The 57,671-nt window shown below is 38.8% G+C and carries 39 protein-coding genes and 1 tRNA gene; 25 read left to right on the forward strand and 15 right to left on the reverse strand.

What is annotated here, in order from left to right; genetic code table 11:
• The first annotated feature begins 486 nt into the window (after positions 1–486).
• Positions 487–2,037, forward strand: coding sequence for an alpha-galactosidase (locus ACESQI_RS19875; RefSeq protein ID WP_373126915.1), 1,551 nt, complete (start codon positions 487–489; stop codon positions 2,035–2,037).
• 6 nt (positions 2,038–2,043) lie between these two features.
• Here the strand turns inward: ACESQI_RS19875 and ACESQI_RS19880 are convergent, their stop codons facing one another.
• The gene (locus ACESQI_RS19880) at positions 2,044–2,247 is read right to left on the reverse strand and encodes a hypothetical protein (RefSeq protein WP_025867453.1); all 204 of its coding nucleotides are present in this window, start codon (positions 2,245–2,247) and stop codon (positions 2,044–2,046) included.
• A 74-nt stretch (positions 2,248–2,321) separates the two neighbouring features.
• Positions 2,322–2,405 (reverse strand) — tRNA-Leu (locus ACESQI_RS19885).
• Between the two features lie 157 nt (positions 2,406–2,562).
• Here ACESQI_RS19885 and ACESQI_RS19890 point away from each other — a divergent pair.
• Together ACESQI_RS19890 and ACESQI_RS19895 are read left to right on the forward strand one after the other, a co-directional pair.
• Positions 2,563–3,645: a mannose-1-phosphate guanylyltransferase gene (locus ACESQI_RS19890; RefSeq protein WP_291582618.1), complete on the forward strand. Its 1,083-nt coding sequence runs from the start codon at positions 2,563–2,565 to the stop codon at positions 3,643–3,645.
• A 162-nt stretch (positions 3,646–3,807) separates the two neighbouring features.
• Positions 3,808–4,983 carry a DUF418 domain-containing protein gene (locus ACESQI_RS19895; RefSeq protein ID WP_373126887.1) on the forward strand — a complete coding sequence of 392 codons (1,176 nt, stop codon included), beginning with the start codon at positions 3,808–3,810 and terminating at the stop codon, positions 4,981–4,983.
• Between the two features lie 64 nt (positions 4,984–5,047).
• Here the strand turns inward: ACESQI_RS19895 and ACESQI_RS19900 are convergent, their stop codons facing one another.
• The 3 genes from ACESQI_RS19900 to ACESQI_RS19910 form a co-directional block, all read right to left on the reverse strand.
• Positions 5,048–5,446 (reverse strand): HIT family protein, encoded by a 399-nt coding sequence (locus ACESQI_RS19900; protein ID WP_221649189.1) that lies wholly within the window; start codon positions 5,444–5,446, stop codon positions 5,048–5,050.
• 51 nt (positions 5,447–5,497) lie between these two features.
• Positions 5,498–5,962: a transcription elongation factor GreA gene (gene greA / locus ACESQI_RS19905; RefSeq protein ID WP_007487469.1), complete on the reverse strand. Its 465-nt coding sequence runs from the start codon at positions 5,960–5,962 to the stop codon at positions 5,498–5,500.
• A gap of 180 nt (positions 5,963–6,142) precedes the next feature.
• A complete protein-coding gene (locus ACESQI_RS19910; RefSeq protein ID WP_373126889.1) occupies positions 6,143–7,294 on the reverse strand; it encodes a thioredoxin-like domain-containing protein in 1,152 nt (383 codons plus the stop codon).
• 196 nt (positions 7,295–7,490) lie between these two features.
• Here ACESQI_RS19910 and pnp point away from each other — a divergent pair, with 196 nt between their 5' ends.
• From pnp to ACESQI_RS19935, 5 genes are all read left to right on the forward strand, one after another.
• On the forward strand, positions 7,491–9,617 hold the full coding sequence (gene pnp, locus ACESQI_RS19915) for a polyribonucleotide nucleotidyltransferase (protein ID WP_002558150.1): 2,127 nt from the start codon (positions 7,491–7,493) through the stop codon (positions 9,615–9,617).
• 137 nt (positions 9,618–9,754) lie between these two features.
• Positions 9,755–10,315: an RNA polymerase sigma-70 factor gene (locus ACESQI_RS19920; RefSeq protein ID WP_195349605.1), complete on the forward strand. Its 561-nt coding sequence runs from the start codon at positions 9,755–9,757 to the stop codon at positions 10,313–10,315.
• Positions 10,316–10,412: 97 nt separating this feature from the next.
• On the forward strand, positions 10,413–11,345 hold the full coding sequence (locus tag ACESQI_RS19925; protein ID WP_373126892.1) for a FecR family protein: 933 nt from the start codon (positions 10,413–10,415) through the stop codon (positions 11,343–11,345).
• A gap of 187 nt (positions 11,346–11,532) precedes the next feature.
• The gene (locus tag ACESQI_RS19930) at positions 11,533–14,919 is read left to right on the forward strand and encodes a TonB-dependent receptor (RefSeq protein ID WP_373126894.1); all 3,387 of its coding nucleotides are present in this window, start codon (positions 11,533–11,535) and stop codon (positions 14,917–14,919) included.
• Between the two features lie 20 nt (positions 14,920–14,939).
• Positions 14,940–16,592: a SusD/RagB family nutrient-binding outer membrane lipoprotein gene (locus ACESQI_RS19935; protein ID WP_373126896.1), complete on the forward strand. Its 1,653-nt coding sequence runs from the start codon at positions 14,940–14,942 to the stop codon at positions 16,590–16,592.
• Positions 16,593–16,935: 343 nt separating this feature from the next.
• Here the strand turns inward: ACESQI_RS19935 and buk are convergent, their stop codons facing one another.
• Positions 16,936–17,997, reverse strand: a complete 1,062-nt coding sequence (gene buk, locus ACESQI_RS19940; RefSeq protein ID WP_221649186.1) for a butyrate kinase — start codon at positions 17,995–17,997, stop codon at positions 16,936–16,938.
• A gap of 8 nt (positions 17,998–18,005) precedes the next feature.
• Entirely contained in the window at positions 18,006–18,914 is a 909-nt protein-coding gene (locus ACESQI_RS19945) for a phosphate acyltransferase (protein WP_002558158.1), read from the reverse strand.
• A gap of 167 nt (positions 18,915–19,081) precedes the next feature.
• Here ACESQI_RS19945 and ACESQI_RS19950 point away from each other — a divergent pair, with 167 nt between their 5' ends.
• The 11 genes from ACESQI_RS19950 to ACESQI_RS20000 all read left to right on the forward strand — a co-directional run bounded on the left by ACESQI_RS19950 (position 19,082) and on the right by ACESQI_RS20000 (position 36,210).
• Positions 19,082–19,993, forward strand: coding sequence for an LD-carboxypeptidase (locus ACESQI_RS19950; RefSeq protein ID WP_373126898.1), 912 nt, complete (start codon positions 19,082–19,084; stop codon positions 19,991–19,993).
• Positions 19,994–20,067: 74 nt separating this feature from the next.
• Complete coding sequence (locus ACESQI_RS19955) at positions 20,068–21,069, forward strand: M28 family peptidase (protein WP_002558160.1); 1,002 nt, start codon at positions 20,068–20,070, stop codon at positions 21,067–21,069.
• 35 nt (positions 21,070–21,104) lie between these two features.
• Positions 21,105–21,536: a SufE family protein gene (locus ACESQI_RS19960; protein WP_002558161.1), complete on the forward strand. Its 432-nt coding sequence runs from the start codon at positions 21,105–21,107 to the stop codon at positions 21,534–21,536.
• A gap of 59 nt (positions 21,537–21,595) precedes the next feature.
• Positions 21,596–23,647, forward strand: coding sequence for a hypothetical protein (locus ACESQI_RS19965; RefSeq protein WP_229127686.1), 2,052 nt, complete (start codon positions 21,596–21,598; stop codon positions 23,645–23,647).
• Between the two features lie 817 nt (positions 23,648–24,464).
• Positions 24,465–24,899, forward strand: coding sequence for a hypothetical protein (locus ACESQI_RS19970; RefSeq protein ID WP_122201767.1), 435 nt, complete (start codon positions 24,465–24,467; stop codon positions 24,897–24,899).
• A 5-nt stretch (positions 24,900–24,904) separates the two neighbouring features.
• Positions 24,905–25,423 carry a helix-turn-helix transcriptional regulator gene (locus tag ACESQI_RS19975; RefSeq protein WP_002558164.1) on the forward strand — a complete coding sequence of 173 codons (519 nt, stop codon included), beginning with the start codon at positions 24,905–24,907 and terminating at the stop codon, positions 25,421–25,423.
• A gap of 2 nt (positions 25,424–25,425) precedes the next feature.
• Positions 25,426–27,066 (forward strand): KGGVGR-motif variant AAA ATPase, encoded by a 1,641-nt coding sequence (locus ACESQI_RS19980; RefSeq protein ID WP_320996913.1) that lies wholly within the window; start codon positions 25,426–25,428, stop codon positions 27,064–27,066.
• A gap of 239 nt (positions 27,067–27,305) precedes the next feature.
• The gene (locus ACESQI_RS19985; RefSeq protein WP_373126903.1) at positions 27,306–29,255 is read left to right on the forward strand and encodes a sialate O-acetylesterase; all 1,950 of its coding nucleotides are present in this window, start codon (positions 27,306–27,308) and stop codon (positions 29,253–29,255) included.
• Positions 29,256–29,368: 113 nt separating this feature from the next.
• Complete coding sequence (locus ACESQI_RS19990; protein WP_373126905.1) at positions 29,369–31,525, forward strand: alpha-galactosidase; 2,157 nt, start codon at positions 29,369–29,371, stop codon at positions 31,523–31,525.
• 57 nt (positions 31,526–31,582) lie between these two features.
• Positions 31,583–33,784, forward strand: a complete 2,202-nt coding sequence (locus tag ACESQI_RS19995; RefSeq protein ID WP_320970697.1) for a GH92 family glycosyl hydrolase — start codon at positions 31,583–31,585, stop codon at positions 33,782–33,784.
• Between the two features lie 23 nt (positions 33,785–33,807).
• Positions 33,808–36,210, forward strand: coding sequence for a glycoside hydrolase N-terminal domain-containing protein (locus ACESQI_RS20000; RefSeq protein ID WP_195570426.1), 2,403 nt, complete (start codon positions 33,808–33,810; stop codon positions 36,208–36,210).
• Positions 36,211–36,381: 171 nt separating this feature from the next.
• Here the strand turns inward: ACESQI_RS20000 and ACESQI_RS20005 are convergent, their stop codons facing one another.
• Complete coding sequence (locus ACESQI_RS20005; RefSeq protein WP_002558171.1) at positions 36,382–37,221, reverse strand: AraC family transcriptional regulator; 840 nt, start codon at positions 37,219–37,221, stop codon at positions 36,382–36,384.
• 112 nt (positions 37,222–37,333) lie between these two features.
• Here ACESQI_RS20005 and ACESQI_RS20010 point away from each other — a divergent pair, with 112 nt between their 5' ends.
• Positions 37,334–38,647 carry a DUF6198 family protein gene (locus tag ACESQI_RS20010; RefSeq protein WP_195661017.1) on the forward strand — a complete coding sequence of 438 codons (1,314 nt, stop codon included), beginning with the start codon at positions 37,334–37,336 and terminating at the stop codon, positions 38,645–38,647.
• Positions 38,648–38,650: 3 nt separating this feature from the next.
• On the opposite strand, the gene ACESQI_RS20015 is transcribed toward ACESQI_RS20010, so the two are convergent.
• The 7 genes from ACESQI_RS20015 to ACESQI_RS20045 form a co-directional block, all read right to left on the reverse strand.
• On the reverse strand, positions 38,651–38,863 hold the full coding sequence (locus ACESQI_RS20015; protein ID WP_002558173.1) for a helix-turn-helix transcriptional regulator: 213 nt from the start codon (positions 38,861–38,863) through the stop codon (positions 38,651–38,653).
• 23 nt (positions 38,864–38,886) lie between these two features.
• The gene (locus ACESQI_RS20020; protein ID WP_122201774.1) at positions 38,887–39,507 is read right to left on the reverse strand and encodes a DUF2975 domain-containing protein; all 621 of its coding nucleotides are present in this window, start codon (positions 39,505–39,507) and stop codon (positions 38,887–38,889) included.
• Positions 39,508–39,531: 24 nt separating this feature from the next.
• Positions 39,532–39,993, reverse strand: a complete 462-nt coding sequence (locus ACESQI_RS20025; RefSeq protein ID WP_002558175.1) for a DUF2975 domain-containing protein — start codon at positions 39,991–39,993, stop codon at positions 39,532–39,534.
• Positions 39,994–40,007: 14 nt separating this feature from the next.
• A complete protein-coding gene (locus ACESQI_RS20030) occupies positions 40,008–40,658 on the reverse strand; it encodes a DUF2975 domain-containing protein (protein ID WP_122201775.1) in 651 nt (216 codons plus the stop codon).
• Between the two features lie 5 nt (positions 40,659–40,663).
• Positions 40,664–41,482, reverse strand: coding sequence for a CPBP family intramembrane glutamic endopeptidase (locus tag ACESQI_RS20035; protein WP_002558177.1), 819 nt, complete (start codon positions 41,480–41,482; stop codon positions 40,664–40,666).
• 37 nt (positions 41,483–41,519) lie between these two features.
• Complete coding sequence (locus ACESQI_RS20040; RefSeq protein ID WP_002558178.1) at positions 41,520–42,026, reverse strand: DUF3836 domain-containing protein; 507 nt, start codon at positions 42,024–42,026, stop codon at positions 41,520–41,522.
• A gap of 262 nt (positions 42,027–42,288) precedes the next feature.
• On the reverse strand, positions 42,289–43,440 hold the full coding sequence (locus ACESQI_RS20045) for a 6-bladed beta-propeller (RefSeq protein ID WP_182416639.1): 1,152 nt from the start codon (positions 43,438–43,440) through the stop codon (positions 42,289–42,291).
• 730 nt (positions 43,441–44,170) lie between these two features.
• Between ACESQI_RS20045 and ACESQI_RS20050 the strand changes: the two genes are divergently transcribed.
• The 5 genes from ACESQI_RS20050 (at position 44,171) to ACESQI_RS20070 (ending at position 57,415) form a co-directional block, all read left to right on the forward strand.
• Positions 44,171–47,068, forward strand: a complete 2,898-nt coding sequence (locus ACESQI_RS20050) for a glycoside hydrolase family 38 C-terminal domain-containing protein (protein WP_320908774.1) — start codon at positions 44,171–44,173, stop codon at positions 47,066–47,068.
• 536 nt (positions 47,069–47,604) lie between these two features.
• Positions 47,605–48,789, forward strand: a complete 1,185-nt coding sequence (locus tag ACESQI_RS20055) for a T9SS C-terminal target domain-containing protein (protein ID WP_320908773.1) — start codon at positions 47,605–47,607, stop codon at positions 48,787–48,789.
• 5 nt (positions 48,790–48,794) lie between these two features.
• The gene (locus ACESQI_RS20060; RefSeq protein WP_320908772.1) at positions 48,795–52,130 is read left to right on the forward strand and encodes a DUF6443 domain-containing protein; all 3,336 of its coding nucleotides are present in this window, start codon (positions 48,795–48,797) and stop codon (positions 52,128–52,130) included.
• Positions 52,131–52,776: 646 nt separating this feature from the next.
• The gene (locus tag ACESQI_RS20065; RefSeq protein WP_320908771.1) at positions 52,777–56,514 is read left to right on the forward strand and encodes an RHS repeat domain-containing protein; all 3,738 of its coding nucleotides are present in this window, start codon (positions 52,777–52,779) and stop codon (positions 56,512–56,514) included.
• A 640-nt stretch (positions 56,515–57,154) separates the two neighbouring features.
• On the forward strand, positions 57,155–57,415 hold the full coding sequence (locus ACESQI_RS20070) for a hypothetical protein (protein WP_320908770.1): 261 nt from the start codon (positions 57,155–57,157) through the stop codon (positions 57,413–57,415).
• The last annotated feature ends 256 nt before the right edge of the window (positions 57,416–57,671 follow it).

Here is a 57,671-nt window from a genome sequence, read left to right on the forward strand (position 1 = left end):
ATATCTTTCGTAGTTAACATTTATTAAAGCAATATTCTGCGGAAACATTTGGTTTTAATAGAGTATACGAGGAACGAGGCGATCTCCGTAGAGAAACGACCTGTTTCTCTACGGAGAAAAACAATGGTTAATAACACGCTATATATCAGCCTGTTACAAAACCAGTTATTTTACTACAATTTGTCACAATACATTACCTCCACATTCCACTCATTCTCACCTCATGTTTAATGAATCTACGAGCGCGGATGCAACATATGAAGCGGACGAACAGAGTTATCACTGATCCGGAAAAGAAAGAAGTAAAGGTGCAAAAAAAACGAAACTTAAAAAATGACATTAAAAAGAAAATAGCTGTTCAACAATGACCAAACAAAAAAATAGTAACTTTGCAGATAATGTAAGCATTGGCAATAATAAATGAATGTATCTATGAAATTCCTACACATCAGCAGTTTATCACTCTTCTTGTTAAGTACCATAACGATGGGGGCTATGGCCCAGATCAACCAATTGGATCCACCTGTTATGGGTTGGAGTTCATGGAACACCTATCGTATTCATATCAACGAAGCGTTGATCAAGAAACAGGCCGATGCAATGGTCAGCCAAGGTTTGAAAGAAGCCGACTATCTGTATGTAAATGTAGATGATGGTTTCTTTGGCTGGCGTGATGAAAACGGAAAGTTACAAACTCATCCCGAACGTTTCCCCAATGGCTTAAAGTGTGTAGCCGACTATATTCATTCCAAAGGTTTAAAAGCGGGCATTTATTCCGATGCCGGAAGTAATACCTGTGGTTCTATTTGGGACAAAGACCCCAATGGTGTTGGGGTAGGATTGTATGGACACGAAAAGCAGGACGCCGACCTGTTCTTCAACGAATGGGGCTTCGACTTTATCAAGATAGACTACTGTGGTGCAGGACAGTCATTGGCATTGGAAGAACAGAAGCGTTATACCGAAATTCGTCAGGCTATTGATGCGGTTTGTAACCGGAATATTTCATTAAACATCTGTCGCTGGGCATTTCCCGGGACATGGGCCAAAGACCTTGCCCGCTCATGGCGTATCAGTGCAGATATCACTCCCAAATGGGAATCCATCAAATATATTATCGGCAAAAACCTGTATTTATCTGCATATGCCGGAGGCGGACATTATAACGATATGGATATGCTGGAAATTGGTCGTGGGCTGAAACCGGAAGAAGAGGAAGTACACTTCGCTATGTGGTGTATCATGAGTTCACCGTTACTTATCGGTTGTGACCTGACAACAATCCCAAAATCTTCTCTGGAATTATTGAAAAACAGAGAACTCATTGCACTCAATCAAGATCCGTTAGGCTTGCAAGCCTATGTAGTACAACATAAGAATGGAGGGTATGTACTGACGAAAGATATGGAACAAAAACGAGGCAAGGTACGTGCAGTGGCATTCTATAATCCTTCTGACACAAATTGCTCTTTTTCGATACCGACAACACAACTCGAATTGGGAGGAAAAATAAAAGTACGTGATTTAATAAAACGCCAATCAGTCGGCACCGTTACCAATAAGTTGGTATACGAACTACCCCCTCATAGCGTAAAAATACTTCGCCTGGAAGCCGAACAACGCCTGGAGCCTACCCATTATGAAGCAGAATGGGCATATCTGCCATGCTATAACGATTTGGCTACGCATCCCAGGAATATTCTCTATGCCCCACTCAAAGATGCATCAGGAGGCATGATTGTACGTTATCTGGGCGGACAGGCAGAAAATTATGCCGAATGGAACGAAGTATACAGTGAAAAAGGGGGACGGTATAAATTACATATTTCTTATGTCCCGGGTGCAGACCGCAAACTGGAAGTCGAAGTAAATGGCAAAAAAACGATACTAAAAGATCTACAAACCGATGACTCAAAAGGTATGGCAATCATCACATTACCTGTAGAATTAAAAGCCGGGAATAATGTAATACGTATGTGCAGCCCCTACTGCTGGGCACCGGATATAGATTGTTTCACGTTAGAGAAAGACATCTAAACAGGATTAAACCGTAAATAGTATCCTCACAACACATACTTCATCCCCAGATGAGTCTAATATAGCATAGTCCCCCACTTTACTTATTTCCTTCAAATTCATACGGCAATAAGCATATAAAGAAGAAATAGCAATTTTTTCTCCTGACAATACCTTTCCCGCTAATTCATCTGTATTACCACCAAATTGTATCTTATGTTTTATTTCCACTTCTAAAAGCACTAAATATTACGAGGGATAGAAAAGAAAAAGCGGAGAGAGTTTTTCAACTTTCTCCGCTTCAGTACCCAGACCCGGGGTCGAACCGGGATGGAAGTGAATCCACTGGTGTTTGAGACCAGCGCGTCTACCGATTCCGCCATCTGGGCATTTGGTTTCAATTGCGGTGCAAAGATACGTCTTTTTTCTAAACCCACAAGCATTTTGATAAAAAAAGGAGGAAAAATTTATAAAACATCCCTTAAACACTTCTCTGTTCAAAGAATAAACCGTAAATTAGCAGAAACTTTTAAAACAGTCAATATCATGACAGGTAAAGATAATTATTGTGTAATTATGGGAGGTGGCATTGGTAGCCGCTTCTGGCCATTTAGTCGCAAAACTCTGCCTAAACAATTTCTGGATTTCTTTGGTACCGGACGCTCTTTGTTACAGCAAACTTTTGATCGCTTTAACAAAGTAATCCCTACGGAAAATATACTCATCGTAACCAATGCGATGTATGCAGACCTGGTAAAAGAACAACTTCCGGAATTGAACCCGGATCAAATTTTGCTTGAACCGGCAAGAAGAAATACCGCTCCCTGTATCGCGTGGGCCTCCTATCATATCCGTGCATTAAACCCGAACGCTAACATAGTAGTAGCTCCTTCAGACCATTTGATACTGAAAGAAGGTGAGTTTCTGGAAGCAATTGAAAAAGGACTCGACTTTGTTGCACATTCAGACAAACTACTCACATTAGGTATTAAGCCGAATCGGCCGGAAACAGGCTACGGATATATTCAGATAGCCGAACAGGATGGAGAAAATTTCTACAAAGTAAAAACTTTTACAGAAAAGCCGGAACTCGAACTGGCTAAAGTATTTGTAGAAAGTGGTGAGTTCTATTGGAACTCCGGATTATTTATGTGGAACGTAAATACCATTATCAAAGCCAGCGAAATATTATTACCCGAATTAGCATCAAAATTAGGAGCAGGAAAAGATTTCTATGGAACTCCCGAAGAAACCTCTTTTATTGAAGAGAACTTCCCTGCTTGCCCCAATGTATCCATTGACTTTGGTGTTATGGAAAAAGCAGATAATGTTTATGTGTCACTTGGGGACTTTGGCTGGTCGGATTTAGGAACATGGGGATCATTATATGACCTCTCTCCGAAAGACGAGAACAACAATGTCACTTTGAAAAGTGAATCATTGATCTACAACAGCAAAAACAATATAGTTGTCTTACCTGAAGGAAAACTGGCAGTCATTGAAGGACTCGAAGGATTCCTGGTTGCTGAATCAGAAAACGTATTGCTTATCTGCAAAAAAGACGAAGAACATGCTATACGAAAATATGTTAATGACGCTCAGATGAAAATGGGCGATGACTACATTTAAATAAAGGAGGGGCTAAAAAAGCCCCTTTTTTTATCAAGTAATGCTCCATCTCAGTTTTAGCAAAAGATATATAGGTATTAAAAACTATTCCTTTATCTTTGCAAAAAAATCTATTACCATTCCGGACATGTTTTCGGTTAATAAAACAGCACCAACTGAGAAATGGACAAAACTCTTCAAAACTCTCACAGACTCAATGTAGTAGATGCACTACGTGGTTTTGCCTTACTGGCCATTGTATTATTACATAACTTAGAACATTACAATATTTATTTTATTCCTGAAGCTCAACCTGAATGGTTGCAAACGTTGGACAAGGGGGTATGGAATACGCTGTTCTTCTTATTTGCGGGAAAAGCTTATGCAACATTCTCACTCCTTTTCGGATTTAGTTTCTACATTCAATACCACAATGCCGAAAAGCGGGGAATAGATTTCCGTGGACGTTTTGCCTGGCGCATGGTCTTGCTATTCCTTTTTTCCCAATTGCATGCATTATTTTATAACGGTGACATCTTACTGCTTTACTCCGTCGTTGGACTCACACTAATTCCCGTTTGCAGGCTAAAAGATAAAACGGTTTTCTGGATTGCACTGATTTTGTTACTCCAACCTTTTGAATGGGGGCGAATGATCTATGCAATATTAAACCCCGATTACGTAATAAACGCGAATAAGTTCATGCCTTATGCCCTGCTTGCCCAAGAGGCTACCAGTCACGGAACTTTCCTTGAGGTTTTAAACAATAATATATGGAACGGACAATTATACAGTAATATCTGGCAGGTAGAAAATGGACGCCTATTCCAAACAGCCGCTTTATTTATGTTCGGGATGTTACTGGGACGCAGGAAATACTTTATCAAAAGTACATCTACAATCTGTATCTGGAAACGTATGCTTAAACTATCTGTTATCGCGTTTATTCCACTACATATCCTTCGCGTTTTTGCTCCGGCATACATTCATAATCAGTCTGTACTAACACCCTTCAACATAGCCATTCCATCGCTGGCAAACTTTACTTTCATGCTTATTTTAATCTCTGCATTTACATTGTTATGGTTTAAGAAAGGCGACGGATATAAATGGCAGCAGATAGTTATTCCCTATGGCCGAATGAGCCTGACTAACTATATCTCACAGTCCATCATAGGCGTTTGTATTTACTATGGCTTTGGGTTAGGACTTTACACATCTACCGGAGCAACCGCAACACTATTCATCGGATTATTCATATTTACGATTCAGCTGATATTCAGTCGCTACTGGTTGGAACGCCATAAACAAGGGCCACTTGAGTTTTTATGGCGCAAAGGTACATGGATAAAGATATAAAAACAACAAAGCGCACTATCCACCCGGACAATGCGCTTTTCCATTATTTAGAAGAAGAAGGTATTTATTTCACCCATGCCTGATGAATGCTTCCGGCTATTTCCTTAAACTCTTCATCAGATAATTTTAGTTTCGGATTGGAGATTATCATATCCGACTCCTTATTGATAGGAATAAGATGAATATGAGCATGAGGAACCTCCAGACCCATAACAGCTACCCCCACACGTTTGCAAGGAACAGCTTTCTCAATAGCACGAGCTACCGATTTGGCAAAGACATGCATGGCTGCCAGGTCATCATCACTCAAATCGAAAATATAATCAATCTCTTGCTTGGGGATAACCAACGTATGCCCTTTCACCAGCGGATTGATATCAAGGAAAGCAAAAAAACGTTCATCTTCTGCCACCTTATAACAGGGAATTTCACCTGCGATAATTCTACTGAATATTGTTGCCATAACCTAAATATATAAAATAAGGCAAGCCCTTATAACGGACCTGCCTTAGTATTAAAACGAAATGTTTACTACTTCCAGACTGATTTTACCTTGTGGTACCTGAATCTCAGCAACATCCCCCACCTTCTTGCCAAGTAATCCCTGAGCAATCGGGGTACTTACGGAAATCTTTCCTTCTTTCAGGTTAGCTTCACTTTCGGATACAATGGTATAAGTCATCTTCATACCATTCTTTGTATTCTTCAGTTCTACTTTATTCAAAATCTGTACTGAATCTGTTTTCAGTTTTGACTCATCAATAATCTTCGCGTCTGCAATAATTGCCTTCAGCTTATTGATTTTCATCTCAAGCATACCTTGCGCCTCTTTTGCAGCATCATACTCTGCATTTTCTGACAAGTCACCTTTATCACGTGCTTCGGCTATTGCCGCAGAAATCTTAGGGCGCTCTACTGTTTCCAGTTCTTTTAGTTCTGCCATTAATTTCTTGTAACCTTCTTCTGACATATAAGCCATGATGTTTTTCCTCCTTTAATTTAAACGGTCATATAAAACAAAAAAGAATTCCAACATGAGCCATGCTGGAACCCTCTTTTCATTATTTCTTTTGCAAAGATAGGCTTTTAAATGATACGCGTCAAGCAAAAACCAATGCTATGTAACATATTTAAATGAAAACTTCTAATTTATAACAACTTAAAGCAATGATTTGATCGCACTATCCAAGTTTTTTACATCTTCACCACGTGCACTCAGTTCATTATTCCGGTTCACAAGAAAGAGAGCAGGCACCTGACGAACATTGTATAACGCAGCAACACTGGAATATATTCCATTACCGTCACGTACACAAACCCAAGGCAGATTGTCGGCTGATGTTTTCCAGAAATGCTCATCTGCATCCAAAGACACCTGATAAATTTCAAATCCCTGATTTGCATATTTATTATAAAGCTCACGCAACATCAGATTGTGGGGAGCACCTGCCTGAGTCTGATAAACAGAAAAATCCAGCAAGACAACCTTCCCCTTTAGTTCGCTGAGTTTACGAACATTTCCTTTTATATCCCGCAAGCTAATATCAATTACGCCGGTTTCTGCTATCTTATCCTCAGGTATCTCTATCGTTTTCTGCTTAGGAGCACGCGTATTCTTCATACCCTTTATAACAATGTTATACAGATTCTTGGAACGGATAGCATGAGGATAGGAATTATTCAAACTGGTAGCCACCGCCGCAAAACACTTAATATCGTCTTTACTATTTAAAGGATCGAAAATAAGATAGTCATTCAACTTCTGAAATAAAGCAAAATAAGCAGCGGCTGTATTAGGAGCAGCAAAAATATAGTTCACTTTCACATCATCCTTATAATTTTTGAGCAACACAGACAAACTATCTTCAAAAACATCATGCCCCAATTTATTAGAACGGGCAACTGCCAGTAACGCATTCACCTGATTCTGCAAACGAGCCTGCTTCAAACTTAACTCTTTAATTTTCTGACTGTTTTCAGAACCTTCTACCGTATATGCAGCAGCAAAATCAACATAAGGGGCCTTTATCTCAATGGTCTCTGTTGAATCAACTGAAAAATTAATAACTTTGTCGTCTACACGCAACCGGTAAAACTCAGGAGATTCCGGGCGAGCTTGCCGAAAACTGAACGAACCATTTCCCTTCAACTTCACTGAGTCCAAAGGTATAATACCCTCAAGAGCTGATGATTCCAGATAAAGCATTTTACCATTGGCATCCGAAACCACTCCATTCACTTTAAACTGAGGGCCGGAATTACAAGAGCTCAAGGCTAAGGCAGCAAGTGCTACAAAAGTTAATTTTTTCATATCTATGCATGTTATTTTTCGAACTGCAAATATAGTTCTTTTCGAGACTCATCAAAGCATTTTGTTCTGTTCTTCACCCTTTTTTTGAAAAAAAACCAAATAAGCAATAACTTTTTATCTCATTCCCACGATATTAGAACGATAAATATATATCTTTGCAGGAATTTTGAAAGAAAATATAGATAAAACAATTTTTATGATCAACCCAATTGTTAAGACGATCGAGTTAGGAGATGGCAGAACCATCACGCTCGAAACGGGAAAGTTGGCAAAACAGGCAGACGGTTCTGTAATGCTTCGCATGGGTAACACCATGTTACTTGCTACTGTTTGTGCCGCTAAAGATGCAGTTCCCGGAACAGATTTCATGCCGCTTCAGGTAGAGTACAAAGAAAAATTTGCAGCATTTGGCCGCTTTCCCGGTGGTTTTACAAAAAGAGAAGGAAGAGCTTCTGATTATGAGATTCTTACTTGCCGTTTAGTAGACCGTGCTCTCCGCCCCCTATTCCCCGATAATTATCACGCAGAAGTTTATGTAAATATTATCCTGTTCTCAGCAGATGGTGTTGACATGCCCGATGCATTGGCAGGACTTGCCGCTTCAGCAGCACTTGCCGTATCAGATATTCCATTCAACGGACCGATTTCAGAAGTACGTGTAGCACGTATTGATGGTAAGTTCGTTATCAATCCTACTTTCGACCAGCTTGAACAAGCAGATATGGACCTCATGGTTGCCGCTACTTATGAAAATATCATGATGGTAGAAGGCGAAATGCACGAAGTATCAGAAGCTGAACTGCTGGAAGCAATGAAAGTAGCTCACGAAGCTATTAAAATTCATTGTAAAGCACAGATGGAACTAACTCAGGAAGTTGGTAAAACTGTAAAACGTGAATACTCACACGAAGAAAACGATGAAGAACTTCGTAAGGCTGTTCGCGAGGCTTGCTATGACAAATCATATGCTATTGCAGCTTCCGGAAACAGAAACAAGCACGAACGTCAGGAAGCTTTCGATGCTATCCGCGACGAATTCAAAGCTCAGTTTACTGAAGAAGAACTGGCTGAGAAAAGCGCATTGATCGACCGTTACTATCATGATGTAGAAAAAGAGGCTATGCGTCGTTGTATTCTGGACGAAGGTAAACGTCTGGACGGACGTAAGACAAACGAGATTCGCCCTATCTGGAGCGAAGTCAATCCATTGCCGGGACCTCACGGATCAGCTATCTTCACTCGTGGAGAAACTCAGTCACTGACATCTGTTACACTTGGAACCAAACTCGATGAAAAGACTATAGATGATGTACTGGTTCACGGGAAAGAGCGTTTCTTATTGCATTATAATTTCCCTCCTTTCTCTACAGGAGAAGCAAAAGCACAGCGTGGTGTAGGACGTCGTGAGATTGGTCACGGACACTTGGCATGGCGTGCATTAAAAGGTATGATCCCTACAGATTATCCTTACGTAGTTCGTGTCGTTTCTGATATCCTCGAATCCAACGGTTCTTCTTCCATGGCTACTGTTTGTGCCGGAACATTGGCACTGATGGACGCTGGTGTAAAGATCAAAAAACCGGTATCTGGTATCGCTATGGGATTAATCAAGAATGCAGGTGAAGACAAATATGCAGTACTTTCGGATATCCTTGGTGATGAAGACCACTTGGGAGATATGGACTTTAAAGTAACCGGAACTGAAAACGGTATCACTGCTACACAGATGGATATTAAGGTAGACGGCTTGTCATTTGACATCCTTGAACGTGCATTGAATCAGGCAAAAGAAGGACGTATGCATATCCTCGGTAAGATGCTCGAAACAATTGACGAACCTCGCACTGAACTGAAAGACCATGCTCCACGTATTGAAACAATGACTATCCCGAAAGAATTCATCGGAGCTATCATTGGCCCGGGCGGAAAGATCATTCAGGGCATGCAGGAAGATACAGGTGCTACTATCACCATCGAAGAAACAGACGGAGTAGGTCGTATCGAAATAGCCGGAACCAACAAGAAAAGCATTGACGACGCTATGCGTATCATCAAAGGCATCGTTGCTGTACCCGAAGTTGGTGAAATATACAAAGGTAAAGTTCGTTCTATTATGCCTTATGGTGCATTCGTTGAATTCCTGCCAGGCAAAGACGGATTGCTCCACATCTCTGAAATCGACTGGAAACGTCTGGAAACAGTAGAAGAAGCCGGAATCAAAGAAGGTGACGAGATTGAAGTGAAATTAATGGATGTTGATCCTAAAACTGGCAAATTTAAGCTGTCCAGAAAAGTATTACTTCCAAAACCGGAAAAGAAATAACAAAGCATTGCTTTCTATAAGATAGAAGATGGCTGAACTACAATAAGTTCAGCCATTTTTTTATCAATAAGTTTGTTTTTCTCGAAAAGAATGCGTTGTTTTGTCTGAAGAAAAAGAAAAAAACATTAAAGCAGATAATGCCTCAACCGAATAACCTTCATACTATGGATACCTTTACCCGATTTTTTCAGGAAAATCAGGAAAGGTTTTTATCATTTGCCTATTCCTATATAAGGAACAAAGTCGAGGCCGAGGATATTCTGATGGAGTCAATGATAGCTCTTTGGGAGAACCGTGAAAAATGGGAAAATGATTCTAATCTGCAAGCACTACTCCTGACAATCATCAAAAACAAAGCACTAAACCATCTTGCCCACGAACAAGTACGTCTGCGTGCCGAAGATGATATCAATACCCACAGACAAAGAGAACTTGATTTGCGAATCTCCACACTTGAAGCGTGTGAACCGGATATGATCTTCAATACCGAAATACAACATATCGTCCGTAAAGCACTTCTCAAAATGCCCGAACAAAGCCGGAATATATTTATACTAAGCCGCTATCAGAATACTCCCAACAGAATGATAGCTGAGAAGCTTGGTATATCAATCAAAAGCGTAGAGTTTCATATCACCAAAGCGCTAAAAATATTGCGTACTGAGCTAAAAGATTATTTAATTTCTATTCTTCTCTAAAAAAAATCATTTTTTCATTAGGGTAGTCCTGAGGTAACCTGTTATATATACAGAAGGGGGAGAAAAAGCTCCTCCAAACAATAGAAATAAAAGCCTTATGAACCAGGATCTGCTATACAAATACTTTAAGGGAAACGCCACAATAGAGGAAGAAAAACAAATTCTCGATTGGGTGGATGCTTCTGATGAGAATAGAAAAACATTCCAAAAAGAGCGTATGCTTTATGACATCGCGCTTTTCTCCAATGAAAAACAATCCATCCATGCAAATAATAAAGCACGTATCATTCCAATGCTGAAATGGACTACCCGTATCGCAGCAATGATAGCAATCGTTTGGGGGTGTGGATTCTTGTTCAAAGACTATCAATACAGCAGACTGGCCCAACTACAAACTGTAACCGTTCCTGCCGGACAACGGGCACAAATCACATTGGCAGACGGTACCAAAATATGGTTAAACTCTCAGTCTACACTGACTTATGCCAGCAACTTCGGACGGCAAGAGAGAAACGTTAGCTTGGATGGAGAAGCCTATTTTGAAGTAAGCAAGAACAAAAAGATTCCTTTCTTTGTAAATACTGAAACAAATAAAGTACGCGTAGTAGGTACTTGTTTCAATGTATGTGCCTACAAGGGAAGTAATGAATTTGAAACTACACTTGTAGAAGGTATCGTCGATATTTATACTTCTGAAGGAATAAAACCTGTTACCCGTCTCATTAAAGATGAATTTTTCGGATCGTACAATGGAAAAGCCCAAAAGAAAATTCTCCCTTCGTATGAATATTTAAGATGGAAAGAAGGATTGTATTGTTTTGACGATTCCCCCTTTACCTGCATACTCTCTAAACTCGAAAAATATTATAATGTAAAGATAACAGTCAAAAATCCCGAAGTATTGAATTACCGTTGTACAGGTAAGTTCAAAGAGCAAGACGGTGTTGAACACATACTCCGGGTTATTCAGAAAGACCACCGATTCACTTATCAGATCAACGAAGACAAAGACAGTATAACCATAGAATAGGAAAAAAAGAGCTCAATAAAACCTTTAATTTAGTACTAACCCTTTAAATACCAGAATGCACATGAAGTTATAGAAAATCCCCTATCCCCTCTGAAAAAGAGAATCGGAAAGTACCCCCATACTTTCCGATTCGAAACAGTCAAAAATCGACCTTAATCAATTTATTAACTTAACACATTACAAAGATATGAGAAAAATTTCTTTGAAAGGGCATTTATGCCCAAAAAGTTTAGCATTCAAGCAAATATTACTTACTATGAAGATTACTATTTTCCTTCTTCTGTTCGTAACATTTCAGGCTTACAGCGGAAACAGCTATTCACAAAGTGCAAAAATTAGCATTCCCCGCTCAGATCTGAAAGTGAGCGAATTACTCTCTCAGATAGAATCACAGACCGAGTATCTGTTTGTTTACAACAAAAAGAATGTAGACACCAGACGCACCGTAACCATTGATGCTGACAATAAAGCCGTATCAGAGGTGCTGGACGAAGCCTTCAAGGGTACAGGCATCAGCTATGTAATGGAAGGAAACAATATCGTTCTCACTAAAAATAATGAGAATGTAGTATCCATACAACAAAACAACAATAACATTCCTATCAAAGGAACAGTTACCGACAGTAAAGGAGAACCTATCATTGGTGCCAATATCTTGGAAAAAGGTACGACTAATGGTACAATTACAGATATGGACGGTAATTTCACTCTCTCCGTCCCTGCCGATGCTACACTAACCATCACCTATGTAGGATATCAGCCACTGAGTATTGCAGTAAAAGGACAAAGAAACTTCAATATCAAGATGGAGGAAGAAGCACTGTCACTTGAAACCGTTGTTGTAACAGCAATGGGCATCAAACGCAAATCAGAAACATTGACCTATTCCGTACAACAGGTAAACGGAGATGACCTCACCCGCGTAAAAGATCCCAATATGATTAATGCACTGGAAGGAAAAATTGCCGGTGTAACTATAACCAAAAGTGCTTCCGGATTGGGTGGATCTGCCAAAGTATCTATCCGCGGTATCCGTTCGGCCTATGAAAATGGAAACAATCAACCACTTTATGTAATTGACGGTGTGCCCATGCTGAACTCTGCCAATGAAACTACTTCTACTATTATGGGAGGTAATAATGATGCTGGTAATCATGATACCGGTGATGGTATTTCGAACCTGAATCCCGAAGATATCCAATCTATTTCCGTCCTGAAAGGTGCCTCTGCCGCAGCGCTGTATGGCTCACAAGCCGCAAATGGTGTTATCATGATCACCACGAAAAAAGGACAGGCAGGTTCAACCCGCGTAACTTATTCATCCAGCCTCACATTCGATCAGGCAATTAGTAAACCAGAGTTCCAGGACTCATACAATTCCAGCTGGAAACCGGATGCAAGTATCGGCAAACATGATAATTTGTCCGACTTCTTCTCAACCGGTATCACAGCCATCAACTCAATAAGTCTCTCTACCGGAAATGAGAAAGCTCAAACCTATTTCTCATATTCCAATACACGAGCCAAAGGAATCATTGATGTTAACAAACTATCAAAACACAACCTTACTTTCCGCCAGACAGGCAAGTTCTTCGATGATAAATTAACCCTTGACGGTAACGTTAACCTGATGCACCAAAATGGTAAAAACCGTCCTGTAACCGGTGGCCTATACCTGAATCCATTGATCGGCTTATATACTTTCCCACGTGAGAAAGATATGAACGAATACAAAGCCGGAGAGAAATGGGACGATGATCGTAGTATGCCCAGACAATACTGGTATAAAGACTTCAACAACGGAATGGAAGGAAATCCCTACTGGATGTTAAACCGTGTAACCAACAGAGATACACGTACACGTACCATTGCTTCATTAACTGCTAACGTCAAGGCAACTGACTGGCTGACTATCCAGGCACGTGGTACAGGCGATTATATCGGTGATAAAACCGAACAAAAGATGTGGGCTTCCACTTCTACCAGTCTGACTGGCGGAGATTGGGATGCAAAAACAGATAACGGACGATACATGTATGGTACAAGTAGTGAGTTCATGGTATATGGTGACCTTATGGCTATGATAAATAAAACATGGGGTAAGTTCAGCCTGAACGCAGCACTTGGTGCAGCCATCAACTACCAGAGAAGTAACTCACTAAATATCGATTCATATAAAAGCGGACTTCATTACCCTAATGTATTTGACTTACGTAATGTCAAATACGATTCCGGTACGGGTATGGAAACTGAAAACAATGCTACCCGAGAAGTACAATCTGTGTTCGGTACCGCACAAATCGGATACGCTGATGCTCTTTATCTGGATCTGACAGCACGTAATGACTGGTCATCTACACTGTATGGAACCAATTCTTTGAAAAAAGGTTACTTCTATCCTTCCGTAGGTTTATCATGGTTGATTCACAAATCAATTAATCTGCCGGACTGGATTAATTTTGCCAAGATACGTGGTTCATTTGCCGAGGTAGGTAATGACCTGCCCAGATATCAGGCCCATCTCTATCCTCAATTGTCTATCGGAGGCAATATAGAACAAGTGACCAACTATAATGACGGAACTTTGAAACCCGAACTTACAGACTCTTGGGAAGTTGGTGGTGAATTCAAATTCTTACACAACCGAATCGACCTTGACTTCACATGGTATCAGACTATGACCAGAAACCAATTCCTTATTGTTCCAATGAAACCAGGTTCTACCTATACCAATCAGATGATTAATGCAGGCAAAATCAGTAATAAAGGTTTCGAACTGACAATAGGTGGCGTTCCTGTACAAAATGAAAACTTCTATTGGAGAACCCAGATAAACTTTGCCACCAATAAGAATGAAGTAAAAGAATTGACCGACACATACAAAGAGTATAACTATGGACAGGATGGCTTGAACATGGCTTATCGTATGAAAGTAAAAGAAGGGGGATCATTGGGAGATCTTTACGGAAAAGGCTTCAGCCGTGACGATAACGGAAATATTCAATATGACGACGACGGACTCCCTACTCTAACAGCAAACCGTGACGATGTTTACTTAGGAAACAGTAACCCCGACTGTACCTTGGGTTGGAGTAATACCTTCAGCTTCTATGGAGTAAACATCAGTTTCCTTATCGATGGCAGCTTTGGTGGGAAAGTATTGTCATTCACTCAAGGCCAACTGGATCAATATGGTGTCAGTAAAAACATAGGAGAAGCGATGGACCGCGGTTATGTCGAATTAGAAGGTAAACAAATTAAAGATGTACAAGGCTTCTATGGAAGAGTTGGTAACATTGATGGATGTTCTGAGTATTACGTTTACGACAGAACCAATATTCGCCTGCGTGAACTATCTATCGGTTACAATCTGCCACAGGCATGGATTGAAAAAACAAAGGTATTTAAAAGTATCAACTTGGCATTAGTTGCACGCAACTTGTTTTTTATTTACAAAGATGCACCATTCGATCCGGATGCTTTAATGTCTGTAGGTAACACAAATCAGGGAGTAGACGTATTTGGAATGCCAACTACACGCAGTATGGGATTTAACCTAAAATTTACATTCTAATAACTAATACACAGAACGATATGAAAAATCAAATCAAATATATAGCAGCATTATTATTCGGTATTCTGTTTGTTGTAACCGCCTGTACAGACAAGTTTGAATATATGAACACCGAATTGGGAGCCTATACACCCGACAAGCAAATAGCAGATAGTAAGTATGGTAACAAAATGTATTTCAATACCATTCAACGTTCCATCTACTTTAATGACCCGGCTCCAGGTGGTACAGACTGGACATTTCAGACCATGCAAAATCTGAATGTAGATATGTTTGCAGGCTACTTCCACGACATGGCTTCCAAGTTTACTGACATGAATTCCACTTACAATCTAAATGACGGATGGAATGGAACAAACTGGACTTATACTTATCAATACGGAGTATCTGCTCTGAATAAAAGTATGGATGCCAATGTTAATTGTAAACCTTACTTAGCCTTATGCAAAATATATAAAGTAGCTATGCTTCATCGATTAGCCGATCAGTATGGTGCAATTCTTTATTCAGATTTTGAGAATTACATTCCCGAATCTCAGGAAAAGGTATACACAGCCATGTTTGCAGATATCGATCAGGCTCTCTCCTGGATAGATGAGTCCACTCAGGAAGGTATTGCTCAAGAGATTATAGACAATATTACTAAATTCGATATTCTGATGAAAAACGATAAAACGTTGGCACATTATGCCAAATGGGCTAATTCACTTCGTCTGCGATTAGCCATGCGCATATCCAACGTAAATCCTAAACAAGCAGCAACTGAAGTTACCAAAGCATTACAAGACCCTCACGGACTCATTGAAACCAATGCTGAAAATGTAGCAGTCTTTGCTGATGGAAGTAATTACAAAAACCCATTGGGCACCATCGGGCTCGGCTGGTGGGAAGTATATATGAATGCCTCTATGGAATCTTTCCTCGTAGGCTATAATGATCCTCGTACCAATAAGTATTTTACACCTTCTGTAGGCGGAACCGAAGGTCTGGACGCATCATTCAAACCACGCTTCGACTATAAGGGCATGCAAAAAGGTATTCCGCAAGGATTCAACTACAATACGCCGGCCGAATGTAATCATTATAAATACCACTCACGCTCAACCATCCAGATTACTACCGATGCACCCTTAATGACAGCTTCCGAAGTTTGGTTCCTTCGCGCCGAAGCTAAATTACGTGAATTCACCGGAGCAAACGAAAGCGTTCAGAACTGTTATGAAAAAGCTGTCCGCCTTTCTTTCGAACAGTGGGGAGCAACAAATGCAGACGAATACTTGCAAAGTAATTCCCAACCTTCAGACTACAAAGATGTATTCTTTGAAAGCAATGACATGAAAGCCGTATCAACAATAACCCCAAAATGGGATGAAAATGCCAGCAAGGAAGTGAAGCTGGAACGAATTATCACGCAAAAATGGTTGGCACTGTATCCGGAAGGAGCAGAAGCATGGGCTGAACAGCGTCGTACTGGTTATCCTCATTTGTTTAAAGTATTGACAAACCATAGCAATGGACTGATTGATACCAATAAGATGGTACGCCGTCTCCCGTTCCCGTCTGGTTTAGCTTCATCCTTCCCGGATCTATATCAACAATTGGTAGGTGCTTTAGGAGGCGCCGATAATGGTGGTACCGACGTATGGTGGAGTGTTGGAAAAAATAATTTCTAATAGATATAAAAATCCTGATTAGACGTTTTCTCCGTATTAGTTTAAATTAAGAGAGAGGATTGAAAGAGGGTGTCCGAAAGGGTACCCTCTTGTTTTATAATACAGCATAACTACGGATCAATAGAGCAAACCACAGTAATGCTTCTAATCATTACCGTACTTTCTTATTGTAGATAAAAGTACACTTTTACAATAAAAACATCCCCATGTTCTTATATAAAACATCCGGATGTTGTGTACCACAACATCCGGATGTTTTCATAGCAAACTTCATATCTTAAGCAAGGCATTCTATACTATTATTACAATCAAGCATATCTATTCTCTATACGCCCAACCTGCATCATTTATATTCAGCAATAGGCAACTCTCCTCGCAAAGCTCCTAATGCATTCTGTGCCAGAGCTTCCAGCTCATCTTCACCCGGATATACATACACCGGAGCAAGGAAAGAGATACGTTCTTTCAAACGGGAAACGACATAATCGGAATGGGCAATCCCTCCCGTCAACAGTATTGCATCCACTTTACCATAGAGAGCTACAGCCGCCGCGCCAATACTCTTGGCCACCTGATAAATCATTGCATTCAATATCAACTCTGCTTTCTTATCTCCATTCTCTATAGAAGCTACAATAGCAGGAACATCCGTCGTACCCAAATGTGCTGTCAGACCGGCACGACCGGAAATACGTTTTTTTAATTCATCTTTCGTAAAACGTCCACTATAACATAAGTCTATCAATTGCCCGGCCGGAAGAGTTCCGGCACGCTCAGGCGAAAACGGTCCTTCACCATCAAGCGCATTATTTACGTCTATAGCACGCCCATGATCGTGGGCACCAATAGAAATACCTCCGCCCAAATGACAAATAACAAGATTCAGATTTTCGTATCTCGTATCGTGTTCGCGGGCATAGCGACGGGCAATAGCACGCTGGTTCAATGCATGCCAGATCGTAACGCGAGGCATAAGAGGTGACCCTGTGATATGAGGTATTTCATCCATTTCGTCCACCACACCAGGATCGGCAATGAAAGCACGACAACCGGGAAGCATAGAAGCCAACTCAGCCGCAATAAGACATCCCAAGTTACAGGCATGGGTACGCATAGCATGAAGAGTATCAAGCCGCATAGCCTCATTAACTTCGTATACACCTCCGGGAATTGGCTTTACCAGCCCTCCACGGCCGATAATGGCGTCAAACTGGAAAGGAATTCCTTCCTTCTCCAGCTCCGTAAGTACAAGAGATTTACGAAAATCAAACTGATCGGTCACCTGTGGAAAGGTAGCCAACTCGTCTACCGTATGACGAATATTACGAACCAGCAACGGAGTTTCATCCTCAAAAACGGCAATCTTCGTCGAAGTAGAACCAGGATTAATGGCGAGTATCTTCATTATACATCTTATTTACAAGTAAGGCATGCCATAGCCATGCTATAATATTTTGACAAACCGGAATCACTACGTGAAGGTAGTACCACCGGACAAACAGGACCTTGCAGCAAGCCTGCCATATCTGCATTGGCAAAAAGAGACACTGACTTGTAGAAAGTATTACCAGACTCGATGTTAGGGAATATCAAAACATCTGCCTGCCCGTTGATAGGCGAAACAATTCCCTTTATATTCCCACTTGCCTGCTCACAGGAAGTACGGACATCCAACGGACCATCAATAATAACATTACCGAACTCACCGGCTTCTGCCAACTCCACAATATTCACATAATCTAATGAATGGGGAAACTTGGCACTGACCTTCTCCGTACAATGAATAAGAGAGATACGTGGCTGTTCAATCCCAAAAGAATGACAAGTATGAATGGCATACCAGATCATTTCAATACGTTGTTGCAAAGTAGGACGGGGAATAACAGCCGCATCAGAAAAAAACAGTAATTTATTATAGGTAGGAATCTGCATCACAGCAAGATGAGTCAATACTTTCCCTTTAGGCAACAGTCCTTTTTCTTTGTCGAGAATGGCATGAAGAAGGTTATCCGTATTAATAATCCCTTTCATCAGAATATCTGCTCCACCTTCACGAACAATACGCACAGCTTGACGGGCAGCCTCGTCCGGATCTTCAACATGGATGGTTTTTACCAGTTCCGGATATTTCTTTAAAGTGGGATACTTCTCAAGTATCGCCGAATCTCCGATCATTAGAAATTCAGCAATTCCTTCTTCAAGAGCACGGGCTATGGCATATTCTGTATTGGCATCATTGGCACAAACTACTGCAATCCTCTTCCGTCTATTCAACGTTTTCAAGTGGGATGTCAGCTGGTCGAAATTTCTAATAGGTTCCATAACGTTAGATTTTTAGCAAATATCAGAAAAATGATTGAAAAATACAGCATAGTAACGTATAAAAATAATGCATATACGTAACATTTTGTCATACGGAGAATAAAATTCGTTAAACTTTATGCCACAATGTCTTGAATATGTACATTTGCAAAAAACAACAAATGCGTATGAACAGCCTGATTCTACCTCCTTATTTAAATGAAGGTGACAAAGTCGCCATCGTATCTCCATCGAGTAAAATAGATAAGTCGTTCCTCAAAGGAGCCAAAAAACGGTTGGAATCCTGGGGATTAAAAGTTATAACAGGCAAATACGCAGGAGCTTCGTCGGGTAGATACGCAGGAACCATCAAACAGCGATTGAAAGATTTCCAGGAATCCATGGACGATCCGGAAATAAAAGCGATTCTTTGTAGTCGGGGTGGATATGGAGCTATACATCTCATTGAGAAACTCGACTTTACTCTTTTTCGTGAACATCCCAAATGGGTGATAGGGTTCAGTGACATTACTGCACTCCACAATCTTATACAATTCAATGGCTTTGCTTCTTTACATGCGCCGATGGCACGTCATCTTACTGTAGAACCGGAAGATGATCCCTGTACACTACATCTGAAAAATATTCTTAGCGGTAAACTACCTGAATACTGTAACAGAAGGCATGTACTGAATAAATTAGGAACAGCACGCGGGGTTCTCCGCGGGGGCAATATGGCTGTTTTTCATGGATTGCGGGGTACACCTTATGATATACCGGCGGAAGGAACAATTCTTTTTATCGAAGATATCAGCGAACGTCCTCATGCAATAGAGCGTATGATGTACAATCTGAAGTTGGGTGGAGTGCTCGAAAAACTTTCCGGACTTATTATCGGACAATTCACTGAATTTGAAGAAGACCGTTCGTTAGGAAAAGTGCTATATGCCGCGTTGGCCGATCTCTTACAAGAATATGATTACCCGGTCTGTTTCAATTTTCCGGTGGGACATGTTACCAATAACCTACCACTGATCAACGGAGCAGAAGTAGAGTTTACAGTAGGTAAAAAATCAGTTGAATTGAAGTTCATTTGTTAATAAACGATGGCTTCCGGAGCAAGCTATAGTGAAAATCATTACTTTTGCCTGCACAATAAAAACAGTTATCTAAAATGAAAAGGAATTATACCATGTTACTGGCCGGTCTATTACTCTTTTCCACTCTTTCTCTTTCTTCTTGCGGAAACAAGAATAAAGCAAGTGAAACGGTTGAGGAAGTTACAGCAGTCCAGACACCTCAGTTTGATGCAGACAGTGCCTATCAATACGTAAAATCGCAGGTTGACTTCGGACCACGTGTACCCAACAGTAAAGAACACGTTGCCTGCGGTAACTACCTTGCATCACAACTGGAAAAATTCGGAGCCAAAGTGACCAGCCAATATGCCGATCTTATCGCCTATGATGGTACGTTATTAAAAGCCCGGAATATCATCGGTGCCTACAAACCGGAAAGCAAAAAGCGTGTAGCTCTCTTTGCACATTGGGACAGCCGTCCTTGGGCTGATAATGACCCGGACCCTAAAAATCATTACACCCCCATTCTGGGAGCAAACGATGGTGCCAGTGGTGTAGGAGTATTGCTTGAAATAGCCCGTCAGATACAAAAACAACAGCCGGAACTGGGAATCGATATCATCTTCCTTGATGCAGAAGACTACGGTACACATCAATCTTATACCGGTGCCCACAAAGAAGATGCCTGGTGCCTGGGTGCACAATATTGGGCACGCAATCCGCACATACAGGGTTACAATGCCCGTTTCGGAATTCTACTTGACATGGTAGGCGGACAACAACCTACTTTCTACCGCGAAGCTTATTCCGAAAAATACGCGAAAGACATCAATCAGAAAGTATGGGAGAAAGCCAACACATTGGGATATGGAAAATTTTTCATAGATGAAGTTAACGGTGGAGCGACAGACGACCATCTGTTTATTAATAAAATAGCAGGAATCAAGACAATTGACATCGTTCCCTGTGACCCGGAAGGAGAATACTCCTTTGATCCGACGTGGCACACACTGAAAGATGACATGGACAACATCAACCGTAATACTCTGAAAGCCGTAGGGCAAACAGTAATGGAAGTCATTTATAATGAAAAATAATATGTGTACAATGTGCAATGTAAATAGATATACTCATGTCAATTAATGAATTACAAGACGAAGTAATAGCTGAATTCAGCGACTTTGATGACTGGATGGATCGTTACCAGTTGCTTATCGATTTAGGAAATGAACAAGAACCGCTTGAGGAGAAATACAAAACGGAACAGAATCTGATTGAAGGTTGCCAAAGCCGTGTATGGCTACAAGCTGATGAAGTGGATGGAAAAATGATATTCAAAGCAGAAAGTGACGCGCTGATTGTAAAAGGTATCATTGCCCTGCTTATAAAAGTTCTTTCGGGACATACACCGGATGAAATTTTAAATGCAGATCTTTATTTTATCGATAAAATAGGCTTAAAAGAACATCTGTCTCCCACTCGTAGCAACGGTCTACTCTCAATGGTAAAGCAAATGCGACTTTATGCATTGGCATTCAAAGCCAAAGACGAGAGTAAAAAATAAAAATCAAAATGATAATCTGCGGATTTAAATACTTTCTACTTGCAAGTAGCTTGTGCCTCATGGCACAAACTTTGCTTGCAGGAAATCTTGATATCAAAAACGGAAAGTGGAAAATTGCATTCAATAAAAACACACAAACGATAGATTATCTCTATCAGGAAACAACACTGCTAAAGGAAACTTTCGTACAAGCAATCAATGCCAGTGGAGAGGTATTGAAAAGTTCCGATTATCCCATTGCTACTTTGAAACGAGAGAATATCTCGGACACATTCGGTAAAGGCAAAAAATATACATATGTCTATTCCGGCCGGCCCGGTAAAGAAAATCTGGAACAAGTGTTCTACTTTTATCCCGCACGCAATTATCTGTTGACCGAAGCCTATCTCCTATCAGATCAAAGAACAAGCTGTAACTGGATAGCTCCGGTTATGAGTAATACCAGTAGCACATTCCTGCCTGCCGATGGTGACAATCGGCTGTTGGATGTCCCCTTCGACAATGATAGTTTCCGTGGTTACTCTGCCAATCCCTGGAACACCAGTTCTGTTTCCTGTGAAGTAACAGCCTTCTATGATGCTACCAGCCGCCAGGGCCTCTGCCTGGGTTCGATAGAACATGACAACTGGAAAACCGGTATAACCTACAGCAGTTCGGAGAATAACTGCCTGCAAAGTCTCTCTGTATTTGGTGGACTGGTAGATGCCCGCACTAATGACATTCGTCCGGAAAAAGGACCTGCTATCCATAAACATGGAAAATTGTATGGCACACGCATCAAATCGCCCAAGATCCTTGTTGGCTTTTTCAAAGACTGGCGTATCGGTATGGAGAATATCGGTGAAGCAACAGCTCTTATTACTCCGCCACTACCTTGGCAGAAAGGGACCATTTTTGCCTGGCAAAGTTGGGGAGGTATGGCCGATAAAGTGAATTATACCGGTGCTATTGATATCTCAGATTATTTCAGAAACAAACTGCAACCAGCCGGATTTCATAATGAAAACGGAGAGGTATATATGATACTCGACTCCTTTTGGGATAACTTTAATGAACAACAACTCAAAGACTTCGTATCCCATTGCAAAGCCAACGGGCAGATCCCGGGTATTTACTGGACGCCCTTCTCCTTTTGGGGAGGCGAAAAAGATAACTGGAACGTGGAAGGAACAGACGGTAAATACAAATATGGCGATATCATCATTACTGCCAACGGCAAGCGTCGCAAAATAGAATCTTATGCACTTGATCCCACGCATCCCGGTACGCTGGCCCGTATAGACTGGCAAATAAAACGTTTCAAAGACTGGGGCTATAAGTACGTAAAAATAGACTTTATCAACAACGCAGCATTGGAAGCCGATAAGTTTTATAATCCGGACATTACCACCGGCATACAAGCCTACAACTATGGCATGAGTTATTTTGCCAAAGCGTGTGGTGATGATCTCTTTATTGATCTCTCTATTGCTCCCGTATTTCCATCACAATATGGTCACGCCCGCCGCATTTCATGCGATGCCTGGGGAAGTATAGACAACAGCCAGTATATGCTCAATAGCCTTTCTTTTGGTTGGTGGCTGGATCGTGTATATCCATACAATGACCCCGATCATTTGGTACTGAATGGTAATTCTGAAGGAGCTAACCGTATTCGCGTCACTACAGGAGCGATGACAGGAACCATGTTATTAGGTGACAATTTTAGTTTGAAAGGCTCCTATCCAGGTAATCAGACGGTTCGTGACCAGGCGGAAAAGGTAGTGCTTAATGCCAGCATTAATGCATTAGCACAATTAGGACGTTCATTTCGTCCGGTAGAAGGTAATATGCCTGTTAACTTTAGTACGGGAAGCGGTACTTATGGTGTGGAGAAAGCCTTCATGCTTGACACAGACAATGCACTTTACCTTGCTGTATTCAATTATGATGCATCGAAAGAAGCCACAGAGACAATCAACCTGACCAGATTAGGAGTCAATGTGGCTAACGTAAAACGCATCAAAGAATTATGGACCGATACCTCTGTAAACCCCACAGGGAATGAATTGAAATGTGAGATTCCCGCCGGTGACGTAAGGGTATATTGCTTTGAGAAAAAGAAGAAATAAAAGATATTTCTATTTTTCACAGATAGCTACACCCCGTGTTTCCGGTTTTACCTCTAACGTAACAGCTCGTGAGAAAACCGCCTTCCTGACGACAGATTGAGCAATATGGTTCTTAAATGCCGTTTTATTTGTATGATCATGCCGTGTCAAGATGCTTCCTCCCAAACTGGTAAATATCGCAGATGTATCCTTTCCATGTAAGCAGTCATTGTTTTCTCATAAAATGTCAGGAATGCCTTATCATTTAATATAACGCTTCCCCCTTTTAATAAATCAGTTTTAAAAAGAATCTTTTATTCAGATTCATATAATTTCTGCCCATTTAAAATGAAAAAAATAATTTAATAATACGGACAGTAGTTGAAACCAGTTAAGAGTTAGTCTTGTTCATATCTATACGGTCTTGAGTGTATTTCACCACAGAATAACACGGAGTTCCACAGAGTTTAAATCTTTTTTAAAACGCAGATGAACGCAGATTTTCGCAAAGGGAAACAAATCTAAGATAAAGAACTACAATCTTTTAATCTGTGCTTATGTGTTAATCCGCGTTTCATCAGATAAATAGTACTCTGTGGTGAGTTTAGTTCATGTCCGACCAGTTCTGAAGCCAATATCCAACTACTGATTCGCATGAATAATTAAAGTAGTTATACATTACCTCATTCCAAAGCGACTCCCTACCACGCCTATTTTCTGAGTAATTTTATTGAGAGTCATGTTTTTATTAACTGGTATAGTTTATGAAAAATAAATATTCAAATGCATGATACCAAACAAATTTGTTGTATATTTGCAGTAACTCAACTAAAAAAGAATGATTCCAGAGTTTAATGAAGACGGTTATTTGCCACCAGGTATATATGAGGCCTCTTTTGAGGAGGTAAAGAACAGGTTTGGATTTAGTAGAAAGCGGCAGAAGTTGTTGCAGGGAATGTCTTTCTTACTGGAGCAATGTAGAATACTACATTGTGATATTCTGTATTTAGATGGAAGTTTTGTTACTAAAAAGTTAAATCCAAGCGATTACGATGCCTGCTGGGATACAACAGCAGAGAACCGGGAGCAGGTTCTGAACAATGTCTTAGAGTCTTTGTTAGAAAGTAATTCGGAGGTACAGAAAGAGTATTTCGGTGGAGAAATATATTCAGCTTTTTCAAAAGCCATTTTATTGCCCGAATTAACTATTCTAGAATACTTCCAAAAAACAAAGCAATATGAAGATAAGGGTATTGTAATGATTAAATTGTAAGCATTATGATTAAAAACAAGAAGCAATACACAATGATGAAGAAGCAACTGGAAGAGTTGCTCACAAACATATGGGACATAAAAGAGATATTGCAAAAAGAGAATAACATACCACTTCGTCTACAATTAGGCACTTTTGAAAGAGGATTAGTTAAATTACAAAAAGAACTGGAGGAGTATGAAAAGCTAACTTCTAAATCTTTGTCATGGCTGGAATTTGACTCTTTTAAAGATGACATGAACAAAGCTATCATAAGTTTTCGTATCGCCTCAGATATCAGTCAGAAAAAGTTAGCGGCAGAAATGTTTATCCAGGAGCAACAAATACAGCGTTATGAACAATCAGACTACTTAAGTGCCAGTTTTGAGCGTATTCTACAGCTGCTGGAAGCACTGGAGATACGTATGATACTGCGAAAAGATTTTAAAAAGGACGCTTTTAAGGCAACTCCTGCGAATGTGTGGGAACTAAATGATAAGATACGGAAAAGAGGAAGTATATTGCAAATAGCAGGAGAGGAATAATTATGAAAACAATTGCATTTTACTCGTACAAAGGAGGGGTGGGCAGAACATTAGCTCTTTCGAATATAGCAAGGAGGCTCGCCGATTTTGGGAAAAAAGTGATCATGCTTGACCTCGATCTTGAAGCTCCGGGGCTACATACTAAGTTCTCTAATTTTCAATGGGACAGAAAGGTTGAGAGCGGCATTGTAGATTATATCTACGAATATGCAGTCAATCATAAAATTCCGGCAAAAATAACATCGTATGCATATCATTTGGAAGATTTGTCTTCCTCGTTAGATTTAATTCCGGCTGGCAATCCTAAATCTTCAGAGTACTGGCGAAAACTATCTGCCATTAACTGGTATGAATTACTTTATGGCGAGAATGCAACAGGCATCGCCTTCTTCCTGGACCTGAAGGTAAAAATAGAGAAAAAATATAAGCCAGACTACTTTTTGATTGATACGCGTACGGGAATAACTGATATATCCAGCCTCACAATCTCTTTACTTGCTGACCGGTTAGTTATTCTATCTGCCAATAATCAAGAAAATCTCGAAGGTTGCCAACGAATTGTACGCAGCATATTGAATCAAAAAAATAATATGTTGGAAAAGGAAAAAGAGATTATTTTGGCTCTTACGAGAATACCTTATCCTTCTACTCCTACAGAATGCCTGCGGGAAGAGAGTTTAATCGCCAACTTTAAAAAACACTTTGAAGGATTGACTTACGCTTCCGGCAAGGAACTGAACAGTACTCCGGTAGTGATTCATTCGGACAGAGATCTGGAGTGTAGCGAAACTTTTAAAATCGGTTTCGAAAAAGAGACAAAAGGCCCATCAGAAATCATTGCAAACGAATATCTGGATTTATTTGCCCGAATTACAGCAGGTGATTTAACAAAAGAGGAAATAGAGAAGTTTGATAATGAGAAAGAAATAGCCCGACTTTATAATAAAATAAGTCAGACAGAAAATGCCATAGAAGGCGTACAACTGGCAGAAGAAGCAATAAAAAAATATCCGAAAGCAGATCAGTTTTATTATTTACTTGCTCTTAAATGCTTGAAAGCCGAGATGGAAGAGAAAGGGATTAGAGCTATAAATCAGGCTATCAAACTACTTCCTTTACCCTATTATCTGATACTAAAAGCAGGGTTACTCTATAATAAAGGAGAGCGAGAAGAGGCTTATAAAGTAATATTGCCAATAAGACATATTTCACCTCAAGCTTTTTATCAATATTGTTTAGCGAAAGTTACTATAGGCGGTTTTCCAGAAAATGAAGTTTTACAGGATTTGAATGAATTGAAAGAGATGAACTATTTATCTCCGGAAGTGGATAACCTGATAGCTTGTTATCAAAACGAAATTGGAAATTATAAAGAAGCTGAAAAAGCAATATACAGTGCCATCGAACAAAACAAAAACAGGCCTGTGTTTTATACTACTTTAGCTGAAATAAAAGCAAATCAGAACGATATTCCTCTATTTTATATGAATATAGATATGGCATTAAGTAAAGGGGCTGATATAAAGAATGCAATATCGACTGTATCTCGTGTTTATTCAAAATTTAAGAATGACGAGAAGTTTATTTCTCTTTTGAAACGCTATGGAAAAGAGGAAGAAATTGAATTGTTGAAAACATTGTAGAAACAGAAACATCTGTTTTTTCCTTAAATATTTCGGTAAAAAGAGATAGAACAAACATCCGGATAATCCCCAAAGGCCTCTAAAACTATCACAAATGAAGCCAAAAACAGTAAAAATGTATACGAAACCACTCAAAAAGCACTCTATGCCGTAAATGTTTCATTTTTTGGTTTGTTTGTCTACTATTAATAGTCTGCCTTTACCTACTTTTGAGCAAACGATTAAAACTCAAAGTAGAGATGAACAAATATAAACTGATTTTATTGGCCTTGAGCATGACTGGTTTTGTACAAGCCAAAGTAACATTACCAGCATTCTTCACCAACAATATGGTGATACAGCAAAACAGCACATTAACGCTTCCAGGTAAAGCCAAAGCGGGCAAAAATGTTACAGTAAAAGCCAGCTGGAATGACAATAAGTTCACAACAAAAGCAACTGCTGACGGTTCTTTCAGAATAGAAATACCCACCCCTGCTGCCGGAGGGCCTTATACCATAACAATCTCTGACGGAGAAACCCTGACATTAAAAAATGTACTGGCAGGAGAAGTGTGGTTCTGTTCAGGACAATCTAACATGGAAATGCCTGTAGCCGGATGGGGAAAGGTGATGAACTATGAACAGGAAGTAGCAGAAGCAAAATACCCTTCTATCCGTTTACTGCAAGTTAAAAAAACGACTTCAGTGACTCCTGCAGAAAATGTAGAGATGAACATGGGAGGTTGGCAGGAATGCAATTCTTCTACCGTTCCGGAATTCTCGGCCATAGCATATTTCTATGCACGCGAACTATGGAAAGAACTGAATGTGCCCATTGGTGTGATTGATTGTACCTGGGGGGGAACTCCCGCCGAAGCATGGACAAGTATCGGTTCTTTAAAACAAGTGCCAGGTTTCGAGATACAAGCAAGTAAAATAGAAAAGTCAGAGGCCATCGCAGCTTATCAGCAAGAGATAAAAGAGTGGCAGGAGCTATTAGTAACCAAGGATGCCGGCCTCAATAAAGGAATTCCAATGTGGATCTCCTCTCTTCAGACCGATCCGGCATGGAAGACTATGGAACTTCCGGGGTATTGGGAACAGAAAGGACTAAACGGAGTAGACGGCATAGTATGGTTCCAACGGGAAATAGAGATTCCTTCAAGCTGGGAAGGCAAGGAAATAACATTAAATCTCGGCATGATAGACGACGAAGACGTCACTTATTATAATGGAAAAGAAATAGCCAAAGGATATGGATACTCAACTCCTCGCCACTATACCGTCCCGGCAGAACTAGTTAAAGCAGGAAAAGGAGTCATCACTATACGAGTGTCCGACTCTGGCGGAGAAGGTGGTATACACGGAGAAGGAAAAGATATGTTTGCAGAAGCCAACGGGCAGAAAATCAAGCTGGAAGGAATATGGAATTACCGGATAGGTATAGCTCTGGGAGATCTCCCTCCGGCACCGATGTCATTAGAAAGCTCAAGTTATCCTTCGGTCTTGTACAATGCTATGGTACATCCGTTTACTATATTCCCAATCAAAGGAGTTATCTGGTATCAGGGAGAAGCTAATGTAGGAAGAGATAAACAATATGTTCCCCTATTCCAGTCGCTGATTGCCGATTGGAGAAAGCAATGGAATACGGACTTTCCATTCTACTTTGTTCAACTGGCAAACTTTCTGAAGCCCCAAGAGGTTCAGCCAGACTCTCAATGGGCCGCCCTCCGGGAGGCACAGGCAGAAGCCCTGCATGTGGATAATACGGGAATGGTAGTAGCCATAGATCTGGGAGTATCCTACGACATTCACCCTAAAAACAAACAAGAAGTGGCTAAACGCTTTGCTACTTTAGCACTGGCAAATACTTACCATCAGGGAGAATACATAATGCCAGCCTGCCAGTCTTATAACATCTCCGGAAAGAAATTAACATTGACATTCAACACTGAAATACAAGCACAAGAAAAAATAATAAAAGGATTTATCCTGGCCGGACCGGATGGAGTGTTCCATCCGGCAACGGCAACCTTAACAGGAAAAACGAGTATCGTACTTGAATCTCCGGATGTGGCAATCCCTATAGCTGCCCGCTATAACTGGGCTGATTGTCCGAATGGTAATCTTTACAGTACCAACTCCAACCTCCCGGTTCCGCCCTTCCGAACGGACAAAGGAACATGCGAAGAGGCACAAAAGTAAGATTATCCATATTCTAAGTAATTTTATCTATTCCTTAACAGGATAAATCCGGGTTACTTTGCAGACGAGACTAATTCGTAATTCATTCATAAATTTAAAGACTATTTAGTACCATGAATTTAAAAACGACCCTATTGGCAGGTTTATTATGTCTTGCAGGCATAGCCCACGCCATCGAAAAACCGGTAATAAAAATTGAGACCGGAAACACCAGCCTCATCTACCGTGTAGGTGACAATGGACGTCTTTACCAGTCATATTTGGGCAAACGGCTCAACCATGAAGCAGACATTAACCATCTGCCGCAAGGGACCGAAGCCTATCTCACCCACGGTATGGAAGACTACTTTGAACCAGCACTGCACATTGTGCACAATGACGGCAATTCTTCTACCTTATTAAAATATGTATCACACGACAGCCGGAACCTCTCAGATGGTGTAAACGAAACTGTCATTACATTAGCTGACGACCAATATCCGGTAACTGTGAAGTTGCACTATGTGACTTATGCTAATGAAGACATTATCAAAACATTTACCGAAATCAGTCACCGTGAAAAGAAGCCGGTAATGCTTCATAAGTATGCTTCTTCACTGTTACATCTCAATCATAACAAATACTTCCTCACAGAGTTTGCCGGAGATTGGTCACACGAAGCTAATGTCATGGAACGTGAACTGGCTTTCGGAAAAAAAGTCATTGATACCAAATTGGGAGCACGCGCCAATATGTTCGTTTCCCCTTTCTTCCAGTTGGCTATAGATCAGCATTCCGAAGAGAATGCAGGCGAAGTATTGGTCGGTACATTAGGCTGGACAGGCAATTTCAACTTCACCTTTGAAGTAGACAACAAGAGCCAGTTGCGCATCATCAGTGGTATCAATCCCTACGCATCAGAATATAGCCTTCCTTCCGGAGAGATATTCCGCACACCGGAGTTTTACTTCACGTATAGCCTGAACGGAAAAGGACAAGCCAGCCGTAATTTCCATGATTGGGCACGCCGCTATCAGGTAAAAGACGGTGATCAGACACGTATGACCTTACTTAACAACTGGGAAGCTACTTATTTTGATTTCGACGAACAAAAACTGATCGGTTTGATGGACGAAGCCAAGAAATTGGGTGTAGATATGTTCTTGTTGGACGATGGTTGGTTTGCTAACAAATATCCTCGCAGCAGTGACCATCAAGGGCTGGGCGACTGGATAGAAACAGCTGATAAGTTACCGAATGGCATAGGACGCCTGACTGCTGAAGCAAAGAAACACGGTATTAAATTCGGCATTTGGATTGAGCCCGAAATGGTAAACCCCAAAAGCGAACTCTACGAGAAGCATAAAGACTGGGTAATTCATCTGCCTAACCGTGAAGAATATTACTTCCGTAACCAAATGGTGTTAGACCTTAGCAATCCGGCTGTACAGGATTATGTATTCGGCGTTGTGGATCAGTTAATGACTAAATACCCGGATCTTGCTTTCTTCAAATGGGATTGTAACAGCCCTATCACTAACATCTATTCACCCTACCTGAAAGGAAAACAAACACATCTATATATTGACTATGTAAAAGGCTTATACAAAGTGCTCGACCGCATAAAAGCCAAATACCCGAATCTGCCTATGATGTTGTGCGCCGGTGGTAGCGGACGTTCTGATTATGAAGCATTGAAGTACTTCACTGAATTTTGGCCCAGCGATAACACAGATCCTATCGAACGTCTGTTTATCCAATGGGGATTCTCACAAGTATTCCCCAGTAAGACTTTGTGTGCCCACGTTACTACCTGGAACAAAGATGCCAGCATCAAGTTTCGTACGGATGTAGCAATGATGTGCAAACTGGGATTTGATATCAAGATGAGTGATCTTAACCCAAACGAACAAGTGTATTGTCGTCAGGCTGTAACAGAATACAACCGCTTGAAACCGGTTATACTGGAAGGTGATCTCTATCGTCTTGTTTCGCCTTACGGAAGTAACCATACTTCAAGTATGTATGTGAACAAAGATAAGAATCAAGCCATCGTATTCGCATTTGATGTTTACCCACGCTACGGCGAACATATCCTGCCTGTACGTTTACAAGGATTGGAAGCCAACAAAATGTATCAGGTGAAAGAAATTAATCTGATGCCGGGAGCTTCTTCTTCTGTAAACGGAAACGGACAGACTTTCTCGGGTGAATATCTGATGAATGTAGGCCTTGACCTCTTCACTGGTTATAAATTAAACAGCCGCATTATTGAAATCATAGCACAGTAAAAACGGAATCACGAGGAGATGGAAAGAGATTCCATCTCCTCTTTATACCATAACACAATGAATCGAATACTATTAAGCAGCATCTTTACATTTATGCTGATTACCGGTACTATAGAAGCCGGCGAACACACACAATACGTAAACCCTTTTATCGGAACAGGAGCCGTGCACGGCAGCTTGTCCGGTAACAACTACCCGGGTGCCACCGTTCCTTTCGGAATGATACAGTTAAGCCCCGATACTCGCGAAGCTCCCGACTGGGCACAAGCATCGGGATATGATTACAATGACCAGACCATCTATGGATTCAGTCACACCCGCCTCAGCGGAACAGGAGCGTCAGACTTGATAGACCTTTTACTTTTACCGACAAGCGAAGGGCGTACTTCTTCGAATTTCTCCCACACAGCAGAAAAGGCTCAACCCGGATACTACCAGGTGATGTTGGCAGACGAAGGAATCAATGCTGAATTGACGGCAACCACACGAACAGGAATCCACCGGTATAGCTACCCTAACGGAAAAGAAGCACAACTCATCATCGACTTAGACCATTCAGCCAATAAAGGAAGCTGGAATCGCCGCATCATAAATTCTCAGATCCGTATCGTTAATGATCATGCTATCGAAGGATACCGCATCATTACAGGTTGGGCCAAACTACGAAAAGTATATTTCTACATAGAATTTTCCAGTCCTATTCTCTCCTCATCGTTGAGAGACGGTGACCGCCAATACGAAAACACACCCGTCATCAATGGCAGTAATCTGCATGCCATGTTGCGTTTTGGAAAGCTTAATGAAAAACCGTTGATTTGCAAAGTAGCTTTATCTCCGGTATCTACGGATAATGCCCAATTAAATCTAAAGCAGGAAGCCTCACACTGGGACTTTAACCAATACACCACTGATGCCGACCGATTATGGGAAAAAGAACTGGAAAAAATCAATATCCAAGGTACCGATTTGCAAAAAACAATATTCTATACAGCTTTATACCACACCCTGATACAACCCAATACAATAAGTGATGTAAACGGAGAATATATGGCAGCCGATTACACCACCCGGCAGCTGTCTGCAAACGAAATACACTACACGACATTCTCTCTTTGGGATACATTCAGAGGTGCTCATCCACTTTATACATTACTCAACGCGGATCGTGTCACAGATTTCGTAAAAAGCATGATACGTCAATATGAGTATTATGGCTATCTGCCTGTCTGGCAATTATGGGGACAAGACAACTACTGCATGATAGGCAACCACTCCATTCCCGTCATTGTAGATGCTATCCTGAAAGGAATACCCGGAATTGATATAGAAAAAGCTTATGAAGCCGTATACAACAGTTCGGTAATTTCTCATCCCAACTCACCTTTTGAAGTATGGGAAAAATATGGATATATGCCCGAAAATATACAGACTCAATCAGTTTCCATTACTCTGGAGCAAGCTTTTGATGACTGGTGTGTAGCACAGTTAGCAAAAAAATTAGGAAAGAACAATGACCACGAACGTTTTATGAAACGCTCCGCTTTCTATCGTAATTTATTCAATCCGGAGACCGGATTCTTTCAATCGAAAAATGATAAGGGCGAATGGATAGAGCCATTTGATCCTTATAAATACGGAGCCAATGGCGGTTATCCTTTCACAGAAGGAAATGCCTGGCAATACTTTTGGTATGTACCACAAAACATACCCGACCTCATTACATTGACAGGAGGAAATAAAGCCTTTACAACAAAACTGGATACATTCTTCACCGTCAATCATCAAAGCGGTGAACTAAACGATAATGCCTCCGGCTTTGTTGGCCAATATGCCCATGGAAATGAACCCAGCCATCACGTAGCTTACCTGTATACCTGTGCTGGAGAACCCTGGAAAACACAGAAGTATGTAGCGCACATCATGAATAACCTGTACAATGATACTTCTTCGGGATATGCCGGAAACGATGATTGTGGTGAGATGTCTGCCTGGTACATCTTCGGAGCACTTGGTTTCTACCCGGTCAACCCAGCGAGTGGTGAATATATAATCGGCACTCCGATGCTGGAAAAAGCAACGATACATCTGCCCGACGGAAAGACTTTTGCAATAAAAGCTCCCCGCAAAAAAGGAAATGAGATTTATATCCGCTCCATAAAGCTAAATGGTAAGAAGTATACAAAAAATTATATCACACATCAGGATATATTAAATGGCGGTACCCTGGAATTTGTTATGAGTGCTACACCACAAAAGTAATAGTACTATTAATCATGAAAAATATGACACATTTAAAAACTTATTTAGCAGTAGCAACCCTGGCGTTTACAGGATGTCAAAGTGCAAATAATGCTGGTGAAACCGCAGAGTTGTGGTATGCCCAACCTGCAAAAGAATGGATGGAATCCCTACCTATCGGTAATGGTCGGTTGGGTGCTATGACTTATGGTGGAATCGAAGAAGAAACGCTGGCCTTGAATGAATCTTCCATGTGGTCAGGGCAGTTCAATGAGAATCAGGATAGACCCTTCGGTCGTGCTAAACTGGATAATTTGAGAAAGCTATTTTTCGAAGGAAAGTTATGGGAAGGAAATCAGACAGCCGGTGACAACCTGAATGGCATGCAAACATCTTTCGGTACCCATCTTCCTATAGGTGATCTGAAAATAAGGTTTACTTATCCTGAAGGAGATATAACAGACTATCGCCGTTCACTAAATTTAAACGAAGCAATCAGCAGTGTTTCTTTTAATGCAGGTGGGGTAAATTATAAGCGTGAATACTTTGCTACGAATCCCGATAATGTACTTGTTCTTCGCTTATCAGCAGATAAACCAAAGTCTGTCACCATGGATATGGCTCTGGATCTAATGCGTCAGTCAGAATTTACTGTCGAAGATAATCAGATGATCTTTACTGGTAAAGTAGACTTTCCGTTACACGGTCCGGGTGGTGTGAATTTTGAAGGAAGAATAGCCGTATTGACCGATAATGGCGAAGTAAAAATGGATAAAGCGGGTATCAGTGTAAGCAATGCTGATGCGGTGACAATGATCGTAGACGTACGTACCGATTATAAAAATCCGGATTATAAAGCTTTGTGCGCAACAACAGTCGAAGAGGCCGGTATGAAACCTTACGAAGCCCTGAAGCTGACGCATATAAAAGATTATTCAGATTTATTCAACCGGGTAGAACTGAACTTAGGTAAAGATTCTAACGACACCATACCTACAGATATCCGCTGGAAACAAATACGATCGGGAAAAACAGATACAAGTTTCGATGCTTTGTACTTTCAGTACGGACGCTACCTGACAATAGCCAGTTCACGTGAGAATTCACCGTTGCCAATTGCTTTACAAGGTTTCTTTAATGACAATAAGGCTTGTAATATGGGATGGACAAACGACTATCATCTTGATATAAACACGCAACAAAACTACTGGGTATCCAATGTAGGAAATTTGGCAGAGTGTAATACTCCACTCTTCAATTACATCAAAGATTTATCCGTACATGGAACCAAAACTGCTGAAGTTGTATATGGCTGCAAAGGCTGGACAGCCAATACAACTGCCAATATCTGGGGATACACCCCGGCATCCGGAACTATCATCTGGGGACTATTCCCCCTGGCCAGTTCATGGATAGCTACGCATTTATGGACACAGTATGAATATACACAGGATAAAAAGTATCTGGCAGAAGTAGCTTATCCTTTGCTAAAAGGTAATGCAGAATTTATACTTGACTATATGGCAGAAAATCCTGCTAATGGCTATTTGATGACAGGTCCAAGTATCTCACCGGAAAACTGGTTCAAAACAGCAGACGGACAGGAAATGGTAGCCTCTATGATGCCTACCTGTGACCGTGAACTTGTTTATGAGATCTTTACTTCTTGCATCCAGGCTGCTGATATTTTAGGCATTGACAAAGCATTCAGTAATAATCTGCAAACAGCTTTAGCCAAACTACCTCCTATACAACTGCGTGCAAACGGAGCCATCCGCGAGTGGTTTGAAGATTATGAAGAAGCACACCCGAACCATCGCCATACTTCGCACTTATTAGCTTTATATCCTTTCTCACAAATCACTTTAGAGAAAACTCCCGAGCTCGCAGCAGCAGCCCGTAAAACGATAGAAGCGCGTCTTGCTGCAGAAAACTGGGAAGATACAGAATGGAGTCGTGCCAACATGATCTGCTTTTATGCCCGCCTGAAGGATGCGGAAGAAGCTTACAAAAGTGTAAAGACTCTTCAGGGAATGTTATCACGCGAAAACCTGTTGACTGTTTCACCAGGCGGCATAGCCGGAGCCCCGAATGACATTTATTCATTCGATGGAAATCCTGCAGGAGCTGCCGGAATGGCTGAGATGTTAATACAAAACCATGAAGGATATGTTGAATTCCTGCCTTGCTTACCGACAGCATGGAAGAATGGGCTATTCAAGGGTTTATGTATTCGTGGAGGAGCTGAGGTTTCGGCACAATGGGAAAATGCTGTGATCCAACATGCATCATTGAAAGCTACAGCCGACAACACGTTTACTGTAAAACTTCCTATCGAAAAGAAGTATACGGTAACCTTGAACGGAAAAGAAGTCTCGGCAAAAACCGATAGCAAGGGATTAATCACTGTTGAAATGAAAGCTCAGGATTTACTGGAAATCAAATAAGATTCATACCATATGAAAAGAGAGGGTGCGTCAAAAGCAGATAAAACTATCAATATGTAACTTTAGAAACGCAGATTAACGCAAATTAGCGCAAATACAATTTAACATTTGCGCTAATTTGCGTTAATCTGCGTTTTAATAATGGCTGATTTTACTTTTACCCCCCTTTTTTTATAAAGCCGGGACATCTGCATCTAAGTCATCCCCCTTTAACTGTGACGGTGCCATATGATACTTCTCTTTAAACTTCCGGGAAAAATGCGCCAGGGTTTCAAACCCTAACTCCCAATAAATATCCGAAGGTCTCTGACGCTCCTCTGCTATCTTATGATAAGCAACCTCCAGACGTTTATCAATCAACCACTTATTAGGTGTTACGCCAAATAGCCGGATAAACTCCCGGCGAAACGTAGAAAGGCTTCTACCCGAAAACTCTGCAAAATGCTCCAAAGGGGCATTAAACATATAGTTAGCATTCATAAACTCAACCAGATCTTTCTGAACCAATGGATTACTAAACAAGGAAGCAACAATTTCCTTATCTGTAAAAGTCAACAAATGAAGACATTCTTCCAGTTTAAGTTCAATCAATCTTCTATCCAAATGAACTCCCTCATCCGAATAAACAGCAAGCGAAGCAAACAAAGCTTTCAAAAATGTATTCTCATTTATCTTCTTAAAATAGAATGAAGTATAGCTCGTGCACACTGGTACCAGATTATTCTGTGCATAAGACTTTAAAAACTTCTCCGTAAGGTTCAGGCAAAGCAAGCGGCAATATCCATTCTTACCAGGCGTTATCTTGATCTTCGAGAACCCACCACGGTTGACAAAAAAGTAATCACCTGCTCTCGCCATAATATGCTCCCCGGAATTAGACAACGCAATCATCCCCTCCACCACTTTTATCAGTTTGTAATTACGTTCATACAATTCTTTCTGTGTTGGCTTATCATAGCACACAAAATAAAAAGGCTCTTCGGATTTCCGAAACTCACGTTGATGATTCATAGTGGCAAAGATAATCAATATGACTCTTACAGACAACTAATTTTGCAACTTAGCGACAAATCCGGTAAGATAAAACAGCTTAATTTTGCAACTTGAAATTAAACAAAGAGGTATGTCAAAAAAAGAAACGACAAAAAGGTACATTTTATTCATCACCGGCTTATTTATCAATGCAATAGGAATCAGTCTGATTATCAAGGCAGGACTTGGTTCATCTCCTATTTCCAGTCTTCCTTACACCATCAGTCTCGGATTTCCTATCACACTGGGAACACTGACTTTTATTCTAAACCTTTTTCTCATAGCAGGACAGATCGTATTACTAAAGAAAGATTTTAAGAAAATCCAATGGTTACAGCTCCCCGTCTCCATCCTTTTCGGTTTTTTCATAGACCTCTCCATGCTGATACTGGCATGGGTAATGCCGGAATTCTACCCTTGGAAAATGGTTACTTTACTCCTGGGTTGCATGATTCTCGGGTTAGGAGTCAGTCTGGAAGTAATAGCCAATGTAGTTATGCTATCGGGAGAAGCGTTCGTACATGCTATCTCACAGAAGAAGAAAAAAGAGTTTGGCTGGGTGAAAATAGGTTTCGATTGTACATTGATGATTTTGGCCTGTACTTTGTCTCTGATACTATTCGGAGAGATTACAGGCGTACGAGAAGGAACTATTATGGCGGCATTACTTGTCGGCGTATTCGCACGCTTTTTCAATCATCGGTTGATTTTCCTGAATACAATGCTCAGTGACCGGACAGTTTCTGTCACTGTCGAAGTTCCTCGTAAAACACAATTCGTCATCACCATAGCACGAGAATTTGGCAGTGGAGGACGGGAAATAGGACGAAAAATAGCCAGTAACTTAGGTATTGCATTTTATGATGAAGAACTGATTAATATGGTAGCAACCGAAAATAATCTCACACCAGGATATGTGGAACAACATGAGCAGAACATTTCAAGCCAACTACTCTACGAATTCATCATGCAGGATTTCACTGTACCCATTGAGAAAAGTCTCTCTTCTGACGACGCTCTGTTTGTTGCCCAAAGTAAAGTAATCCGCAAGGTAGCAAGCCAGCATTCTTGTGTAATAGTAGGCCGGTGCGCTAATTACGTCTTACAGGATTATGAACGATGCTTTAATATATTTCTACATGCAGATCGGGACAGCAAACTCAAAAGAATTATTAATGAATACGGAGAGCCTGCAGACAAGGCAGAAAGTAAACTGAGACGAATAAACAAAGCAAGAGCCAACCACTACAAAGCCTACACCGGCCGTACGTGGAATGACTCTAGAAATTACGATTTATGTCTCAACACCAGCATTTTGGGTATAGACGAGGCATGCAAAATCATTGAGAAGACTGCAAAAATATACCTAAAAAGAAAGGATAAAGCCCCCATAACAATCTCATAGCAACTACTCCTCTCCTTCTCTATATTCCAGAATATCTCCCGGCTGGCAATCCAGCTCTTTACAAATCGCTTCAAGTGTTGAGAACCGGATTGCTTTTGCCTTTCCGGTTTTCAATATAGACAGATTGGCCGGCGTAATATCTATTTTTTCTGCCAATTCTCCCAGAGATATTTTCCTCCGGGCCATCATTATATCAAGGTTTACTATTATAGCCATAATTTCTCTTTTTTCAGTTCAGGTCAAATGGTAAGTTCCTGCTCTTCTTTTAATTTCACTCCTACTGCAAAAATCTCAATAAACAAAGCAAGAATAGAGAACATCATCCATGGATATTTTATAGAGTAACTTTTCACTTCATACCCATCCAAAAGTATTTGCGAAGTCCAATCACTATACAAAAAGTAATTTCCACCCTCCATACAAACTCCCAACAGAATGACAGAGTAAATAAAGTAACGCATACGCTTTACATTTTTCCGTGTAAATACATCACCACGGATAGCAGAAAAGACAACCCGGACCAGACAATAAATACCGTATATACATAAAATAATAAACGGTACAGTACAACATTGATACATCATATACCAGGAAGGAGTTTTCACAACGGTGCGTATACAAGCAACGGAGTAAGGCACCTTTTTATCAAAAGTTTTGTTCAACAACGAGTCTTCAGCAACCGGCTCTGCCTTCACTGAAAAATCGGTAGTATATGTACCTTTCTCACCAATATACTCTCTCGAATCACCTGCTTCATTCCAGCCATCTATAAAGCCTGGCACAGCATCTTTCAATGCAGTTACCATAAACATAACAAAAACCAATATACCCAATATTTTTATAGCTTTCATCTTTCCCATAAATATCCTTTCAGACACAAATTATTAAATAGTGAGTTCCTGCTCCTCTTTCATACGGACACCAATCTTGAATACACATCCGATAAATAAAATAAATACTCCAAGCAAAATATAAATCAGATAAGTCTGCCGGAGATTGCTCACAGAGACAAAAGTTCCGAAAAAGCCTTGCAATAACCCATTCAGTTCGACAATTCCTCCAATAGCCACAATCAGAGTAGAGTTCTCCTTCGTAAATACCTCTTTACGTTTCACATTACGAAGCAGGCAGAAGATAAGAATACTACATACAGCCATTGCCAATAGAGTAACACTTTGAGGAAGCATAATCCACAAGAAATCGTCGGTGTCATCTTTCCCTAAATCAAAACACAACATCGCATTTTGAATAAAGCTAATCAGCAAGCAGCAGAAACAGATAAACATCAAGCATGTCATCACCACTTCCAACTCTTGTTTCGGATCTTTGCTAAACAAACTTTTCATACTCGTTTCCTTTCTTAAATAGTTAAATCCTGCTCTTCTTTCATTCTTAATCCGATAGCAAAAATCTCACCTACAATCAGGGCTACCAACCCTAAGGTTAAAGTCAACTTGGATACAAGACCAGATAAATTCAAAGAATATCCCGGTATTGAGAATGCATCCGATAGTTCATAAGCCGAGATATAAGCAGGAAGAGCATCGCAAATAAAATTAAGAATGAGAATAGCTCCCAACCAGCGAAGGCGGCGGACATTCTTCCAACTGAAAATATTCGATTTATTAATAGCCACTATCAATTTAAAGAAGAAGACCACAGAGAAAATCATAGTGAAAATGCCAATAAAATTGCACAACATAGAGGTAAACTTAAACCACAGATTAATCGGTGTATTCACACTCACTATCAATTTGCCATAAATAGCTGGAACAAACTTTCCCGATTTCTCATTATACACTGAATCTTTCAGATCAACAAAATCATCCGGAAACAAAGAGATGGATTTCATATTGTGTGTTCTCTTCAATTGTTCTTTATCATGCTCTGCATTCATTCCCACCCGGAAACCGGCCATAAATGCATTACTAAAATAGTAAGCAGACTCAAACACCGAGTAACAAAATACCAGCATTACCAATAAACAAAGTATATTCAATCTCCTTTTCATGACAATCAATTGTTTTCAGTCAATATTTCTATGTTATTATCTTTTTTCCAGGGATAAGCTACTGTCGTTCGTTTCATCAACCAATAACACCCTACCAGCAATACAGCTGCCACACAAGTGATTATCAGATTGGCCGTACCACCAACAAGAGCATCCATATCCTCCACACCGGGGTATTTTATATTAATATAAACCGATATGCTATTATTTAATATGTGCATCAGAATACAAGGTATCAGACTCGCTGTTTTGTAATAAACCCATGCTAAAAGAAGACCGATAAGAAATGCGGGTACCACCTGCACCGGATTAATATGGAATATCCCAAATATCAAAGCCGAAATAAAAATGGCTTTTGCAGGATTATATTGTTTCAACAAAGCCTTGGTGATAGCGCCACGGAATAACAACTCTTCAAGGATAGGCCCTACAACAGCTATGGCAACAATTCCTCCCCAACCGGATTGCAAAATATCGAAAGCCTGTTCCATTATATTGGGTAACCACTTCATGTGAGATATCAATGTAGAAGCCAACCACGAGCAAGAGAGAAGGCTAACCACACTCAGCACCAGATAAGAAGGGGATACTGTAGACCAGGTTACTTTTTCATTACTGATATAACCTGCTTTCCAAAGGTAGAAAAGCATTAACAGAATACCGGTCATCTGTGCCGGAATCATTATCATCTGCATCAGCGCCTCTTTATCTATCCCACCGGTAGTGGCAAACAAATAAATAGCACAGGGAACTGTTATCAGAATAGGTGACAGAATCTGTAAAATTGCAAAGTAAATAAGAACCAGTTTTATCGCAGTTTTCATTTCATTTTTATATTAAAGGGATGCAAAGATAATTGTTTTAATTCAGACTATCGGCCTCCATTGCGAGATAATCCCCGCACAGTAAATACTGGTTTGCTTCCCAACTTTCTTCGTTCTGATTCCATTTATAAAGCACGTATGACAGAATTTCATTTTCAAGTCCTTTGCTATAAACAGCCTTTTGCGGATTCAGCGAGAAGTCTTGCGTTTTGCTATCCCATGCAGCATACTCTACTATTGAATTATTTCCGGATTCGGACATGCTGATCAAATAATAAGGTACCCATTTCTGTTCTCCCTCGCTCCAACGATAGGCTTTCTTTACTCCGCCCTTCCCCTGAGCGTCTTTGCTATATTCATATTTCAGTTTCGGAGTAAGATACTTTCCGCTTTTATCAAGAGAGTATACCGTTTCAGCATTCTCGCTCTTATTATAAACGAATTTAGAAGAAGTCTGTGCACTAACTGCAGAACTACACAAAAATAAGGCTAACATTGAGATAGATACAACCAGCATCGAGATACTCATAAATGACTTTTTCATAAGACTATGTATTTTTAATTGTTATTCAATGATTATTTATCGTTTTTCGATATGCAAAGGAAAACATTATTTTTCATCCACCAAAGAAAAACGATAAAAAATTATCGATAAACAATAAAAAGTTTTTTTTGCGGCTTATTTGCTCAATTACTGAGTATGATCTATTTCTTCTTTTCTACCTCTATATAATTCTAATCAACATTTAATGCTCCCAATAGTGTCAACACAAAAAACTACACACTATCATTTTTAGAAACACGAACTAAAGCTCATAGATAAACAGAATAGGATTATTTTCATCATCCATGGCATTCAATTTATTTATAAATTCCATTTTAAGCTTATTTTTGGAGGAATGCTCTAAAGATACATCCATCATATTTTTTAAACGAGCAACCGGCCAGGCAACAACTATCTTATTCGTATTCCCAATTACCTGTACATTGCTACTTCCCACATCCACTGTTGAATCTAAAAGAAAGAGATGCCGTGTCATCTCTCCACTTTGTTTATCGCATACAAAAAGGCCAATATTAGTTGTAAATAATACACGTCTGGAATTCTCTATCACTTCTTCTAAAGATACTACATAATGTTTCTCCCTACAAAGATCCAGAAATTCAAAAGGTTTCATCTTGCTTTCTAATAAGCTTTCAGGCAATGTGCATTCTTTGAAATCCAATTTATATTTGGGATAAACCTTCCCATATTTAGCTTCATATATAGTATTATCAAATCCTCTCACAATATGGATAGAAGAGTCTTGTGTCATAGAATTCCCATGACCAAAAAGGGTTACAGTGCCCAATTCATTATTTTCAAATACCTTTCCATGCTCCAATATGTCTGCTTTGTGATTCAATTGCCGATCATAAACAGCTACTTCCTTCTTTTTATTCACATTTGTGTTGTCATGAAAATAAATATATCGCCCATCTGTACCTAAATGACTATAGTACCGTTCGCCTAAAGATTCCTCCCTAAGAAACTTGCCTTGATAGGAATAGAACTGTACTTTAGAGGGATGCGCACATAATACTACAAGTTCTTTATTCAGATTATCCACACTGATATCACCTATATTAATATATTCCTTCGGACCTTTCCCCACGTTCCTTATTCTATTTATATACTTCCCGTCTTTATCGTAAACAATAACACTGTTAGATTGCTGATCAAGAACAAAAAGAGTATCTTCTGCCATACAAATACGATCTATTTGCCCAATTAATGCCAGATCATTTGTTTCCAGAGGTATTATTTTCTTCGATTTAAAGAAAACAGTATCTTCTAATACTCCTCCAGCTTCTTTAAAAGTGAATGTTTTTACATCTGGTATATTATGATCTCTCGCATTTGAGTTTTTGTAACAAGTAAATAATATAAAACACAGTATGAAAATAGTTGGCTTCATAGGCATTAATTGTATTTTTTAGAATTTATATAAGTATTACTACAAAGATAAAATGAGTTATAAACACACACATGTCTATCTCTGCCAAATAGGTATTCAAACCTGTTATATAATTGAAAAGATACAAATTAGGCAAGAATAAACACATACATTTCAACCAGACTTTGAGCGCACCTTGCCATTTTGTAATTATTCAGAAAAGAAAAGAAACTACAGAAAGGAAAAATTGAACGCTTTTTGCATTAAAATATTCGTACAAACAACCCAAAACGCAAACGTTTCATTATCAAGGTATTAAATATTACATTTCTTGCTCGTAGAGAAACAAGATGAAACTCGTAGAGAAACGGGATGTTTCTCTACGACCAATAATCAGAAAATTCATAAGACATTACAAAAAATAAAAGAAGAATAAATAATCAGTTTCCATATTGTAATAAAATAATCATTATCAATCATATGATCATTTAATTGATAACCATACCGGAAAATATTAATTTTACTGGCAGAAATACAATATACATACCGTAAATAAATATTTCCATTTACAACCTTTGCTATCCGGAATATTTTCTATAAATTGCGACCGTTTACCAGTCAAACTGATAAGACAGACAAAATGATCTATTATCCCGCTATAATCCCGATGAATAATAAAATAGTTGTTTACCTATGATTTGTATCCGGCAGTTCTTTATTTGTCAGTGGAATAAGCTTAATCTATTACATTATGTGGAAAAAAGTAGTTTTATATTCTTGTTTTTTGGTGTTTTCATCCTACGCTCAGGCAGATGGCCTGATCACTGTTGATTATAACATCCAGCCTGTTTACGGATACAGAGCAGATGGAACGCCCGGACGTATTGTAGAAATCAAATTGAAAGGCGAGAAGTTGCAAGGCAACTGCCTGATTGACGTAGTAGCAAAAGGCTGCAAAGAAAAAAACAGTTTTGCACTGAATGCAAAAGACTCCACGCATATAGAACTTCTGTTACCTTCAACACTTCCTGCCGGGAAAAAATCAGAAGTAACTGTAACTCTTACTTATGCAGGAGAAAAGTATAAGAAAAAGCTAAGTATAAGCCCTATGCGACACTGGAATGTTTATTTATACAACCACTCCCATGTAGATATAGGTTATACGAATACCCATAAAAACATAGAGCAACTTCATAAGAACAACATAATAGAGGGTATCAAGTTGGCGGAAGAGACAAAAGATTTCCGGGAAGGAGCACAATATGTATGGAACCCGGAGGTTAGCTGGCCATTGGAACGCCTGTGGCAATCTAATCCGGAAAAAAGAGAAGACCTTATCAATGCCATAAAAAAAGGACAGCTAAGTGTGGATGCCAGTTACCTGAATCTGAATACAAGTATTTGTTCTGATGAAGAATTATTTCATGTGTTCAAATTCACACGAAACATACAAAAACTGAGCGGACAACCGTCTGATGTGTTTCAGCAATTCGATATACCGGGCATTTCCTGGGGGCTTATTCCAGTCATGGCACAAGAAGGCATTAAGCATGTAATGTCATGGCCCAATACAGACCGTGCCGGAAACGCACATACACATGGTATGGACGGTAAGCCTTTCTGGTGGATTGGTCCGGATGGAAAGTCCAAAGTATTATTCCTGCAGCCCGGATGCTATGCCAATAGTGGAAGTATGCAGAAAGGAGCCACTACGGGGCGTCCCTGGTTTGGACAACGTGATCCGAAAAAAGTTCCTTTGGAAATCAGAACCGGAAGTGCAAATGTAGATTTTACAAATAAACTGATTGAACTGGAAAACAATAATTATCCCTATGACTTTACCGTTCTTTCCTGGACTTTGTGGGATAATAGCCCGTTAGATGCCGACATACCCTTCGCTGTGAAAGCCTGGAATGAGAAGTATGCTTATCCTAAAATCATTATCAGCGGAGGACATGAGATCATGTCAATGATTGAAGAGAAATACGGTAAACAACTGCCTGTAGTAACCGGAGATTATACGGAATACTGGACAGATGGTATAGGAACAGCAGCAGGATTAACATCGAAAAACCGAAATGCCAAAGAGAGGTTAGTGCAGGCGGAAACCATCTGGTCACTGTTAGGAGAAGGAAAGAAAGCTCCCCGGGCAGATTTCGACGAAGGATGGAGATATATTCTTTTAGGCTCGGAACATACTTGGTGCTTTGAGAATCCTACTGAGCCTTATTTTCAGGATGCCATATGGAAAGTCAAACAATCTTATTTTCATGAAGCCGAGAACCGGTCAATAGACATGTTGGCTGAGTCTCTGGCTCCGATTACAGATAAATCCAATGGAGCGTTAGGCCCCAAAGAAGGTCCCTCTAATGGTGGCATTGCTGTTATTAATACACACACATGGCCCCATACCGGCATCATCACTTTGTCAGAAGCAGAAAGCCTGAAAGGAAATAAAGTTATAGGTCCCGATGGAAAAGAGGTTCTTTCCCAACGGCTATCTACCGGTGAGTTATTATTTGTTGCAGCAGAGGTTCCGGCTCTAAGTTCCTGCCACTACCGGGTGGTTGAAGGTAATTGCACTTTGGACGGAGGATGCAAGACAGACGGAACAAACCTGGAAAATGACTTTTTAAAGCTTCGGATAGATCCTGCAACCGGTAATATAGTCCGTTTTATCAATAAGAAATCCGGCTATGATTATGTAAAAAATGAGGGAGCCAATACTTTCGCCTGGCTTCCTGCAAATGAAAATCGCCCTTTGGCAGATACAGTGACTTCTATTACTGTTACAGAAAAAGGACCATTGGCTGTAGAGATATGCATAACATCCCAAGCAAAAGGATGCCGCAGCATATCCCGCTCCATCCGTTTATTGGCCGACCAGCCCTGGGCAGAAATAACGAATGTGGTCGATAAGTTACCATTAACGGAGAAAGACGGTATACATTTTGGTTTCGATTTCAATATCCCCGATTCTAAAACCCGTGTCGATATTCCTTGGGGGATTATGGAAGTAGAAAAAGACCAATGGCCACAGGGAAACCGGAATTGGCTTGCATTGCAAAGATGGCTGGATGTTTCTAACGAGACACATGGCATCACCTGGTGTTCTCTGGATGCCCCTCTGTTTGAATATGGTGACAGATATGCCAACATTTCAATGGGATGGGGAGGAAGAGGCAATTGGGTCGCTAAGCTGGAACCCAGTTCTACAATCTATTCGTGGGTGATGAATAATCATTGGCATACAAATTTCCCATTAACACAGGATGGACCTGTTACATTCCGATACCGCATTCTGCCCCACGGCAAATATGATGTAGTCGAAGCAAACCGATTTGGGTTGGAACAGTCTCAGCCATTGGTTTATGTAACGGCAGATAAAGATCCGGAAGTGAAACCACTGATTGCAATTGACAATCCAAAAGTCTATCCGACAATCCTCAAGTCTTTGGATAAAGATCAGATGATGGTTGTCCGCCTTCGTTCTTTATCGGATAAAGAAGAGAGTGTGAAATTATCATTCCCACAGAAAAGTCCTAAACGAGTTTCTCTTTGCGATCTGGAAGAGATAGCCAGTGAAGAGGTTAGCGGAGAGCTGGTTATGAAACCTTATGGGCAGGTTACATTGAAATTAGAGTTATAAATGAACATCAATTGTTTTATACAATTGCAGTAACAGATATGCTTCATATATCTGTTGCCGTAAAAGGTTTATTTATATGTAGTTACAGATAGGTATCACAACAACACAGAGTTTATTGTCAAGAATAAAAAACGCAATACTCTGTGTTATGTTGCGGTGAATTTTATTCTTTTCTGTTCAAGTGCAAATAAAAAATTAATAGTTGTTTTATCAGAAGGAAACTTCAAATAAAATCATGTCTATCATTACAATATGATCGAGAAAAAACAATCATTTTTATTAGAGGACCAAAAAATTCATTGATATTTTCATAGATATCTCAAACATTTAAAGCCTATAAAGATATATTAAATATATAAATAGGTAAATTATACAGATTGGATGATTCTAAAATATTTTTTAAAGAAGTATTTTTCACAAAAAAAGAAATATTGAACCATTATCTTTGGAATAGCACTAAATAATATATAAATTTGCTGATACACCTAAAAACACAGTCAACTAAACATATCAACTTATAGTCAAATACAATCACTATGAAAAAAACACTACTGCTATTATTATCAGGTTCTTTTTGTTTATCAATCTCCGGACAGATAACCCGTGACAATAACTCCATCCGTAATGGAGACGAAATCATAAAACAACAGATGCAATATAAAGATCCGGGAAGATCCGGTGAAAATGTAATATGGGATTTCAGTATGCTGAAAGCTGTCAACCCCAAATACAAATTGACTTTTCGTGCTCCGGAACTTATCAATGACAGTATTTATATCATGGGACGAGATACACTACTCAAAAAAGACTCCGATATAAATCATTTGATCATTGGTGAGGAACACTCCACAATGTATTATTATCAGATAAAAGGAGACACAATGTTTTGTTTGGGGCATGAAAATCCTGTAACGCTTATGCATCATAAGATTCCACTTCCATTGATGTTTTTTCCCTTTAATTACAAACGAAAAATTGAACAAAAATTTGAATCAGAAGGATTGCATACTTCATTAAAAAGAACCAATACTTATGGAAATATAAGCGTTGAATCAGATGCTTATGGGAAAATGATACTACCTTCGGGTGATACACTAAATAATATTCTCCGAATTAAAACTGTACAAATTATAAATGATACTTCTAACATCAAAAAAAACAAACCCAGCCCTGGTGACATAGCTAAAATATTACTTAACAGGCAACAAAAACAGAATCCAGTCAAATGCCACAAGCAGATAGAAGCAAACACATATAGTTGGTATGCCAAAGGTTATCGTTACCCTATCTTTGAAACTGTTCAAGCATTCGAAGTGGTAGATAGCCTCAAAAACGAAACTTTTACAACCGCCTATTTTTATCCACCGATAGACCATTATTACCTTGACGATGATCCTGAAAATCTGGCAGTTTTGGATAGTTTAAATAACAATAAAACAGATACAAATACAAGTTGGATTAGCAAAAACTTTTCTTATAACTATTGGCCCAATCCTGTATCTACCACACTTAACATAGAATACAAATTGGAAGATGAAGCCATAGTAGCCATTACCTTATATAGTTCTGTATATGGAGTTGTGAAAGTAATCGCTCCAAAACATAGAGAGAAAGGGTTGTATAAGGAAGCAATAGACTGTTCCGTTCTCTTCCCCGGTGCATACATTATTAAGTTCGATGTCAGAAATGAATCCGTGTCTAATATTGTCTTGAAAAAATAACTCCCATGAAACACTCTATATTATTTATAGCTTATATAGTATACTGCGTCTGTGCAATGTCTCAAAGTCAGGATCAAAATTATATAAGAACCAAAACGATGACAGATGAGACAGATCCAACTAAATTTATAGAAAGTATACAATATTTCGATGGATTGGGACGTCCTGTACAAACAGTCCAAGTCGGTATCACCCCCGAGCACAATAGTTTGGTGACCCTACAAGAATATGATGCATGCGGAAGAAATGTTGCAACTTGGCTTCCTGCGGTAATTTCAGGAAAAGATGGTGCTTTCACAGGAAGTCCTGAAGTGAAATCAGCAGCAATCGCTTCTAACATAAATGACTCCAAACCCTATTCAAAAACAATCTACGAAGCTTCTCCATTAAACAGAATTTTGGAACAATATGGTCCGGGTTCCAAGTGGCATAGCTGGAACTATTCAATTAAAACAAACTATTTAACAAATGAAGCTAATGGTAAACTGTCTTGTATGTGTTTTACTATAACGGGCAGTAACTTGAATACTTCTCTTGTAAAACCGATACCATTTGCCCCAGGGGAGCTCTATGTGACTGAAGTAAAAAATGAAGAAGGTTATAGTTCTTATGAATTCAAAAATAAACAAGGACAAGTAATCCTTACACGTCAATTGAATAGTGGTACAACATATGATACATACTATGTATATGACGATTTTGATAATTTATCTTATGTCATTCCTCCCATGCTTGCAGATAAGCTTATCAAAGAGAATAAACAAATAACGGATAATAGCCTAGAAGTAAAACAATATGCTTATCTTTATAAATATGATGAGCGTAATCGATGTGTAAGAAAACGTCTGCCCGGATGTGATTGGATTTATTATGTATACGACAGGGGAGACCGATTGATTTTTACCCAGAATGCAGAACAACGTAAGACAGGTGAATGGCTGTATTCTATTTCTGACGTGTTAGGTAGAATTGTTCAGACCGGTATCTGTCGTAATACAGATATATCTAATGAAAATTATAGGGATAAAAACGTTATTGGGACATATTCCATAGAAATGGGGTATTCTTTTTCAAATTTTATCCCTAAAAACGAAAAACGTCTAACAAGTAATTATTATGATAATTATGATTTTCTTATACATATGAAAAGCGAAGTAGCTAATACACTGAGTTATGAAGAACGACAAGGCTATGGCAAACGGTATAATGTCAATAGTTATTCTGCAAAAGGTATGCTGACAGGCAGCTTTGTAAACGCAGTCCCTTTAGGTTGGGAGGGAGCCTTGGATGAACATTCGGCTTTATACTATGATGATCGTGGTCGACTCATTCAAACAAAGAAAAGCCGGCTGTCAGGAGGAGGATTTGACAATGAATATATCGCATATAATTTTCAAGGACAACCCATAAAAAGATTACATGAACACTCTACGACCAATATAAATCAGACAAATGAATTATACAGTTATGACTACGATCATGCAGGACGACTAATAAAAACACGACATAAGCTAAACAATGGAAGTGAAATCATTATAGCCCAAAATACATATAATGAATTGGGACAATTATTATCAACACAAGCGAACAATCAAGATGCTTTAAAAACGAATTATAAATATAATATCCGATCCTGGTTGGCCGATTCAAATAATAGTATATACAAGGAAAAACTTGAATATGACAAGATTGGAAATATAACTTCTATAAATGATTACAGAGAATCAAGAAGTGGCTCAAGCAAATGGAATATATCCATGATGTATGATGGGCTTTCAAGAATGATCGAGTATATGAATAAAGATAGTGGATTTGGAACACCAAATGCCCGATTTATATATGATAAAAATGGAAATATAAAAAATATATATAGAAGTATGAATACAAGTACCGGCACTATATTTCCTGATTTCATGACAATATCCTATTTAGGCAATCAAATTCAGACGGTAGAAGATTCTGCCGAAGATTCACAGGAATATGACTCATATGATTTTAAGGATATAACAGGAGTCGGGAAATCCGTTTCTTATGAGTATGATCTCAATGGATCAACTACAAAAGATCCCTACAAAGGTGTGACCATAAAGAATAACCTTCTCAATCTACCCCAAGAAATAACAGTCAGTAATCCTCTGATGTCAGGTTCTAGCTTCTCTATTTATTTAGCAACAGGAGAGAAAATTATGAATTCCAGTTCTATGTCCTTAAGACATTCCCTTAATCCTTCCGAAATAGCTGGAGGGGTGTCTACAACAACATCCACAGATAGAGATGAAATAGTTTTCTATTTAGGAAATATTATCTATAAATTCATTAACGACGAACTATTTGTTGATAAAATATTGATAGATAATGGCTATATTAAAGATGGAAATTATTATTTTTATATCAAAGACCATGTAGGAAATAATAGAGTAACAGTTTCTGCGACAGGTCAAATAGAGGCAGCGGATGATTACTATCCTTTTGGAATGCCTATAAAAGATCATAACTTGGGGGGGGACCCACAAACATACAGATTTGGAGGGAAAGAGTTTGGGACATTGATGAGGTTGAATTTATATGATTTTTACGCCCGATTGTATGACCCAGCTTTAGCTTGTTTCATGTCTGTAGACCCATTGTGTGAAAAGTATTATTCGATCAGTCCATATGCGTATTGTGCAAATAATCCAATAAACGCTATTGATCCGGATGGCATGGTCATCCAAGTGTTAAATAACACAAAAGGAGCACTGAAAAACCTTGCGATGATCGCTTCAACCTCAATGGGACAAATCATACTTAATAAATTGATATCTTCAGAAATATATTATAAAACGAACTCAGTATTTTGGTCCAATGATTCCGAATATAAACCTTTTTCTCACACAATAAATTATGTAGCAAATACTTGGCTATCTTCTATGGATGGCGGATCTGCTTCGAATGAAATTTTTATGGGACATGAGATTTTTCATGCTTATCAAGGAGAAAAGAATCAAATTCGTTCTTATAAAGGAGTAATAAGTAATGTATTTGACATGGAAAGAGGTGCTGTAGGATTTGAAAATTATTTAAGAGGAGTCTTTGATCAAGAACCTTTAAGAAAGAAATACAGTGGTTTAGGAAATCATTTTTCCCCACTAAATTTTTATAACGGAGAAGAGAAAGTTAATAATTTTACTTCACTAAATCAAAACTCAGAAGGTACAAGTTTTGGCTTTAAATTTGATAAGACAATAAAAGATAATACTCAAGTATTTTATATAATTGTTTCTATGGATAAAAATAGAAGTTTCAACTATGAAATATATAATTCGGAAAAAGAATATAATAAAGTAATTTCTAATTGGTAATTATTATGAGAAACAGAAAACTTGTTTGCTATATTACAATTATTATTATAATAGTATTCATTTTATTAGCTATTATTGACCGAATGTGGGAATATCATTATCCTTCTCTTGGAGTATTTGGATATAAACCGCTATACCTTTTTATTCTTAAATTGATATATGCTTTTATACTATTTTCAGGAGTTATTGGGATATTAAAAAAGAAAAAGTACGGTCTTTTTCTACTATTATTTTCTTCTATAGGATTAATTGTTGAGTATCTATTTTTCTATTCTATTGATTATTATTTTAGAAGCTTTTCATTAGATTATTTTCTACTCGAATTTTTATCCGTTTTTTTAATCTTTTATATTTGGAGAGACTTTATAAAAAAAGAAAAAATATTTATAAGGATATTTACACTTATTACTTTCATCGCAAGCAATATAAGCATCATTTACTTATTATGTAAATTCACATTAAAACTTTATTAATTTGGATTTAATTTTTCACATCAGAAAAAATAGTGTGGAAACTTAACTTCCTACTTTAAACAGATTTATAGTTCAATATGAATACGGTAACCATATTCATATGTAAAGGTAAGAATTAACCAGGAAATCACTACAGATAAATCGATCTATTAAGTCAAAAACAATTTCTAAATATGAAAAACATTAATTCACTTTTGGGTTCAAAACAACTTCAGTCTTTGTCAATACGGTTTACGCCTACATTGGTTATTCAGTATATGAAATATCTATTAATAATATTCTTAGGCCTTTCTTCCTTTTCTGCATTCTCTCAATCGGTATTAGAACATGACATTCCATCTCCCAGTGTAGGTTCCTTACTCAGAGTACAAGCTCCATCTGTAGATTTATATACAGGACGTCCATCTATATATATACCTCTATATTCAATAACTTTTAAGGATTTCTCGTACGACATTCAACTGGTTTATAATGCTGAAGGCAATAAAGTCGATTTACCGGTAGGTAATGTAGGATTAGGATGGTCAATCACGGGAGGACAAATTTATAGGATTACTAATGGGCATCCGGACGAAATTTATACAATTTCTGAATACTCAGACAGAACTGAAATACCAGACTGGAACTTAGAATCAAACTTATATAAATACTACGAACCTCTTATAAATAACGAAGATTTCCTCCGTGAACCGGATTTGGATGAGTTTATAATAAATATTGGAAAAATAAATGCATCTTTCTATATGTATAAGGACAAAACTGGCCATATAAAAACAAAAATATCTTCCCAAAACAGCCCATATTTTGAGGTTAAAGATGTAAAGATAGGAAAAATACCGGAATTCCTTTTTGTGGAGAGTGAATGGAAGCACCCTTATACAGGTAGGGTATATTATCCGAAACTCTATTTTGAAACTAGACCGATTTCAATAACAGAAATAACAATCGTTGATTCTGATGGTGTTACATATATCTTTGGCGGGGATATTAATTCTATCGATCTGTCTTGCCAATATATGCAAGATCATAATTATAGTGATTTTTTCGATAAGTACGGAGAGCAGATAGGAAATCATCAGATGGCTTGGGATGATTTTCATTCTACTCTATTTAGCAATGCTTCTACCTGGCACATAAAAAAAATCATATTACCAAATCAAGATAATATAAAATTTAACTACACAAAAGGGAATATAAATATTGTAGAAAGATTTGATCACCATCAAGTTTTAACTATCGATTTTATGGGCCAAGACATTAGATCAGTCACGATTCCTGACCATGTTACAATTCCCAACTATGCCAATCCTCAATATTATTATCTAATAGATAAAAAATATGATATTATCTATCCGTCTTCATTGGAAAATATTTCTGCAAGTAATGGAGATGAAATAAATTTTATTTCATCGAAGAGAAATGATTTAAAGACATTAGGGCATTATGATGATCAAAAATATTTCCTAAAGGATAATTATGGCTTTTTACTTGGAAAAATTCAAGAGAAATGTTACTCTTTCAAATTGAATGAAATCAGAGGAAAAACAGATACAATCAAGCTTTACTATACAGATAATGCTAACCAACGACTCAAATTGGACTTACTACTAATGAACGGGGAAGAAAGATATAAATTTCAATACAATCCATTACTTTTACCTCCTTATAATCAAATGTTAACTGATAATTGGGGATATTACAATAATAAGAAATATCTCCAGATGGTTAGTTCATTAAATTTTGAAGGACTATATAACTACAGACAGCCTGATTCTACATTTGTGAAAGCAGAAATCCTTGAGAAGATTACATATCCTACTGGTGGGGAAATTTGTTTCCAATACGAGCCACATACTTACTCTAAAATAGCGACACAATATCCCTTTGAGATTAAACAAGAAAGAGGAATAACTGGTGGCGTAAGAATTAAAAGGATAACAATTTCTGATAATAATTACTTATCACAAAATATAATAAAAGATTATTTATACCTTAATGAAGATAATACTTCCAGCGGAATATTATCAGTCGTGCCGAAATATGTAACACGCGGTTCTGGTAGAATTGACTATGACTTTAAGCACATGAGTATACATGGAGATTACTCATACTACAACAAGTCTAGTACTCAAATTAATTGGGTAGATAAATTTCACATAGGTTATTCCCGAATAACAGAAGTACTTTCAGATGGTTCAAAAACTATTTATTCTTTTGTTAATCATGATCAAGTAAAAGATGAACCATCTGTAGGTGCTTTCACCTTAGGAATGACTAATGATTTATATAATAAATATACATCAAGAGGATTAGATAGAGGTTTATTAAAGTCAACAAAATATTGTGATAATACTGGTAAGTTACTGAAAGAAGAAAACTTTACCTATCATTTAGATCTATCAGATTATGTAAAAACAATAAACCGATATGCCCTCATGAATACTCTACCAATAAGAGTAAGTGCAAATAAAATATATACTTATTACCCTTTTTTGAAGAAGAAAACAGTCATCCACTATATGAATAATGGAAATATAAAGGAAACTGAGGAATATAATTACAATAAATTTAGACTACTTACTCAAACTAAGAGACACACAGAAGAATCCAACAATAATATTTACGAAATAAGAACAAAATTTCTTTCCGATTTGATGGAAGAATATAATAACGATTCAATCCCCAATGACTCTCCGACAAATATATATGACAGTATGAAGTCCAGGTGTATGTTATCTATGCCTATTGAGAGAACAATTATGAAAAATGGGCATGTAGTAAACGCCAATGTAACGACATATAAATTTTCAGGTAACAATATAGTCAAGGACAAACTTTATAAATTGGAAACTAATGCTCCACTCAGTAATTATTCTTCTTTTAAACTACTAGACTCTTATCAGTATGTAATGGATAAGAGATGTTTGGTCAATTTAGAATATATCAATTTTGATTCATACGGCAATCCAATTAGTATAATTAATGAGAATGGCGTCAAAACAGTTTGTATCTGGGGATACAATGGCCAATATCCTATAGCCATAATCGAAAATGCCCAAAATAACTGTAAGCTTGTTCCTAAACCTCAAATAATACAGAGGACTCACACAATTTCGTTAAAGCCCGGTTCCTCATCGACTAATGAAAAAGATTATAACTTTTATACTCCAATAGCTGGAGATGTTGAGTTTAATCTTATTGGAAACTTTGGATATATTTGGTTTGCATCAGGCGTTTTAGATCATGGAAAGTTGTTTGGATTAATTCAACAAAGAACCTCATATAGTGGTGGACCACCTTGGAGTTATTATATAAGCACTTATAAAGATAAAGTTGTATTAACCAATGTTCCTGCCGGATACCATACATTCACTATTTGCGATACTGACTCATATGCTGGGAAGGAAGCTCTATCTGGTAATGGAATGTTAAATTTTTCATACTGCTACCAAGACAGCGTTGAAATAGGATACGATGATGTTTTTTATGAAAATTTCGAAAGTTCCTCAAGTTCTATTTTATCTGGATTCCACAGTGCTAAAAGTCATATTGGCTCATATGTCGTTCCACTAAAATTAGATCCTAATAAAAGCTATTTTATAGACTATCAAGTTTTCAAGAACAACAAATGGAATTATATAATGCACGAAATTGAAGGGTCAGGCTATACAATCGACGAAGGTGGCTGTCCTATAGATGACATACGTGTATATCCCCGAGATGCTAATATAACATCTTTCAATTACATTCCAATTTTAGGATTGTTAAAAAGTAAGACAAATGGAAGGGGAATTACAGAATCTTACGAGTATGATGCATCTGGAAGACTCGTATTAACAAGAGATAATAATACAAATACAGTAAATAATACAGAATACAATATCTCAAGAAGTTCCAAGGCTATACAATAAAATATTTTTTATAATACAACTTTGAATAATGCTGCATTAATGTAGATAGAGATAACGCCAAAGTGAACAAGACACAAACAGATGGTATCTTGTTTATAAAACCTCTCGCTTTCAAGGCTTTTTAATGAAGGTATACGACACAAAGTTTGACAAGAGAGAGGATTAGCAATTACCACCAATTCTATCTATGCTAATAGAAGAAAAAGCAGTATAGGTTTATCGCAGATATACATTAAACAGGCAGTTGAAAAATGATCAGTGAAGCATTATGTACAATAAGAGGTAGAGGAACCCAAAGACAGACAATTATTTTTATCAGGGAAAACTATCGGATTGTCAAATTATTCCTATCTTTGCAATGCAGTCAGGAAATGAGTGCACCGTTTTTGTTGAACGACGGAGAAATCTTATTGTTATCTGCTATTGAAATCTGGTAAATTTTATTCTCGCAGATAATAGGTGAGGTTCTCCACGTCCAAGGTACGTATAACTTTGTTATATATCATCTGGGCGTGGAGCTATTGCTTATTATTCGGGAACGGCCTTACCAGAGCCTCAATAGGATAATTATAGTATATAGCTTCCACGCCTTTTATGTGTGTGTATGGGAGCCTTTCAATCGGTTAAAACGCACAAATATATGAATGATTATGCCTGCCCTTGTCTTATGAAAACCGATCTGGAGCAATCGGTTGATAAAATCTCCTTTCTCAAAGAGTACTATCCCAGTATGGAATCTCCCGGATACATTGAAGCGCTGCCCAAACAAGAATTACTATGCTGCCTGTGTCTGCTCGACAGTATTCTATTTTCTATCGAACAAGAGCATTATATATGCACAATTACAGAACTGATTCGGCTATATCGAAACAGAGAAAGAGTTGTGAAATGCTTCCTTTAAGAGAATATTTATTCAAAGAACGGTCAATGCAATAATAAGGGATTGCAAGAGTGTGCACTTTTCTACAACAAGAATGGTTCTTCTTCAATTTAGTTGAACCGTGTTTGATAAGTCACTTTTTCAAAGTAGGCTCTATGGGATTCAAAATCATCAACGCTCATTCTTTTATCAGTTTAATGCTCTGTTGACTGATAATAACTGATCTCCTAAAAGAGTTAGGTTTTCCGGCATTTTTGTTATCTTTATATCGCCAAAC

It is taken from the genome of Bacteroides sp. HPS0048 (assembly GCF_964240755.1).
GTDB classification, from domain to species: Bacteria; Bacteroidota; Bacteroidia; order Bacteroidales; family Bacteroidaceae; genus Bacteroides; species Bacteroides nordii.

Excerpts from the sequence above, each read along its gene's own strand:
- ACESQI_RS20055 (WP_320908773.1), top strand. The coding sequence starts at position 47,605 with ATGAAAAAAACACTACTGCTATTATTATCAGGTTCTTTTTGTTTATCA.
- ACESQI_RS20030 (WP_122201775.1), bottom strand. The coding sequence starts at position 40,658 with ATGAAAAGGAGATTGAATATACTTTGTTTATTGGTAATGCTGGTATTT.
- ACESQI_RS20000 (WP_195570426.1), top strand. The coding sequence starts at position 33,808 with ATGACACATTTAAAAACTTATTTAGCAGTAGCAACCCTGGCGTTTACA.
- ACESQI_RS19975 (WP_002558164.1), top strand. The coding sequence starts at position 24,905 with ATGATTAAAAACAAGAAGCAATACACAATGATGAAGAAGCAACTGGAA.
- pnp (WP_002558150.1), top strand. The coding sequence starts at position 7,491 with ATGATCAACCCAATTGTTAAGACGATCGAGTTAGGAGATGGCAGAACC.
- ACESQI_RS19925 (WP_373126892.1), top strand. The coding sequence starts at position 10,413 with ATGAACCAGGATCTGCTATACAAATACTTTAAGGGAAACGCCACAATA.
- ACESQI_RS19960 (WP_002558161.1), top strand. The coding sequence starts at position 21,105 with ATGTCAATTAATGAATTACAAGACGAAGTAATAGCTGAATTCAGCGAC.
- greA (WP_007487469.1), bottom strand. The coding sequence starts at position 5,962 with ATGGCTTATATGTCAGAAGAAGGTTACAAGAAATTAATGGCAGAACTA.
- ACESQI_RS20035 (WP_002558177.1), bottom strand. The coding sequence starts at position 41,482 with ATGAAAACTGCGATAAAACTGGTTCTTATTTACTTTGCAATTTTACAG.
- ACESQI_RS19990 (WP_373126905.1), top strand. The coding sequence starts at position 29,369 with ATGAATTTAAAAACGACCCTATTGGCAGGTTTATTATGTCTTGCAGGC.
- ACESQI_RS19965 (WP_229127686.1), top strand. The coding sequence starts at position 21,596 with ATGGCACAAACTTTGCTTGCAGGAAATCTTGATATCAAAAACGGAAAG.
- ACESQI_RS20010 (WP_195661017.1), top strand. The coding sequence starts at position 37,334 with ATGTCAAAAAAAGAAACGACAAAAAGGTACATTTTATTCATCACCGGC.
- ACESQI_RS19985 (WP_373126903.1), top strand. The coding sequence starts at position 27,306 with ATGAACAAATATAAACTGATTTTATTGGCCTTGAGCATGACTGGTTTT.
- ACESQI_RS19970 (WP_122201767.1), top strand. The coding sequence starts at position 24,465 with ATGATTCCAGAGTTTAATGAAGACGGTTATTTGCCACCAGGTATATAT.
- ACESQI_RS20005 (WP_002558171.1), bottom strand. The coding sequence starts at position 37,221 with ATGAATCATCAACGTGAGTTTCGGAAATCCGAAGAGCCTTTTTATTTT.
- ACESQI_RS20045 (WP_182416639.1), bottom strand. The coding sequence starts at position 43,440 with ATGAAGCCAACTATTTTCATACTGTGTTTTATATTATTTACTTGTTAC.
- ACESQI_RS20070 (WP_320908770.1), top strand. The coding sequence starts at position 57,155 with ATGAATGATTATGCCTGCCCTTGTCTTATGAAAACCGATCTGGAGCAA.
- ACESQI_RS19980 (WP_320996913.1), top strand. The coding sequence starts at position 25,426 with ATGAAAACAATTGCATTTTACTCGTACAAAGGAGGGGTGGGCAGAACA.
- ACESQI_RS20060 (WP_320908772.1), top strand. The coding sequence starts at position 48,795 with ATGAAACACTCTATATTATTTATAGCTTATATAGTATACTGCGTCTGT.
- ACESQI_RS19900 (WP_221649189.1), bottom strand. The coding sequence starts at position 5,446 with ATGGCAACAATATTCAGTAGAATTATCGCAGGTGAAATTCCCTGTTAT.
- ACESQI_RS19910 (WP_373126889.1), bottom strand. The coding sequence starts at position 7,294 with ATGAAAAAATTAACTTTTGTAGCACTTGCTGCCTTAGCCTTGAGCTCT.
- ACESQI_RS20065 (WP_320908771.1), top strand. The coding sequence starts at position 52,777 with ATGAAAAACATTAATTCACTTTTGGGTTCAAAACAACTTCAGTCTTTG.
- ACESQI_RS19935 (WP_373126896.1), top strand. The coding sequence starts at position 14,940 with ATGAAAAATCAAATCAAATATATAGCAGCATTATTATTCGGTATTCTG.
- ACESQI_RS20025 (WP_002558175.1), bottom strand. The coding sequence starts at position 39,993 with ATGAAAAGTTTGTTTAGCAAAGATCCGAAACAAGAGTTGGAAGTGGTG.
- ACESQI_RS20015 (WP_002558173.1), bottom strand. The coding sequence starts at position 38,863 with ATGGCTATAATAGTAAACCTTGATATAATGATGGCCCGGAGGAAAATA.
- ACESQI_RS19920 (WP_195349605.1), top strand. The coding sequence starts at position 9,755 with ATGCCTCAACCGAATAACCTTCATACTATGGATACCTTTACCCGATTT.
- ACESQI_RS19930 (WP_373126894.1), top strand. The coding sequence starts at position 11,533 with ATGAGAAAAATTTCTTTGAAAGGGCATTTATGCCCAAAAAGTTTAGCA.
- ACESQI_RS19945 (WP_002558158.1), bottom strand. The coding sequence starts at position 18,914 with ATGGAACCTATTAGAAATTTCGACCAGCTGACATCCCACTTGAAAACG.
- ACESQI_RS19995 (WP_320970697.1), top strand. The coding sequence starts at position 31,583 with ATGAATCGAATACTATTAAGCAGCATCTTTACATTTATGCTGATTACC.
- ACESQI_RS19875 (WP_373126915.1), top strand. The coding sequence starts at position 487 with ATGGGGGCTATGGCCCAGATCAACCAATTGGATCCACCTGTTATGGGT.
- ACESQI_RS20020 (WP_122201774.1), bottom strand. The coding sequence starts at position 39,507 with ATGGGAAAGATGAAAGCTATAAAAATATTGGGTATATTGGTTTTTGTT.
- ACESQI_RS19955 (WP_002558160.1), top strand. The coding sequence starts at position 20,068 with ATGAAAAGGAATTATACCATGTTACTGGCCGGTCTATTACTCTTTTCC.
- buk (WP_221649186.1), bottom strand. The coding sequence starts at position 17,997 with ATGAAGATACTCGCCATTAATCCTGGTTCTACTTCGACGAAGATTGCC.
- ACESQI_RS20040 (WP_002558178.1), bottom strand. The coding sequence starts at position 42,026 with ATGAAAAAGTCATTTATGAGTATCTCGATGCTGGTTGTATCTATCTCA.
- ACESQI_RS19890 (WP_291582618.1), top strand. The coding sequence starts at position 2,563 with ATGACAGGTAAAGATAATTATTGTGTAATTATGGGAGGTGGCATTGGT.
- ACESQI_RS19895 (WP_373126887.1), top strand. The coding sequence starts at position 3,808 with ATGGACAAAACTCTTCAAAACTCTCACAGACTCAATGTAGTAGATGCA.
- ACESQI_RS19950 (WP_373126898.1), top strand. The coding sequence starts at position 19,082 with ATGAACAGCCTGATTCTACCTCCTTATTTAAATGAAGGTGACAAAGTC.
- ACESQI_RS20050 (WP_320908774.1), top strand. The coding sequence starts at position 44,171 with ATGTGGAAAAAAGTAGTTTTATATTCTTGTTTTTTGGTGTTTTCATCC.